The 45,293-nt window shown below is 68.9% G+C and carries 49 protein-coding genes, 1 tRNA gene and 1 pseudogene (1 of these 51 only partly in view); 29 read left to right on the top strand and 22 right to left on the bottom strand.

The window, feature by feature from the left end; all coding sequences use genetic code 11:
* The 4 genes from BLS56_RS25390 to BLS56_RS25380 all read right to left on the bottom strand — a co-directional run.
* A partial coding sequence (locus tag BLS56_RS25390; protein ID WP_228771921.1) for an IS3 family transposase occupies nt 1–417 on the bottom strand: 417 nt, incomplete at its 3' end.
* Nucleotides 418–427: 10 nt separating this feature from the next.
* Entirely contained in the window at nt 428–2,176 is a 1,749-nt protein-coding gene (locus BLS56_RS32550) for an NACHT domain-containing protein (protein WP_228771920.1), read from the bottom strand.
* A 779-nt stretch (nt 2,177–2,955) separates the two neighbouring features.
* The gene (locus BLS56_RS25385) at nt 2,956–3,735 is read right to left on the bottom strand and encodes a hypothetical protein (protein ID WP_139190993.1); all 780 of its coding nucleotides are present in this window, start codon (nt 3,733–3,735) and stop codon (nt 2,956–2,958) included.
* A gap of 426 nt (nt 3,736–4,161) precedes the next feature.
* Nucleotides 4,162–5,475, bottom strand: a complete 1,314-nt coding sequence (locus tag BLS56_RS25380) for a DUF1173 family protein (RefSeq protein ID WP_091455733.1) — start codon at nt 5,473–5,475, stop codon at nt 4,162–4,164.
* A gap of 103 nt (nt 5,476–5,578) precedes the next feature.
* On the opposite strand from BLS56_RS25380, the gene BLS56_RS25375 reads away from it, so the two are divergent.
* Nucleotides 5,579–6,241 (top strand): asparaginase, encoded by a 663-nt coding sequence (locus tag BLS56_RS25375; RefSeq protein ID WP_091455779.1) that lies wholly within the window; start codon nt 5,579–5,581, stop codon nt 6,239–6,241.
* Complete coding sequence (locus BLS56_RS25370; RefSeq protein ID WP_139190992.1) at nt 6,238–6,708, top strand: endonuclease/exonuclease/phosphatase family protein; 471 nt, start codon at nt 6,238–6,240, stop codon at nt 6,706–6,708. The genes BLS56_RS25375 and BLS56_RS25370 overlap by 4 nt, the downstream gene beginning before the upstream one ends.
* 458 nt (nt 6,709–7,166) lie before the next feature.
* On the opposite strand, the gene BLS56_RS25360 is transcribed toward BLS56_RS25370, so the two are convergent.
* Genes BLS56_RS25360 through BLS56_RS25350 form a run of 3 tightly spaced genes read right to left on the bottom strand, consistent with a single transcriptional unit; the run spans nt 7,167 to nt 10,196 of the window.
* On the bottom strand, nt 7,167–9,335 hold the full coding sequence (locus BLS56_RS25360) for an ATP-binding protein (protein WP_091455725.1): 2,169 nt from the start codon (nt 9,333–9,335) through the stop codon (nt 7,167–7,169).
* A 34-nt stretch (nt 9,336–9,369) separates the two neighbouring features.
* Nucleotides 9,370–9,639, bottom strand: a complete 270-nt coding sequence (locus BLS56_RS25355) for a hypothetical protein (RefSeq protein WP_228771919.1) — start codon at nt 9,637–9,639, stop codon at nt 9,370–9,372.
* Nucleotides 9,640–9,653: 14 nt separating this feature from the next.
* The gene (locus BLS56_RS25350) at nt 9,654–10,196 is read right to left on the bottom strand and encodes a recombinase family protein (protein ID WP_228771918.1); all 543 of its coding nucleotides are present in this window, start codon (nt 10,194–10,196) and stop codon (nt 9,654–9,656) included.
* 753 nt (nt 10,197–10,949) lie between these two features.
* Between BLS56_RS25350 and BLS56_RS25345 the strand changes: the two genes are divergently transcribed.
* The 3 genes from BLS56_RS25345 to BLS56_RS31780 all read left to right on the top strand — a co-directional run bounded on the left by BLS56_RS25345 (nt 10,950) and on the right by BLS56_RS31780 (nt 11,960).
* Entirely contained in the window at nt 10,950–11,255 is a 306-nt protein-coding gene (locus tag BLS56_RS25345) for a hypothetical protein (protein ID WP_091455720.1), read from the top strand.
* Between the two features lie 2 nt (nt 11,256–11,257).
* A complete protein-coding gene (locus BLS56_RS25340; RefSeq protein WP_091455717.1) occupies nt 11,258–11,587 on the top strand; it encodes a hypothetical protein in 330 nt (109 codons plus the stop codon).
* Nucleotides 11,588–11,735: 148 nt separating this feature from the next.
* Nucleotides 11,736–11,960, top strand: a complete 225-nt coding sequence (locus BLS56_RS31780; protein ID WP_175483038.1) for a hypothetical protein — start codon at nt 11,736–11,738, stop codon at nt 11,958–11,960.
* Between the two features lie 637 nt (nt 11,961–12,597).
* Here BLS56_RS31780 and BLS56_RS25330 read toward each other — a convergent pair.
* The 3 genes from BLS56_RS25330 to BLS56_RS25320 all read right to left on the bottom strand — a co-directional run bounded on the left by BLS56_RS25330 (nt 12,598) and on the right by BLS56_RS25320 (nt 15,277).
* Complete coding sequence (locus tag BLS56_RS25330; RefSeq protein WP_091455715.1) at nt 12,598–13,533, bottom strand: hypothetical protein; 936 nt, start codon at nt 13,531–13,533, stop codon at nt 12,598–12,600.
* A gap of 79 nt (nt 13,534–13,612) precedes the next feature.
* A complete protein-coding gene (locus BLS56_RS25325) occupies nt 13,613–14,632 on the bottom strand; it encodes a tyrosine-type recombinase/integrase (protein WP_091455712.1) in 1,020 nt (339 codons plus the stop codon).
* 444 nt (nt 14,633–15,076) lie between these two features.
* Nucleotides 15,077–15,277, bottom strand: coding sequence for a hypothetical protein (locus BLS56_RS25320; RefSeq protein WP_091455709.1), 201 nt, complete (start codon nt 15,275–15,277; stop codon nt 15,077–15,079).
* A 232-nt stretch (nt 15,278–15,509) separates the two neighbouring features.
* On the opposite strand from BLS56_RS25320, the gene BLS56_RS25315 reads away from it, so the two are divergent.
* On the top strand, nt 15,510–15,992 hold the full coding sequence (locus BLS56_RS25315) for a DUF3631 domain-containing protein (protein WP_175483037.1): 483 nt from the start codon (nt 15,510–15,512) through the stop codon (nt 15,990–15,992).
* A gap of 536 nt (nt 15,993–16,528) precedes the next feature.
* Here BLS56_RS25315 and BLS56_RS25310 read toward each other — a convergent pair.
* The 3 genes and pseudogenes from BLS56_RS25310 to BLS56_RS25305 form a co-directional block, all read right to left on the bottom strand.
* A pseudogene (locus BLS56_RS25310) lies at nt 16,529–16,729 on the bottom strand (helix-turn-helix domain-containing protein); the annotation flags it as partial.
* Between the two features lie 33 nt (nt 16,730–16,762).
* Entirely contained in the window at nt 16,763–17,284 is a 522-nt protein-coding gene (locus BLS56_RS30930; protein ID WP_139190990.1) for a GNAT family N-acetyltransferase, read from the bottom strand.
* A gap of 22 nt (nt 17,285–17,306) precedes the next feature.
* Entirely contained in the window at nt 17,307–18,131 is an 825-nt protein-coding gene (locus tag BLS56_RS25305) for a GntR family transcriptional regulator (protein ID WP_228771917.1), read from the bottom strand.
* A gap of 559 nt (nt 18,132–18,690) precedes the next feature.
* On the opposite strand from BLS56_RS25305, the gene BLS56_RS25300 reads away from it, so the two are divergent.
* The 11 genes from BLS56_RS25300 to BLS56_RS25255 all read left to right on the top strand — a co-directional run bounded on the left by BLS56_RS25300 (nt 18,691) and on the right by BLS56_RS25255 (nt 26,282).
* Nucleotides 18,691–18,948, top strand: a complete 258-nt coding sequence (locus tag BLS56_RS25300) for a hypothetical protein (RefSeq protein ID WP_091455700.1) — start codon at nt 18,691–18,693, stop codon at nt 18,946–18,948.
* A gap of 31 nt (nt 18,949–18,979) precedes the next feature.
* On the top strand, nt 18,980–19,210 hold the full coding sequence (locus BLS56_RS25295) for a hypothetical protein (protein WP_091455699.1): 231 nt from the start codon (nt 18,980–18,982) through the stop codon (nt 19,208–19,210).
* Nucleotides 19,210–19,680 (top strand): Pycsar system effector family protein, encoded by a 471-nt coding sequence (locus tag BLS56_RS25290; protein WP_228771916.1) that lies wholly within the window; start codon nt 19,210–19,212, stop codon nt 19,678–19,680. The genes BLS56_RS25295 and BLS56_RS25290 overlap by 1 nt, the downstream gene beginning before the upstream one ends.
* Entirely contained in the window at nt 19,677–19,859 is a 183-nt protein-coding gene (locus BLS56_RS30925; protein ID WP_139190988.1) for a hypothetical protein, read from the top strand. Before BLS56_RS25290 ends, BLS56_RS30925 begins: the two co-directional genes overlap by 4 nt.
* A 136-nt stretch (nt 19,860–19,995) precedes the next feature.
* Entirely contained in the window at nt 19,996–20,142 is a 147-nt protein-coding gene (locus BLS56_RS31775; protein WP_175483036.1) for a hypothetical protein, read from the top strand.
* Between the two features lie 188 nt (nt 20,143–20,330).
* Complete coding sequence (locus BLS56_RS25285; RefSeq protein ID WP_091455693.1) at nt 20,331–20,768, top strand: hypothetical protein; 438 nt, start codon at nt 20,331–20,333, stop codon at nt 20,766–20,768.
* Nucleotides 20,765–21,373, top strand: coding sequence for a hypothetical protein (locus BLS56_RS25280; protein WP_091455690.1), 609 nt, complete (start codon nt 20,765–20,767; stop codon nt 21,371–21,373). The genes BLS56_RS25285 and BLS56_RS25280 overlap by 4 nt, the downstream gene beginning before the upstream one ends.
* Nucleotides 21,370–22,311 (top strand): hypothetical protein, encoded by a 942-nt coding sequence (locus tag BLS56_RS25275; protein WP_091455689.1) that lies wholly within the window; start codon nt 21,370–21,372, stop codon nt 22,309–22,311. The genes BLS56_RS25280 and BLS56_RS25275 overlap by 4 nt, the downstream gene beginning before the upstream one ends.
* Nucleotides 22,308–22,835: a hypothetical protein gene (locus tag BLS56_RS25270; RefSeq protein ID WP_139190987.1), complete on the top strand. Its 528-nt coding sequence runs from the start codon at nt 22,308–22,310 to the stop codon at nt 22,833–22,835. The genes BLS56_RS25275 and BLS56_RS25270 overlap by 4 nt, the downstream gene beginning before the upstream one ends.
* Nucleotides 22,835–23,815 (top strand): hypothetical protein, encoded by a 981-nt coding sequence (locus BLS56_RS25265; protein ID WP_091455683.1) that lies wholly within the window; start codon nt 22,835–22,837, stop codon nt 23,813–23,815. Before BLS56_RS25270 ends, BLS56_RS25265 begins: the two co-directional genes overlap by 1 nt.
* 181 nt (nt 23,816–23,996) lie before the next feature.
* Entirely contained in the window at nt 23,997–26,282 is a 2,286-nt protein-coding gene (locus BLS56_RS25255; protein WP_175483035.1) for an FtsK/SpoIIIE domain-containing protein, read from the top strand.
* Between the two features lie 306 nt (nt 26,283–26,588).
* On the opposite strand, the gene BLS56_RS25250 is transcribed toward BLS56_RS25255, so the two are convergent.
* Nucleotides 26,589–26,768 (bottom strand): hypothetical protein, encoded by a 180-nt coding sequence (locus BLS56_RS25250; RefSeq protein ID WP_139190986.1) that lies wholly within the window; start codon nt 26,766–26,768, stop codon nt 26,589–26,591.
* A 273-nt stretch (nt 26,769–27,041) separates the two neighbouring features.
* Here BLS56_RS25250 and BLS56_RS25245 point away from each other — a divergent pair, with 273 nt between their 5' ends.
* The 9 genes from BLS56_RS25245 to BLS56_RS25205 all read left to right on the top strand — a co-directional run bounded on the left by BLS56_RS25245 (nt 27,042) and on the right by BLS56_RS25205 (nt 34,463).
* Nucleotides 27,042–28,004 (top strand): hypothetical protein, encoded by a 963-nt coding sequence (locus tag BLS56_RS25245; protein ID WP_091455679.1) that lies wholly within the window; start codon nt 27,042–27,044, stop codon nt 28,002–28,004.
* Nucleotides 28,005–28,100: 96 nt separating this feature from the next.
* The gene (locus BLS56_RS25240) at nt 28,101–28,631 is read left to right on the top strand and encodes an NUDIX domain-containing protein (RefSeq protein WP_091455677.1); all 531 of its coding nucleotides are present in this window, start codon (nt 28,101–28,103) and stop codon (nt 28,629–28,631) included.
* Nucleotides 28,632–28,710: 79 nt separating this feature from the next.
* Nucleotides 28,711–29,274 (top strand): hypothetical protein, encoded by a 564-nt coding sequence (locus tag BLS56_RS25235; RefSeq protein ID WP_091455675.1) that lies wholly within the window; start codon nt 28,711–28,713, stop codon nt 29,272–29,274.
* Nucleotides 29,275–29,360: 86 nt separating this feature from the next.
* A complete protein-coding gene (locus BLS56_RS25230) occupies nt 29,361–29,861 on the top strand; it encodes a hypothetical protein (RefSeq protein WP_091455672.1) in 501 nt (166 codons plus the stop codon).
* Nucleotides 29,858–30,394 (top strand): AAA family ATPase, encoded by a 537-nt coding sequence (locus tag BLS56_RS25225; RefSeq protein WP_091455671.1) that lies wholly within the window; start codon nt 29,858–29,860, stop codon nt 30,392–30,394. The genes BLS56_RS25230 and BLS56_RS25225 overlap by 4 nt, the downstream gene beginning before the upstream one ends.
* Complete coding sequence (locus BLS56_RS25220) at nt 30,391–30,711, top strand: hypothetical protein (RefSeq protein ID WP_091455668.1); 321 nt, start codon at nt 30,391–30,393, stop codon at nt 30,709–30,711. Before BLS56_RS25225 ends, BLS56_RS25220 begins: the two co-directional genes overlap by 4 nt.
* Entirely contained in the window at nt 30,708–32,927 is a 2,220-nt protein-coding gene (locus BLS56_RS25215) for a DUF3631 domain-containing protein (RefSeq protein ID WP_091455666.1), read from the top strand. Before BLS56_RS25220 ends, BLS56_RS25215 begins: the two co-directional genes overlap by 4 nt.
* An 8-nt stretch (nt 32,928–32,935) precedes the next feature.
* Nucleotides 32,936–33,163 carry a helix-turn-helix domain-containing protein gene (locus BLS56_RS25210; RefSeq protein WP_228771915.1) on the top strand — a complete coding sequence of 76 codons (228 nt, stop codon included), beginning with the start codon at nt 32,936–32,938 and terminating at the stop codon, nt 33,161–33,163.
* Entirely contained in the window at nt 33,147–34,463 is a 1,317-nt protein-coding gene (locus tag BLS56_RS25205) for a site-specific integrase (RefSeq protein ID WP_091455663.1), read from the top strand. The genes BLS56_RS25210 and BLS56_RS25205 overlap by 17 nt, the downstream gene beginning before the upstream one ends.
* 134 nt (nt 34,464–34,597) lie before the next feature.
* Here BLS56_RS25205 and BLS56_RS25200 read toward each other — a convergent pair.
* The 3 genes from BLS56_RS25200 to BLS56_RS25190 form a co-directional block, all read right to left on the bottom strand.
* Nucleotides 34,598–34,671 (bottom strand) — tRNA-Pro (locus BLS56_RS25200).
* A 147-nt stretch (nt 34,672–34,818) separates the two neighbouring features.
* The gene (locus BLS56_RS25195) at nt 34,819–35,970 is read right to left on the bottom strand and encodes a sensor histidine kinase (protein ID WP_091455661.1); all 1,152 of its coding nucleotides are present in this window, start codon (nt 35,968–35,970) and stop codon (nt 34,819–34,821) included.
* Nucleotides 35,971–36,778: 808 nt separating this feature from the next.
* On the bottom strand, nt 36,779–37,444 hold the full coding sequence (locus BLS56_RS25190) for a response regulator (protein WP_091455659.1): 666 nt from the start codon (nt 37,442–37,444) through the stop codon (nt 36,779–36,781).
* An 87-nt stretch (nt 37,445–37,531) separates the two neighbouring features.
* On the opposite strand from BLS56_RS25190, the gene BLS56_RS25185 reads away from it, so the two are divergent.
* Nucleotides 37,532–38,329: an alpha/beta fold hydrolase gene (locus BLS56_RS25185; protein ID WP_091455656.1), complete on the top strand. Its 798-nt coding sequence runs from the start codon at nt 37,532–37,534 to the stop codon at nt 38,327–38,329.
* Between the two features lie 7 nt (nt 38,330–38,336).
* Here BLS56_RS25185 and der read toward each other — a convergent pair whose 3' ends face one another.
* From der to cmk, 3 genes are all read right to left on the bottom strand, one after another.
* A complete protein-coding gene (gene der / locus BLS56_RS25180) occupies nt 38,337–39,743 on the bottom strand; it encodes a ribosome biogenesis GTPase Der (RefSeq protein ID WP_091455655.1) in 1,407 nt (468 codons plus the stop codon).
* The gene (locus BLS56_RS25175) at nt 39,740–40,399 is read right to left on the bottom strand and encodes a lysophospholipid acyltransferase family protein (RefSeq protein WP_091455652.1); all 660 of its coding nucleotides are present in this window, start codon (nt 40,397–40,399) and stop codon (nt 39,740–39,742) included. The genes der and BLS56_RS25175 overlap by 4 nt, the downstream gene beginning before the upstream one ends.
* Before the next feature lie 70 nt (nt 40,400–40,469).
* Nucleotides 40,470–41,156, bottom strand: coding sequence for a (d)CMP kinase (cmk, locus tag BLS56_RS25170; protein ID WP_228771924.1), 687 nt, complete (start codon nt 41,154–41,156; stop codon nt 40,470–40,472).
* A gap of 141 nt (nt 41,157–41,297) precedes the next feature.
* Here cmk and BLS56_RS25165 point away from each other — a divergent pair, with 141 nt between their 5' ends.
* Nucleotides 41,298–42,461, top strand: coding sequence for a winged helix DNA-binding domain-containing protein (locus BLS56_RS25165; protein WP_091455648.1), 1,164 nt, complete (start codon nt 41,298–41,300; stop codon nt 42,459–42,461).
* An 83-nt stretch (nt 42,462–42,544) separates the two neighbouring features.
* Complete coding sequence (locus tag BLS56_RS25160) at nt 42,545–43,378, top strand: oxidoreductase (RefSeq protein ID WP_091455645.1); 834 nt, start codon at nt 42,545–42,547, stop codon at nt 43,376–43,378.
* Between the two features lie 169 nt (nt 43,379–43,547).
* On the opposite strand, the gene BLS56_RS25155 is transcribed toward BLS56_RS25160, so the two are convergent.
* Together BLS56_RS25155 and BLS56_RS25150 are read right to left on the bottom strand one after the other, a co-directional pair.
* Nucleotides 43,548–44,819 (bottom strand): MFS transporter, encoded by a 1,272-nt coding sequence (locus BLS56_RS25155; RefSeq protein WP_228771914.1) that lies wholly within the window; start codon nt 44,817–44,819, stop codon nt 43,548–43,550.
* A 344-nt stretch (nt 44,820–45,163) separates the two neighbouring features.
* Nucleotides 45,164–45,293, bottom strand: the 3' portion of a protein-coding gene (locus BLS56_RS25150) for a lipase family protein (RefSeq protein ID WP_091455643.1). 692 nt of this gene lie beyond the right edge of the window; only the last 130 of its 822 coding nucleotides appear in the window; its start codon lies beyond the right edge, outside the window; it ends in the stop codon at nt 45,164–45,166.

Here is a 45,293-nt window from a genome sequence, read left to right as displayed (position 1 = left end):
GGGGTTGGTGGTGGTGCCGAGGATGTGGACGTAGCGGGTGGCGACTTCCATCACGAAGAAGACGTACACGCGTTTGAGGGTGACGGCGCAGTCGACGTGGAAGAAGTCGCAGGTCAACATGCTCGCGGCCTGGGCGCGGAGGAACCGTCGCCATGACATGTCGGTGTCACGCTGGGGCGCGGGCGGGATACGCAGGCGCTTGAGCACGCGGCGAACCGTTGATGCGGCCACCCGGTGGCCGAGCTTGAGCAGTTCGCCCTGGATCCGGCGGTAGCCCCAGCCGGTGTTCTCCCGCGCCATGCGCTCGATCAACGCCATGAGGGTGTCGTCGACCGGTGGTCGGCCGGTGCGGTTCGGGTAGGTCCACTTCCGCGCGATCAGGCGTCGATGCCATCGCAGGATGGTTCCCGGTGTCACCAACCGGTGCTCACCCAGCGGTCGGGGGAGTCGGCGAACCAGCGCGGCGAGCACCGCGCGATCGGCCCAGTCCAACTGCGGGCGAGGGTTGGTCCGGCGCAGCACGGCGACCTCGTGCCGCAGCACCAGCAGTTCGACGTCCTTGGCCGCGGAGGACCGGCCGAGGAGTACCAGCCAGTCGCCGAGTCGGACGAAGATCAGGTACAGCAGTCGTAACGCCACACCTCACGATCATGCCCTGGAGGTCCAGCGTGCGCGATCGTCGCAGCTCAACATGCCAGTGCAGAGTTCTGGCACCCCACAGGCTCTGCAGCATCGTCACGGCAGTCTCCCGCCACTGGTGGTTCAGCACCAAAGTCTCTGGCGGAACGAGATCGGGGTTCGCGAGGACCACGCAGGTGGCGAAGTACTCCTGGATCCGCCGGTGGATGAACGTGAACTCACCGCCGCCGTCCCGCGCCTTGACCGGTCGCGCGATCTTGGCGTACTCCAGCGCGCGCAAGGCGGCTTCCGCCGTGTCGTCATTCAGGGAGGAGTCCCGGTCCCGAAGCATCGACCGGAGTTTGGTCCGGTCGACCTGCAGGCCGAACCCCGGTGTCGAGGCCATGAGGAACGCGGCGTGCCGGGCTACAAGGCGGACCGTGTCCTGCCCGACGTCGTAGAGCTTGCGGAAATCCCTCCCGTGCCGACTGATCGTCTCGTCGACGTACTCGGAGAACAGGACGTGCGACCCGGCCGGGAACTCGTTGTTGGTCTCGACGTACAGGCAGAGCAGGCTGAGGACGAGCGGTGTGTGCGCCAGCCTGCGCAACTCGGCGTCGGCGTTCTCCAGACCGTTGAACAGCACGGCCCGCCTGCCGGAGTGCAGGTTCCATTCCACGGCCAGGCTGTGTTGCCGTTCCTCGGTCAGGTCGAGAATCCGGAACCGCGGCCAGCCGATCCGTCCGGGCCCCCGGTACTCCCGGGAGGCCAGCACACCCCGGCACCGGTTGAACGGACCGAGGAACGTGCTGATGGCCCTGACGTACTCCTGCACGACCTCGTCCACATCGGTGGAGCTGAGGATGTCCGGGATCTCGTCGAACGAGTCGAACAGGAACAGGAACTTGCCCTCTTCCAGGCCACGCGGGAGCTCATTGTCGAGGAACTTCCTGACGATCCCGCTCTGATGCGGGTTGACCGCGTCCCTGACGAACTCGGCGACGTGGTCGGAGGTCACCGGGCGGGGAGGACGGAAGGTCTTCAGGTTGACGTAGAGCGGCAGGACGACCTTCGACGGTGCGGAGTTGTGCTCGCTCAGCCGCTTGGCCATCGTCCGCGCGGTGTGCCGCAGGGCGATGCTCTTGCCAGCCCCCGGGACACCTTCCACCAGGATGTTCTTCTCCGCCGTGCGCTCAAGGGCGACAGAAAGCGACTTGACCCGCCGCTTGGTGTCGCCCGCGGATGCCTGCCGGTCGTGGAGCTTGCCGAGCAGCCGGTGTCGCGTGTGTCCTTCCATCTCCACTTCGGCTTCGAGTTCGGTGTACCGGCTGTGGTCGAAGCTCTCCCCGTCGGCCAGCTCCTTGGTGATCTCGGCGACGTGCTCGGCGAAGCGTCGTTGCCCCTCCCACCGAACCCGCGCGGCCTCTCGTCGTTCAGCCGCCGATGGTCGTCCGCTGCTCGTGTTGATGTAGATGTCGCCGGCACTACCCGTCTGCACAACGGTTTCGGCCGACCCGCTCAGTGTGTTCAAAACCGAGTTCGGGGCTGTCTCATCCATTCGGCACCTCAGGCGGCTAGGCGGGCGTTGGCCTGATGGTCTCATCGTGATCACGCACAGGCACCGTTACAGGCGCGCAATACGATTCTCTCAAACGGCGCATTGGTTCCAGCATGCAGGAGGGGCGTCGATGCTGTAATGCCGCCTGCACGGTGACATCGAGGTCTGCGTCGACAGCTGCCCTCGACGTTTGGGCCTACCAAGCAGAGATGGGCTCGCGGTGTTGCTGGTCGAGGGCAACAAGTTTTTCTTGTTATGCCAGTCTTTAGGTGAAGTCCCACGAGCGTCGCATGCGCTCGCTCATGGGCATGAGTGAGCGACCATCGGCATGAGCGGATGTTGCTGTCGGTCTGAGTGCCCGAACTGCGCACGAACCACGGCAGCACACCTGCCTCCGCCAGCATCACGCGTGATCAACTTGACAAGTGCAGAGAAACTTCCATGAACGCAAGGTCGCGTTGGGAGACTGCGGACGTCCCTACGGTGCCAGTTGCCAGCACGAACACAGTTGCATCAGGTGCCCCATGCTTCGGGTCTCACCGAAGCAGCGCCCGTGCCTCATCGAGATCATTCGCAACATCACCGATCGGATCGCCGAAGCACGTGCCAACGGTTGGGGCGGCGAAGTCCAAGGACTCCATGTCAGCCTCACAAAGGCCAAGGAGAACTAACCAGCCTCAACCGCAGCGAGGAACGCAACCATCGCAACGGCCCTGGCAACCTCGGTATGCCGGTGGTCACCAGCTTCCCGTTGACATGACCGTCTCGCGAAACGGTTGTCAGCAGGTGTCCTTCCCAACTCCGAACCTGCCATCACGCGGAGGGGCGGGATTGAGCAGAGCGTCTTGGCGGGCCTGCATCAACTCGGCGAGCTGAACATGTCGGGACGTGTCAGGCGGCAGACGATCCATCAGCTCTCGCAACTGTGTGGTGACGGAGTCCGGGACGGCAGACAGGTCGGCACGCTCCAGGAGCGCCGCCACGGTCCGAATGGCCCAGTACTGGTTGAACGCGGTCTGCTCACGCGCGAGAGCGTCCACGACCTCGGCCAAGCGGGACGAATCGGGCCTGCCATACAGGAAGGCATAACCGGCCAGGCGGATTCCCGCGTCCTCGCCTCGAAGCGCCTCGCCTGGATCGAAGCCCGGCACCTTGGGCACGATCGCGACCATTGCTCCGAACAACCGGTCCAGTTCCGGAGTACGAGTCCGTGTCCGAGGTTGGGACCGCAGCCGGTGGTACTCCTCGGCCAACAGCCGAACCGTGTCCATCGTCGCCGGAGCCGCGGACGGGTCGATGATCTGCGCTGCGCCGAAGGCTGCCTGCGCTGTGCTCGTGGCCTCGACAGCCAGGGCATCGGCCTCGGCGGCAGCCCGCTCCACCGACTCCTGTCGCTCTTCCAAAGCGCGGTACTGGACTTTCCATCCACCAGGAAGCTCGATGCTGTCCAACAAGTCGCCCAACCAGGGCAACAGTGCCACAACCAGGAGCAACACAGTAATCGTGTCGATCTTGATGTTCGGCCAGACCAGATGCGCGACCGCCGCGGTCAACGCCACGACACTCACCGCGACGCCAAGCCAACGGCTCCTTCTGCCCTGCCCTACCATAGCGACTCCTCCGCGTGGATAGCCAAGCGTCCAGCACGCATTGTGCTCCAAGGCCCTGATGCCAGTGACGTGTTCCGACAGGATGATCGCCCTCTCGGCGATCCGACTCTCTCAACCCGCCCGAAACGAGCAAATTCGTAAGTCCAGGAAAGGTCCGGACTTGGACAACGAGTTCTCCGTCCATGCCCCTGCCGGAAGGTTCTTCGCCGGGACTGCCATCGCGGCAAAGGCGTATCCAGCCGTGGACGACGGTCGCCTCCTGGCCACCGTGCCCGCGGGACTCGCCGAAGACTCGTTCCTCCGCCGCCCTCGCCGAGGACTGCTCATCGCAAGTCTCAACCCAGTGACCCTGGCCTCGTGTCAGCCGAGCAGCGGCTACCGCGCTGGGATGGCGGTGGATTGAGTTGGACGGCACGGCGTGCCATTGGGCGGTTGGCGGGTGAGGTCGGGGATAGGTGTGCGCACATCCCATTCGATCAGCGATTTTCCGGAGGTGCGGTAGAAGGTCTGCTTGGCGCGTTTGCGGCTCTCGTAGCTTTCCCGGCCCAGGACTCCCCACACCTCGACGTAGGTTTCCGGTTCGTCGTCGACCAGGACGAAGTCGGGAAAGACTTGGCTGTTCCGGTCGTAGCGCAACGGTTTGAGGAAGGTGCGTGCGGCGGCGGTCAGCGCGTCGGCCATGTCGGCCTCGTGGCTGGAGTCGGCGGGCAGGTAGGTGGCGGTGGTGAGCATCGCGGCGAAGTCGACGAGCACGGCGTGCCCGCGCGGGCTGTGTTCGATCAGGCCCAGCAGAACCCGGCGGCGGTTCGTTTGCGCGGCTTGGGCGGTGAACGCTGCCGGGTAGGAGCGGCGAACGCGGTCCACGAGCGCCTTGGGGGCGTACAGCGGGGTGCGTTGGTGGGCGAGCTTGACTCGGATGCTGTGGGTGGTGGGTTCAAGGGCGCGGATCTCGCCGAGCAGCAGGCTCCGACGGCGGGAGGTGCCGGTGACGGCCAGTCGGGCGAAGTACCTCTCCCAGGCGGTGTTGATGCGGTGGGCGTCGGCGGGGCGGAAGGGCGGAACGATCCACAGCGTGCCGGCCAGGGGGAGGTGGTTGATTCGGCAGTCGCGGGCCTGTTCTCGAAGCAGGTCGTGGCAGTCGGGCCAGTGGCGGCGACCTGCCTGGGGTGACCACACGTTCAAGCGAGCGGCTTCCCAGAGGTAGTGCACTAGGCCGAGAAGACCGACAGCCCCGCGTGCCGCGGTGGGCTCTCGTCCGGTGCTTCCCCTTCCGGTGGTGGTGGCACCGCCGGCGGAGGCGCCTCGGATGACCAGTGGGCTGGACAGGCGGATCGAGGTGCCGTCGTCGTCGTCGGCGATGGCGTCGGCGTAGGCACTGCGGCCCGACAGCGACGATGCGGCGCGGAACCAGGGGCAGTCGGGTGCGTGTTGGTGCCCGCCGGAGGGCCAATTGGCGAGGTGGTAGCGGCCGGATCGGCAGCGGATCACCAGTCTCACGACCTCGTCGATTCGACAGAGGCAGCGAGCGTGACCGACCTGGTTGCGCGCGGCCTCGAACAGGCGGGTGTAGCGGTCGGGTGCCTGCCGCACGGCGGCGGTGGCGACCGTCTGGTCAGCGAGTCTCAGATACCCGGTTCGAGCGGCCGGTGCTTCGTCGTGAGCGCGGTCGTCCGAGCGGTCAGGTGGCATGAGGCGCTCCTTCCCCGGGGCGGTCCGCGTCGGAGTCGATTGTTCCGGCGGTGTGGCACCACGGCGTCGATTCGGGCCTGTGCTCGCTCGACAGCGGGAGTTGATGACCCGCGCTCATGCGCTCGACGACCTCACCCTCGGGCTCTTGTGGGCGGTGTCGAACCTTGAAGAAGCCCGTTGGACGACGACGCCCGCAGAAGGACTGCTCGTGTCTCGTGTCGTTGTGTTCGGTCTCGGTGGCGCCATCGCCATGACATCGTCCCCCTCCGGGGGCGTGGTGCCCGCGTTGTCGGCCGAGGACCTGGTGGCCGCGTTCCCGGGTTGGCTGAGACGGGCATCGAGGTCGAGGTCGAGGTCGAGGACTTTCGGCGCGTGCCCGGGGGCGTCGCTGTCGTTCGAGGACGTGTACGCCTTGGCCGAGGCGGTGCGGCAGCGGTTCACGGATGGTGCCGATGGCGTCGTGATTACCCAGGGCACCGACACCATCGAGGAGACCGCGTTCCTGCTCGGCCTCCTTCATGCGTGTTCGGAACCGGTCGTGGTGACCGGGGCCATGCGCAATCCCACGCTCGCGGGAGCCGACGATCCGGCCAACCTGCTGGCAGCCGTCCAGACCGCCGCCGGCGCCACCGCCCGTGACCTGGGTGCGCTGGTCGTGTTCGCCGACGAGATCCACGCCGCCGCCCGCGTTCGCAAAACCACTCCACCAGCGGCCCGCGCAACGCCCGGCCCCCTACGCGGCGAAGAAGACCATCGCGCTCGGTGACTTCAGCTCCAGCAGCCGGTGGGAACGAGAACACCACCACAGCGTGGACTGGGAGCGGTTTTTGTCGCGACCGCGGGCAGGCGCACAAGCTCGCTCAGAAGGGCAAGCAGCTCGCCAACGGCCGCTGGGTGCACGACACCGACGCCATGGACCTGCTCCTGGAGGTCTACGGCTACCGCGACCTCGGCCGGCTCGCAGACGACCCGACCCCGACCACGAACCCGGAGTCCGGGTCCGGACTGCGCATCGACCGCATCCTGTGCTCCCGCCCGCTCCCGTTGCGGCTCCTCGACTACTCCCTGACGCATCCCCCAGCTGCGCTGAGCGACCACGCCTACGTGCGAGTCCGCACCGCGCTAGCCGCGACGACGCCCCCCGACCACGACGAGCACGGCCGGCGCCGACTCTCAGCAGAGAGGTTGCTGATGCGGGACGTGCGTGTGGCCCCACGCGACCTGTTCATCTAGGCGATCACCCACGCGACGGCGAAGTGCCGCCGCGCGCAAGCGTGTGGCGCACTCAGCTCGCAGAGCCCGAACGGGTGCTGGACGCGGTGCGCGCGTGCACCAGTAATCGGAAGGTCGTGGTGACTGGAGCCTTGGACCGGCGATTGGTGTTGATCGAGCACGAGACCCATGCCGAGTGGACGATCGCTGACCTGTCCGGGCAACCCCTGGTCACCCGGGTGTGGTCCGCCCGGGGATGACCAACAGTGAACTCATGCCCCGGCTCGACACCAGTCGCGGAAAATAGCAGATCCGCTACGCCGCAAGCGCCCGTTCCGGGCGGTCGGTCGACGCGCAACAAGCCGTCCGACCACCCGGAACAGCCTCTGTCGACTTCCGAAGATGGGAGATACCCAGACGACGTGTCGAAGTCGCCTGCGCAGATACTCAAAGTCCCGTGCGCCAAACAGCTCAAATGATCATGAATCATTTATATTGCCGTTTTCGAAACTGTTCAGCTGTATGCGAATCCGGTCGGCTTGAGGCGGGTCGAGGTAAGCCAAAACGGCGATAGCTTCACGCCAAGCGTTGCGGGATTGGTCTGGTTCGCCGATGTCGTTGTAGAGCTCGCCGAGTTGGTTGAGCGCATCTCCGTAACGGCGATCATCGCGTACTGATTTGCTCAACAGTGCGGCGCGGTTGAGGCTCTGGATAGCCAGGTCGCGCTGTCCTTGTGCGTGGAAGATCTTCGCTTGACACCGGAGGGCGAGGGCTTGAAGCGTCGTGCCTTTGAGCGCGGTGACGATGTCTAAGCCCTGCTGGATGTGGGCGTTGGCTTGTTCTAGCTGACCCAACCCATGTTCGGATTCTCCAAGTTGGATAAGACTTAAACCTACGTTCCGTAGATTGCCTATCTTCCGGTAGATACTCAACGACTGGTTGCCGAGCTCTGCTGCTTTCGTGTACCTTCGGAGGTCGTTGAAACAACGGGCGAGGTTTCCCAGCGCGGCTCCTTCCATAAACTTGGCATCGATCGATCTTGAAATCGCCAATACGCGTTGGCCATATTCAATGGCGTCGTCGTAGTGGTGGGCGTCCCGCGAGGCAGACCCGAGATTGAGGTAGGCCCACGCCTGGCCAAGTTGGTGGCCGGTGTGCTGGGCTGCGGCGAGGCCGTGTCGGTGAACGTCGATCCGATCGGCGACAGGCAGCTCTTGCATCATGTAGGTGCCGATGGCGATGGTCAGCTGCCAGCACGCGGTGTGTTGGCTGAGATTCGGGGCGCGGCGAATGAGGGCCACCAGGTTGGGGTACTCGGTGCTCAACCAGCGGCGTGCATGATCAAGACCGGTGAATTCCAGAGCACGACAGGTTGCTGGTGGGGAGTCAATGGGGAGCTCGGGGTTTAGGGGGTAGTAGGCGAACAGCGCGGCATGCGCAGTGTGCAGGTACCACTCGAACAGCCGTTGCACGGCGAGGCCGCACTGGGCGTCGGGCTCGTCAAGCAGGGCCTGTTCGGCGGCGTAGTCCCGGAGCAGGTCGTGGAATTGGTAGCGGCGCGACTCGGTCTCGGCGAGCAGATGCACGGCGACGAGGTTGTCCAGCAGCCGCCGGGTGACGGTGGTGGTGCTGCCGGTGAGCGCGGTTGCGGCGTCGAGGCTTATCGTGGGGCCTGGGTGCAGGCCCAGTTGTCGGAACATCCGCGCGGTGTCACGGGGAAGTGAGTGATAAGACCAGGAAAACACGGTGCGCACCGCCGTGCACTCGTCGTCGTCGGCGGCGGCGAGGACGTCCAGCCGCTGGCGTTCGTCAGCCAGTTCGTGCACCAGCTCGGCGACAGTGCTGCGTGGCCTGGCCGCGAGGCGTTCAGCGGTGATCCGCAGCGCCAGCGGCAGGTAGGCGCAGCGACGAGCCAGCTCGTCGACTGCCTTCGGCTCGCGATCGGTCCGATCCTGCCCGACGATGTCTCGCAGCAGTGAGCTCGCCTCGTCGGGGGCGAGGAGGTCGAGGCTGATCCGGTGGGCACCGTCGCGGGCGACGAGGCCGGATAGGCGGCTGCGGCTGGTGACCAGGACTAGGCAGCCAGGTTCGTTGGGCAGCAGGGGGCGAATCTGGTCGGGTGTGGCAGCGTTGTCCAGAAGCACCAACATCCGGCGCTCGGCAAGGAAGGAGCGGTAGACGCTGGCCTTGGCATCGGTGTCCTGGGGGATTCGCCCGGCAGGCAGCCCGAGGGCACGGAGGAACGCGTCCAGCACGTGGTCGGCGCTCAGCGGCGGGCTGGCGTCGTAGCCGCGGAGGTTGACATACAACTGTCCATCAGGGAAGCGTTCTCGTACTTGGTGGGACCAGTGCACCGCCAGTGAGGTTTTTCCGATTCCCGGTGCACCGGCGATCGCGGAAATCACCACCGTTGACGACCGCGCCGATCCGGCGTTGCCCAGCAAGGCATCGAGTTTGCTCAACTCGGCGGCACGGCCGGTGAAGTGTGTGACCTCCCTCGGCAGCTGCCGGGGTGGTGGAAGGCTCGGCGCGGGATCGCCGTGGACGTGAACGTCACCGGCAACGTGGCCGACCTGTAGAACCTGGTCTGCGCTGCCAGCGGCGGCGTTGACAACCCTGCCGGGTGGCGTGCTCCTCTCGTGGTCCACGAGCCCCTCCTCCCCTAGCCGATCATAGAATCACTCAAGCTGGTACTGCAGACACCGCATTGTTCAGCCGGTCCGTGTAGATCCGGCACACCTTGCGCTCTGCCGAGGATGCCTTGTCGGTGTTGGGCCCGGTCGCCGCGATCACCAGCGCCTTGTGCACGTCGGGCACCGCGGTGACGTGCAAGCTGTAGCCCTGGCCACGACGCACGGTCCGGCCCTGGCGCAGCGCGTACCGTTCAGCATCGCCGAGGTCTGCGTGTTCGGTCAGGTGGTGCGCGACCTCGCCGGGGATCTCCACGCGCACCGGTTGCGACTCCGTTACGGCGACGACGGCGGGCCAGCCGGGTTGGTTGGGCAGCAGATCGGCCACAGCGGTGCGGATGGCAACCCGGCTGACTCCATGCTCGCGGGCCAGGGCGGCGATGCTGGCGCCGTTACGGAAGGACTGCCGAACCTCCTCGGTGGCGGCGAGTTGGGCCAGGCGGGGGCGGCGGCCGGACTGCGCGCCGCCTGCCCAGGCGACGGCCTGGCCGTCGCGGGTGAGTTCGTTTGCAGGTCGCGCTGGAACCGCCCGACCGAAACCAGGGCGTTGACCAGCATGGTGATGGTCACGTCGGTGGCGACCAAGTCGACGATGCCCGACAACGCCCCGGACAACACCCGCAGCTTCACCTCATGACGTTGGCACCTTTCCCGGACCGCGAGGATGTCGGCGAGGTCGCGGCAGAGCCGGTACAGCTCCGAGACCGTCAGCTGGTCGCCGGGCCGCGCATAGCTGGCCAGCTCGCGGAAGCTAGCGCGCTCCAGCGCCGGGATCTTCGACGAAGTTGCCGGGTCGGAGAACAGCCGCACGCCGTCCACGTCCGCGATGAGCCCTGCCTCGGCGAGCAGGTGGGGTTTGCCGCTGGGTGCTCTGCTCGTCGGTGGACACCCGCGTGTAGACCAGCTCCGCCACGACCGCGCCGCCCTTCGTCGCCGAATGCCGCCGTCGATGATTCAATCTGTCGTCAAACCCTGTCGTCAACTCGGATCGGACCGCGGGCCGCATCCCGGCCGTCTCGTGCTGTCGTCGCCTTCACCAGGTCCAACTGCGCAATCCGCCGCAGCACCGTTGCCCCACGACGGAACCCGCAGCCCGCGGATCCGGCACTGCCGCGAGATTTCGCGGCAGACCGCTGCGACCTCGCGGCGCTGTCGCGTGAGGAATCGCTTCTCCAGCACCGGCGCCCTTGCGGCGTTTGTACGAGCGGAACTAAGACGGCTCCTCCGGATGCTTCGCGTGCCGGACGTGCTCGCTGAACCTGCGCCAGCCGTAAGGCGCGGCGCCTACCGGACAGGTACCTCGCATCCCATACGGACGGCCAGTTCATCCCGGTCGGGGCAACCGGTCGAGAACCGGGCGAAAGGAAACACACCGTGGGCGTGCTGGCTGAGAATGGCGGGCGCAGCGAACGACCTCCCAACGCCCGCGCGTCGTGTCCGGTCGTGGGCGGCGGGCGTGGACATTCGTCCCAGTCAAGCGATGCGAACGCCCGGCCGGGATGAACCGTCGCGCCAGTGTGACACCGCCAGCGTCGATCGAACATATGTTCGTCGGCGTGTTAGGTTGCCCTCGTGACCGCATCCCCTTCTGCCGCCGCACTCGACGGCGCGTTGTTCTGCCGGATTGACCCCGCGACGGGCAGGACGGTCGCCGTCGTCCCGGCGAGGTGTCGGGAGGGATTGCACTGGCTCGACCCCGAGCAGAGCCCGGTGACCATCACCGGTGGCCACCTGACGGTGGCCTGCCCGCGGTGCGACCCGGCATCCGGACGAGGCGCGGCATGGCTCCTGGCGATCCCCGGGCCGTGTCCGGCCCTGGCGGAGCTGGACGATGCGCCCTACCTCGGCCGGTACCGCTGGGCTCTTACGGGGGAGTGATCGTGCTTGTCACCCCGTGGACCCGGTTCGCTGGTGATGGCCTGCACGGGCGCTACCCGGTCGTCACCGAGGTCTTGGTTGACCTGGGTACCTTGTTCTCCTGGCCCCCGAACACCCCGAGGCGCGTCGCCGCGTCGGGCCTGAGCATGAGCGGCGTCGTGCGCGGGCAGCTTCACGGGAGGCTGCAAGATGTCGACGGGCGCTGGTACGGCGTGTGCGACTTCGACCTGCCCTACGCCGACGGCCGCCGAGCGACGATTCGCTGCATCGACCAAGTCGTGCCGTTCCGCGCCCTGAGCGTCCCTGCGGAGCGGGTGCAGCGCGGCACTTGAGGACGGCCAGGTGATAACCATGCTCGGGCCGTCCACAGCTTGTGGGGCGGACCTGTGGAAGGACTGGCGAGACCTCGGGCATCATCGCGGCATGGACAGCCATCCCGGTAGGCGCGGCCGTGCGGAGAGAGTCGCCTGCTGATCACCGATGGCGGTGAACGAGTCGCACGAGCCCCCGACGTCGTTCGGCGCGCGCTTCGGCACAGAGTTCGTCGAGCAACACCGACAGCGGTTCGGGAACCGGCCCGGTGAAGACCGCCAGCTGACCTACGCCATGGGTGACGCGGCCTCCAGCACGGTTGTCGTCGTGATGATCAATTCCTCTCGTTGTCGTCAGAATCGCGGCCTCGGGTGCGTGCTCGTGAGGATTTGAGTGCCAGGGCTCGGAAGTAGGCCCTGCGGGCGCTTTGGGCGCGTCGTGCGCGTTCGGCGATGGGCAGTGTTCCGTCGGGGTCGACCTGCTTGTCGAAGCGGTCCAGGGCGGCTTGGCGGGCTGGTGCGGTGCGGGCTGCGCGGTCTTCGGTGTTCTGCCATGAGGTGTGGGCGGCGATCTGGGATCGCAGGGTGCGCTGCGCTGGCGTCAATGAGTCCATGTTCCCAGCACATCGCATTCGTGGCACCGGTCCGCGAGCACCTGGTCGTGCTCAACCAGGCGTTGCCTATTGCTCGGTCAGGACTTGGTGGCAAGACTCGTTGCGCGCGTTGGTGGCTGGCTCAGGGCATCGTCTTCTCGATCAGTCACCAGAGGCGTTGGCCGTGGAGCGAGCCGAGGGTGTGTCCGACCTTGAGCCCCGGGATGCGGACGATGTAGACCGACCGCTTTCTGGCCTCGGCGACCGGGTTCTTGAAGCGCTGGAGGCGCAGTCGAGTCGTCGCAGTGCAGGCCAGTTCGGGCTTGGGGTCGAACTCGGGGACGAACGCGCGTATTCGAGCTCACCTCGATCTTTGTCCTGGTGCGCAGTGCGGCACCGTGCCCGGTGACGCGGGTATTGCGCTCGTGCTGCTTCGGGTCAGCGTCGGAAGGGGCGTCGGGGGTCGCGGCCGTCCATGTTGTTGAAGGGGGTGAACCAGGCCGCGGGGCGGTAGTCGCCCATGCCGATGGACTTGTTTTGTTCGGAGGCGGGGTCCTCGATGCCGTCGGTGTCGGGGTGGAAGAGGTCGAGGATGTCGGTGTCCTGAGTGAGGGCGTCCAAGAGCGTCTCCCAGTCGTGGTCGTCGGGGTGGGGTTCTCCGGTGGACTGGTAGGGGGTGATGATGCCGTCGGTGAGGGCGTCCTGGGCCCAGCGCAGGGCCAGGTGCAGGGCCATCTCCTCGGCGGGGTTGTGGGGTTGGGGCCAGTCGCCGTGTGCGAGGTCGGCGGCGAGGTCGTCGTAGGCGCGGGCGGCTTGGCGGCGCCAGATGGCGTCTTGGCGGTGGGTGATGCGCGGGTACTCGTCGAACAGGTGCCAGAAGTCGTCGTCGGTGACGGGGTCGTCACCGTGGTCGATGACGTCGTCGTAGGCCATGTCGGCGTAGAAGGTGAGGGCGCTGTGCAGGGCGTGGGCGGTGTGCGGGGTGACTTGGAAGCCGGAGCACGTGTCGCAGTCGTCGTCGCTGCCGCAGCGGCAGACCTCGAACAGGGCGTCGAAGTCCGGGCCCGTATTGACGGGGAACCCGTGCTCGTCGATCTCGACCGCGTCGCAACTGGCTTCCGACGGTTCCGCCCCGGGGTGGTCGATGACGGCCATCGGGTCGGTGAGCCACTGGACGGCGACGGCCAGGTCGGCGGTGACATTGGCGATGTACTCGTCGCGTTCCTGTTCCGGGGTGCGGTCAGGGCCGCCGGAGAACTCGGTGGCGGCGATCTGGGCGACGGCCTCCCGGGTCAACGACTCCGCGTCGACGACGTCGACCACCACGGTCATGTCGAGCTTGATCCTGCGCGCGGCGGGGTTCTGCTCCACCATGCCGGGCAGCGTAGGCCGTTCGAAAGCAGTGCCGCCGGGTCGGGACCAGGTGGCTGGCCCCGACCCGACGGCGTTGTTGTCATCGGTCGCGGATGCCGAGGCGTTTGTGTTCGGCGAGGGCGCGGGTGGCGGCGGCGATTGCGGCGTAGTGGTCGACCATGGTGCGTGTGGCCCAGCCGCAGATCTGCATGAGGCCGTTCTCGGAGCCGCCGTTGAGCAGCCAGTTGTGGGCGAAGGTGTGGCGGAACATGTGCGGGTAGAGGCTCGGGACGCCCGCGGCGTCGCCGAGGCGGTGGACCATGCTTTTGACTCCGGCGATGGTCAGGGGTTTGCGGCCGGTCTCGTCCAGCCAGAAGTACGGCAACCCCGCACCCGGCTTCTTCGAGCGGGCGCGGTCGTATTTGGACAGCGACCTCCCGGTGCGGTCGCCGAAGGTCACGATGCGTTCCTTGGCGCCTTTGCCGTGGACTTTGATGCGGTCCAGGCGCAGATCGACCTCCTCGGTGGTCAGGGTGGTCATCTCGGCGCAGCGCAGGGCGGTGTCGAGGAAGGTCTCGATCAGGGCCCGGTTGCGCAGGGATCGGAAGTCCTTGCCTGCGCATTCTGCGAGCAGGGCCTCGGTCTGGTCGTCGGTCAGAATCGGAGTGAGTTTCTTGCCCTTCTTGGGCAGGGTGAGTTTGGTGAACGGGGAGAACTCGATCTCGTCGTCCTCCTCAAGAAAGCGGAAGAACTGCTTGGTGACCTTGAACTTGTTCACCGCGGTCGAGTCCGACCGGGTGGAAATCATCCAGTAGATGTACTCCTGGATGTGTTCCTTGGTCACCGCGCACGGGTCCTCCGCTGCCGCTTCGATGTCGATGTCGGTGAAACGCGATTCCCAGTCCTCGGCCCATTCACGATGCGCTTCGCCCGCGTCCGCGTCCAGCGGGGCGCCCTGGGCCAACCAGTGGTAGAAGTTCGCCAACTGCACCACGCCGAGCTCATAGTTGTAGCGAGTGGACTTGGGCTTGTTGTTGCTCCGCAGCGACCGATCCCAGGCGATCACGTACCGTGACCATGTTGGGTTGATGGGCAGTGGGGGCTCGGGCTCGTAGGACATGTGCTCACCCTCAAGGTCAAGGTGGCACCGAGCTCTGTGCTCGGTGTGGAAGCACCGCCCAAGCACAGAAAAGAGGAGCCTCCACAGGTTCTCACCTGCGAAGACTCCTCTGGCCGTCGGGCTGACAGGATTCGAACCTGCGACCCCTTGACCCCCAGGCACTTTGCAGGGGCAACTACTTACGGCATATACCGCGCCTGACCTGCGCTACTCGTGCGTTGACGTCCGCAGACGTCCGCCGCCGTACCCCACGGTTGTCGCTCAGTTAGTCACTCAGAACGCGCACTGACGGTCCATGCTGGACAGTGTCTGAACAGGTGAAACGAGACGATACGCGCCGCTTCAAGTGCTCGCCCTGGGTATCGCCAGCGCGTACTTGTCGAGGCATCAAGTGAAGCCAGCCGGGACGCGCCTCACCGTTCCAGCACCCGTCGCCCACAGCTCTCACTCGGGCTGCCTGCCACGCAACAGCTCAAGGATGGCGTCCAGCTTTGCCCCATGCTCCGCCTGGCTGGTCGCGATCTCGGCAAGCCGGTTGCCCTGCCGCTTCTGCGTGGCCTCGATCGTCGCCAGCATCTCGTAGATCGACTGAACGTCGTTGTCGAGCTGTCGCACCTTGCGCTCAAGCTCCGCGGGACTCGTCATGACCAGGAAGCCTAGCCGCCCCCGCGCAGCCGCATCAGCGCGCCGCTCCCGGGTTGGGCTGGCTGTTCTCCCAGAGGCCGTAACGCCCGCGACCGCCGTAGCCCTGCTGATCACGGGGGTGGCGGGCGGGTTCGGTGGGGTTACGGGTACGACGTCCAGGCCGTTTGCGTCACCGTCACCCGACAACATTAGTTGCGGATACTTCGGTAACATCGGTAACTTTGGAGAGGTAATGCTGTCGATTCGAGAGGTTCCCTTCATGGAAGCGGACGCGACCATCGCCACTTGGCGGAAAGCGGCGGCAATCGTGCGGAGTATGCGGACACCTACACCACCTACCGACGACGGTGCCTGGAACACCGCGCTCGACCAGGCCGCAGCAGCGCTGGAGCGACACGCAGCCGAGCTGGAGCGCGGCGACACGCGGTTGCTTAGCCACTTGCAGGTGTTGTTCAACCAGCTTCAGACCGACCGAATCGCCACTGGTGAACTTCTACGGGAACTCGAAAAACGCGGAGTATCACCTGACGTGCCCTTGGATTCTCGGCGGTTGTCTCGGGAACTTGCACGTCATGGCATACGACCTGTCACATTCAAGATTGGCGAGTTGGCCGTAAAAGGATATGTAACCTACCCCACCAAGACCCAGATCGGTCTGGCCGCAGCATGGCGACAATATCTTGCGCCTCTGCCGGAAGTCGCTTCTGGTTCCTGAATCAGCGGGCGGGGGTTGGCTGTTCTCCCAGAGGTCGTAAACCCCGTAACCGCCGTAAACGCGCTGGTCACAGGGTTACGGGCCTGGCGGGTGGTTACGGGTGCGGCGCCCAGGTCGTTTCCGTCACCGCGGGGCCTGCCCCGGCCGGTTTACGGCCGCTGTGGGTTGCCCGTAACCGCCTGACGTGCGCGTTTACGGCGGTTACGGGCTTTACGGGCTTCCAGAGGGCAGGCAGCCGCCCGCCTGGTCGATCCTTGGGTCGTCCGCTCCCGGCCGGGTCGGGCTGGCTGTTCTCCCAGAGGTCGTAAACCCCGTAACCGCCGTAAACGCGCTGGTCACAGGGTTACGGGCCTGGCGGGTGGTTACGGGTGCGGCGCCCAGGTCGTTTCCGTCACCGCGGGGCCTGCCCCGGCCGGTTTACGGCCGCTGTGGGTTGCCCGTAACCGCCTGACGTGCGCGTTTACGGCGGTTACGGGCTTTACGGGCTTCCAGAGGGCAGGCAGCCGCCCGCCTGGAGTGTGTGGACACCCCTGGCTTTACAGGTCTCCGTCCTGCGGCTGAGTGCGCAGTTCGCGCATCCGCCGCCGGACGTCTTCGAGATCCCAACGGAAGTGACCTCCCAGGGTCACCTCGGCAGGTGTGAGCCACCCACGGCGGACGTACTCGGAGATGGTCTGTCGAGTGATCCCGAGTTCCGCTGCAAGTTCGCCGCTGGTGAGAAGACGCCTGCCACGACCGGCCGCGCTTAGCGAGCGTTGTTAGGGCAGTTATCAGTAGATCGAAGGTCGTTGCATGAGAGCGCCGGAGCCGCGTATCCGGCCGATAACTGTAGGGTCCGGCGCAAGTACTTCTGCCACTTTCACAAAACCTTTTTCCTCGTAATAGCTTTGCAGCGCAGGGTTTAGGCGGTGAACGTCGATCCTGAGCCATTTCTTACCCCGCTGGGCAGCTTCATTCGAGGCCCACTGGATGATTTGACCACCTATATCATTCCCCGCAGCAGCGCGCGCCACAGCCATTCGAAACAGGTACAACGCATTTTCGGGTCCGTCGGGCCAGCCGTGCGCATACTCAGGGTCGGCCAGTTCGGTGATGGTAAACGTTGCAATGGACTCATCGCTTGCACGGTCGATGGCAAGGAACGTCCGACCTTCGTTCACATACCGACGAATGCGATCAATTCGCCAGGTTGCGTCACCAGTGAACGACGAAGGCCACTGGTCGATCTTGCGCGCGTTAAGCCACTTGGCCGCTTCGTCAAGCAGCCCTAGAACGACGGGAAGTTCGTCCACTCGGGCTGGTCGGACTGCTATGTCAGTCATCTTCCTCTGTCCCATCGTCGACTGGCCCATGTCCCACGGGAAGTTCGTAACGCACAAACTGACGATCACCGGCAAATACAGAGACAAGCACACGAATCCGTCGTCCGGTGTCATCGACACCGATCCGCGCGTGCTCACCAACTGGTGTGCCAGCGGGAAGCGCAAGCAACTTTACTTCGTCGTCGCTGGGCATCCGTGACCGAATTTCATCAATGAACATTGCTTGGCGAATTCCGATCGAACGAATGATACCGCCTGGCATCGTGATGTCTCGCTCTATGAGAAGAGGGGCGACACCGTCAACCGTTCGGCTAGCCACGTCTTCCGGGAACCAGGAATCGGCAATCATTACTGGGACCCACTCGACCGATGGAGCCTTGCGCACTGACCTGATGCGCCGGCGACGTACCACACGTGAGTCCGGCCCGACGTCAAGCCAACGGGCAACGTTCGCTGTTGCGGCACGCGTAGTCACGGTGACCTGCTGACGCCCTTCCCATCCTTGACTCTCGACGTCGTTCAACCACTGGTCCACGCCGCGAACTTCGTCGTCGCGGTAGCCCAGCTCGAACTTCGACGCATCGAAGTGGATCTCCAGGGGCCGACGAACCGTTCGGCCGAGACTTCCGGCCCCGGCTGCGATCAGCCCCGCCTGCTCCAAACGGGTGAGAGCGGTCCGCACGGTTTGCCGAGACATGCGGTACCGCCCTGCAAGGTCCCGTTCAGTTGGCACTTGGTCTCCAGGGGCAAGTTTCCCCAGCTCAATGGCATTGCGAAGTTCGTTGTAGATGACCTGCCACCTGGTCTGACCGTCCACGTCACTGCCTTCCAGTCGACCGCTTTGGTTCGCTTGGATCGTACCAAGGGGTTGCATCTCCTGCGCGATGGTGCGTATGGTCCGTACCAAGCGGACCAAGACGGTCAGCGGTGAAGGAACCGGGTCGCGAACTGGCCCGTAATACAACTCAATCTCGCTGTGCGAGCGGCACTCATGTGTCGTCAGGTGGTCGTCCTTAGTGGTAGGACCATTGCGCACGACGTTCCCGAGGTAGCCCGCAAGTTGGGAGCCGAGGGTGGCAAATCGTCTTGCATGCGCAATCACTACATGAGATAAGGCCCTGGGAGCGGGGCTTCATATGGTGTATTCAGTGCACCCTTTTTCCGGTGGGAGAAGGGTGTGCCGAAGGCCCGCCTGGCGTGTGTTTGGCCAGGTCAGGGCTGTTTTGCGGCCTTGGTGGTGCCGTCGCTGTGAGCGGCGCGCCACCAGGCCGCCTTTTCGTTTTCCCGATTTCTACTCAGGAGGTGTTGTGATGTCTGGATCGACTGTTGGTGAGTCGTCGTCGCCGGTCGAGTGGTCGACGGTGAGCGTTTTGCGTTTGTCGGAGGAACGTGCGGCGGCGGGCTATCTGGCCGCCAGGAAGGCGCTGGTGGCAGCGGGGACGCGGGTGGTGTCGCTGGGCCGGTTGGTCGCGGAGCACCCGGGGCGGGCGGACTACCGCGAAGCGTGGTTCGCCGCGCGGGCCGCGCAGACGGCGGCGCTGGACCGCGTCGAGATCGCCTACGGCCGGTGGCAGCGAGCGCAGCTGCGCACCGATGCCGCGTGGACCGCCACGTCCGGCCGCGCTGCGGCCTGACCTCATCCTCTGATCGGAAGGAACCTTTTCGATGTACCTGGACTATTTCCCGGACGGGCTGACCGAATCCCTGGTGGACGTCCTGATCGCGGAGACGCTGGAGCGGGTCGAGCCGGTGGGGCAGGTGCCGCCGCTGTTCGCCGACCGTGACGCGGAGATCCGCCGGGAGCGGCGCCGGGCGTCGCGGGCCGCGGCGCGGGTCGTGCGGGTTCTGCCGCTGGTCGCCCGCGTGGCCGCCGCTGTCGAGAGTGAGGCGGCATGATGAGCGGCGTTGCTGAGCGGCTGGCTGTTACACACGAGCAGGCGCGGGACGAGTTGCGGCGGGCGGATGCGAAGGCCACCACGTTGTTGTCGCTGGTGGGCGCCGCGCTGGCCGGGGTGATCGCGTTGTCGGGCCGGTCGCTGCCGATCGCGGCGTCGGTGACGTTGTGGGTCTCGGCCGCGCCGATCCTGGTGTCGGTGCTGCTGCTGCTCTCGGCGATCCGGCCGCGGCTGGGTCCGACCGAGCCCGCCCCGGGGACGTGGCTCTACGCCGCGGCGTTCGGCCCGTCCGCGCTGCTGAAATCACTCGCCGACGAGAACGAGTCGGCGATGTCGCGGGCGGTGCACGCCTGCGAGTTGGGCGTGATCGCCCAGGCGAAGTACGACCGCATCCGGCGGGCGGTGGGGCTGCTGGTCCTGGGCCTGGGCGTCCTGGTCCTCGCTCTGGTGCTGTCGGTGGTGGCCCGATGAGCGTGACCCGAATCCCGAACCCAGTCGGCACCCGGCTGCTCTGCCCCAACGGATGCGGGCTGCTGACCGTGGAGGCTGAGCTGCACGGCCAGGTCGTGCGGGTGCACTGCGGCACTTTCTCCCCGTCCTGCCCCACCACCGCCGCCGCGGCTGTGCCCGCGCAGCGGCGCGCGGCCTGACCCCGGAAGGAGGTAGCCGCCATGACCCGGCTGCTGCTCACGCTGCTGGTGCTCGTGTTCTGCGAGCAGTGCCCGGCATCGAATGCGGGGACTGAACAGCCGCGTCCCACCGCCTGGACCCCCGAAGGAGATCGGTATGAGCGACCCGAACACCGACGACCGGAGCACCGAGGACGGACACAAGCACTCGGCCGAGTGCTGGGAAATGGTGCCCATCTGCTCCGAGAACCACACGCACAACTGGATCAGCTGCACGCGCAGCGCCAGGACGTGCGGCCACTGACCACCATCGACTCAGCCACTGTCCGGAAAGGACCGATGATGACACGCCGATGGGACGGGGAGCCCGAGACTCCTGCGGACACCCGAACCCCACAGCAGGACACCCGGTCTGGCGCTCACTCCGCCAAGAACGTTCGCCAGACCGGGCTTCCGAACCGCCACGACATCACAGGAAGTGGAGGCCGCCCGATGGTATCGACCGAGGGTTTCACCCACAGCGCGACGCCGGACACCACCGTGTCCGGTCTGCTGGTGGCGCTGGCGCGCCACCTCGACACCCACCGCGAGCTGCCCGAACTGACGAGCGCGACCGTCGTCAGGTACGCGACGCCGTCGCGGGTGCAGGCCCAGCTCGACTCCGACACGCGGCTGCCCAAGGTCGCCGCCGGGCTGTTGTCCTGGGCGGGCACCCTGGCCGAGGCCGCCGCGTTCGCGTGGCGGACGGACTACTCGACGCACCTGGAGGTCACCGGGCGGCTGCCCGAGGGCGCTGAGGTGCTGGTCTACACCGGTGTCGACACCGGTGTGCTGCCCGACCTGGCGGTGGGCGCCCGGGTGCCGCTGCCCTGGGCCACGCTGCACGCCTGGGCCGCCCTGCCCGCGTCCTCGCGCGGGGGTGCGGCATGAGCACCGGCGACGACCCGATGCGGGTGGTGTACCGGGACCGGGCGCACCTGATCGCCCTGCTGGCGACGGTGTTCCCGGCCCGGGTGGAGACCGACCCGGCCCCCGACCGGGCGGACTGCTCCGCAGTGGTGGTGCTGGAGCTGCCGACCGGGCAGGTGTCCTGGCACGTCCACGACGAGGACCTGAGCACCGCCCTGTTCGGGCACCTGCCGATGTCCTGGGACACCGCCAGCTGGGACGGGCACAGCGTCGCGGACAAGCACGCCCGGATCACCGCGCAGATCACTGCGGTGACCGGCCCGGACACGGCGGCGTCGCTGTGTCTGACCGCCCGGTGCGGGACCTGCGAGACCCCGCTGTCCTGGGCGCGCGACGAGCACCCGGCGCACTTCCCCACCCCTGGGCACCTGATCGCCCTGGCACGCACCTGGGGATGGCAGCGCAACACCGTCGCCGGGGGCTGGACGTGTGACCTGTGCGTGGCCCGCGCGACCTGCGCCGAGCACGGGCACAAGACCGATCCCGAGCTGCCGACCTACCCGTGGTGCGTGCGTTGCGGCGACCGCATCCGCCCGGCTGCCGGGCAGGGTGGGGGTGCGGCATGAGCGCCACGACGACGGTGATCAGCGCCGCGCATTTCCCGACGCCGGATCTCGCGGTGCGGGCCGGGGTCGACGTGCGGCGGGTGCGTGGGTTCGCGCACGAGCAGGCCACGGCCGCGCGGGACATCCACGGGTGGCTGTCGGACTCGGGTCTGGGTCGCTCGGTCGGCGAGCGGACGGCGGCGGTGAAGACCGCCTACGCCCAGGCGGTGACCTGGCGCTACCGGCTGGCCCAGGCCGGGGCGATCGTCGGGGGTGTGGGCGCGGTCGACGGCGGCGACGCCGAGCGGTTCCGCACCCCGATCACCGACACCGCCCCGAATGTGGACCGGATCGGCCCGGTCGGACGGTTCCGCGACGGGTCGGCCTGGGACCCTGATGCCCGCGCCTACCTTGGCGGCACGGAGACCCCGGCCAGCCTGGTCACCGCCGCCTACGGGCGGGCAGCCCTGGCCAGGTTCGAGGCCGAAGCACCCGAGGCGGACGTGCTCGACAACCTCGTGCGCCTGCCCTTCCACAGCCGCCCGGTGTTCGGCAACCGGCTCCTGCGCGGCGCCGCTGCCGTGGTAGCGGGGCGGGGGCTGGCCGAGCGGGTCGCTGCCCGTGGTCTGGACGCGTCCCGGATGGAGATCGGTGGTGACCCGGTCTACGTCGTGACCGCAGCCGCGGCCGACCGCGATCGTATCCGGGCCAACATGTTCGCCCTGCTCGCCGACCACCACATCGACCTGTCGACCTGGTGGCAGGCGGTCTACCTCGCCTACCAAGCCCCGATGTGCAAGAAGGGCAGCGACGCGGTCAACAGGGTGTTCCTGGCCGCTGTCGCCGCCTGGCGGCTCGACCACTGCCCGACCATCCCGCAGGACGTCGACCTGCGTGCCATGGTCCTCGGGCAGAGCGCCGCGACCACGCTCCCGCACGTGTGTGGGAGGGCGGCATGAGCAAGAAAGCGCCTGCGGGCGGGATGAGCGAGCAGGACGTGCAGCGGTTCGCGTTGGCCTATCACGAGGCCGCGCACGCGGTGGTGCACGCGATGTTCGGCGGTCACGTGGTGGACGTGCGGATCAGCCGCGGCTGGTTCTCCGGTTGCTACAAGGGCAGGGCGCGGATCACCGGTGAGGTGGTCCCGACCGAGGAAGCGGCGCACCTGCTGGCCGGTGGGATCGCGATGGCCCGCTGGCTGGAGGACAACACCGACATGAGCGCTTCCGCTGCGCGGCGCAAGGGGCGCGAGTCCGCGCAGGGTGACCTGAGCGACCTCAAGGCGTTGCGACGCAAGTACAAGGACGACGCCCCGACCGAGAAGGCCGCGCAACGGTTCGCCGAGGAACTGGTGAACCGCCACTGGTCGCGGATCAGCGCGGTCGCCGAACGGCTCGCGGCCAAAGGCCGGTTGTCCGGGGCCGACGTGCGTCGTCTCGCGGGCGCTCCCGCAGTCAAGAAGACCAGGAAGGGGGCCGCGTGATGGACACGGAACACAAGCACAGCAGGGCCTCGCGTGTGGACAGGTTGGCGGCCGAGGCAGCGGACGCGGCGCGGGTGCGGGCGTTGACCACGGACCCGGATGTGATCGCGTTGCGGGTGGAGAAGGTCCGAGCGCAGGTGGATGGGTTGGTGTGGGCGGGAATCCTGTTGGGGTTGGCGTTCACGATGGTCAACGTGCAGCAGTTCGCCGCCGGAGCCGCGGTGGCGTGGTCGCTGGCCTGGTGCGCGGCGTGGCTGCTGGACCCGATGGTGTCGCTGGTGCTGATCGCGGTGTTGCGGGCCGAGCAGGTGACCGCCCGGTGGCAGGTGCCGGAGACCGGGCCGTGGGCGAGCAGGACGAAGTGGTTCGCGTTCGCCGCCACGTACACGATGAACACCTGGGAGTCCTGGGCGCATGTGGACCCTGCGGGGATCGTGCTGCATTCGGTGCCCCCGATCCTGGTGCTCGCGGCGGCGGAGGCGGGGCCGTATCTGCGGGACCGGCTGACCGAAGCGGTGCTGGTGGCCGCCGTCCGTGACGCAGGCACCACCGCCACGGCGGTGACGCAACCGGTTCCCCAGCAGGGCATCGCCGCCCCCGGGCAGGCGGCGGACACCACGGCCGACCCCGCCGGGTCCGGTGCTGCGGGCGCGGTCGTGGGCGGGTCTGCTCCCGTTCAGGAATCCAAGGCCGTCCCGGTTCGTGAACGGCGTCCTGCGGCGCGCACGGCCGCCCGCAAGGGCAAGCCGGTGAACGCCCGGGTGCCCGCCCGCCGCAAGCTGCTGGCCGACTACGTGGCCGAAGCCCGTGCCGCCTACGGGCCGGGGGTGAACGTGACCCCGGCGTGGGTGCGGGAGGTCACCGACTGCTCGCGTGGGCTGTCCACCAAGGTCGCCCACCAACTACGCGTTGACCTCGACACCGCAGCCCACGACACCACACCCCTAGGCCTGGCCGAAGACGACAGGAGGGCCGCGTGATGGCCGGGGCCTATTGCCGGTACTGCGGTCACCGTTGCTTCGTCTGGCGGGTGCTGCCGGGCCGTTCATGGTCGGGCCACATGGCCACCTGCCCAGGCGGCATGGCCCACGACCGCCGCGCGATCGGCCACGACCACACCACGGCGGTCAACCCACTACTAGGAAAGGAGGTGCGCACGCCATGAACGCCGACGCGAGCAACCAGCCCGATCCCGTGAACAGCGCCGATGACGCGTTCGTGAACGGTCAGGGCAACGCAGCCGGGCCGGGGGAGATCGGCGGGCGAGTGATCCCGCTGCGCCCCGGCACCCGATCCGCCGACAGCGTTCACCGCGCGTCGGAGATCGGTTGGGGCACGCAGGTCGAGCCGGTTCCGGTGAACGGTGAAGTCCTGTCCCCGGGCGAGTCCGCGGAGTTGGACCGGCGCCTGCCCAACGGGCCGGTGCGCGACGCGGGACCGGTGCGGCTGCTCCCGGCGGTGCGGGGCGCGGTGACCGCGGTGACGAAGGCAGCGCACAACCCCAAGACGATGGTGGTGATCAGGGTGACGGTGTTGACGTTGCAGGGTGGCAAGTCGTGGGCGCTGCGGGCCTATGACGCGGGCACGATGGGCGTGTACCGCCGCCAGATCCGGGCGGCGGAGGCCGCGGGGGACATGGAGGGCCTGCGGGACTGGACCGAGCGCCGGGAGGCGGCGATCGTGGCCCGGCACCAGCGGTTCATGGATCTGCCGAAACTGGCGTTCGGTGTGGTGAAGGTGGTCATCGGGTCGCTGGTCGGGCTGATCGTGACCATCGTCGTGGTCGCGGCGGTGGTGCACGTGTCCGGGGCGGGCACGTTCGCCGGGGTGGTCGACGGGGTGCTGGACTTCGTGCGGTTCATGGTCTGGCTGGTCACCGCCGCGTGGACCCCGGTGCTGCTCGGAGCGCCGCTGGCGGTGCTCTACGGGGCCTACCGGGAGGGGCGGCGTCGGGGGACCGCGCCGCGGTGGTTGGCCACCTCCGCTGAGTCCGATGTGGACTTGATGATCGATGAGACCACGGTCGCCGCCGCGCTCGCGGCGTTGCGGATTCCGCAGGTCACCCAGTACCTCAAGGGTGGGTCGCCGTTGCAGTACCTGACTCCGTTGCGGGTGGACGGTCGCGGCACGCACTGCGTGATCCGACTGCCTGCCGGGGTGACCGCGGACAAGGTCGCCCGCCGTCGCGCCGACCTGGCCGCCGGGTTGCACCGGTTGGCCAAGGAGGTCTACCCGTCGACCGGCAGCGAGGAAGGCATCCTGGATCTGTGGATCGCGGACAAGGGCGCGCTGGCCGCGGGGGCGGGGGAGTACCCGCTGCTGGAAGAGGGCCTGGTGGACGTGTTCAAGGGCGTCCCGTTCGGACGGTCGCTGCGGGGTGAGCCGATCCTCGCCCCGGTGATGGAGCGCAACACGATCGTCGGTGGGATGCCTGGTCAGGGCAAGTCGTCCGGGGCGCGGGTCATCATGGCCGGTGCCGCGCTGGACCCGACCGCGGAGCTGCGGATCTGGGTTCCCGACGCGAACTTCGACTTCGAGGTGTTCAAGCCGCGGTGCTCCCGCTACGTGATGGGCGCCGAGGACGAGCGGATCGGCGAGATCCTGGAGCAGTTGCGTGAGCTGCACGCCGAGGTGCAGCACCGCGGCGCGATCCTGGTCGAGCACGAGGAACCGCAGGTCAACCGCAAGCTGGCTTCCGCCGGGATCGGGCTGCACCCGCTGTTCTGCCTGCTGGAAGAGGCCCACGTCGCCATCCAGCACCCCGAGTACGGCACGGAGATCGCGAAACTGCTGGTCGACATCGTCCGGTTGGGCCGCAAGCGCGGAATCCACGTGATCGTGTCCACTCAGGCTCCGACCAAGGACAGCATGCCCAGGGACGTGACCCGCAACTGCTCCAACGGGATCGCGTTCGCCGTGGGCGACCACGTCGCCAACGACGCCCTGCTCGGACAGGGGGCCTACGCCGCCGGGCACCGCGCCACCGAGTTGATCCCGGGCACCGACCGGGGCACCGCGGTGGTCAAGGGCTTCGCCGGGGAATCCCGGTCGCAGCTCGCACAGGCGTACTTCCTGTCCGTGGCCAAGGGAAACGACCAGGTCACCCCGATCATCGAGCGGGCACTGGCCGCGATCCGCGCGACCGGTCGTGTCCCCGGTGCCGACCGGCCCGCGCCACAGGGCGAGACCAACCGTGACCTGCTCGAAGACCTCGACACGGTGCTGGGCGACGACCCGGTCCGCGCCGCGGACGTGCCCGCCCTGCTGTCCCGTCTCGCCCCCGGATGGGCGCCCTACCGCACCCTGACCGGCAAGGCGCTGGTCGCCGAACTCGCAGCCCAGGGCGTCAAAGTGCCCTCCACCGGCAACAAGTACCCCGTCGACCCGGTCACCGTGCGTGAGGCCCTGGCCAAGCGTGCCACCGCCGACCTCGACGGCGACGACTGAACCCGGACACCACCGAAGTTAGGTCGGGCCGCCCACCCGACACGGCCGAAAACACTCCCGACCAGCGGGTTCCACGGCCCGACCTAACTCGGTTCACCACCTAACTTTCCCCAGCTCACCACCCGAATCGCACACCTAACCCCGGAAGTTAGGAACCTAACTCGATCCCGGCGACCTAACTCGACCGCCGAACCGCTTCCAGTCCACAAGCGACACCCGCCCCAGGTGCCCGCCACGGCACCCCCAACCCACCCCGCGACTACTCAATGTAATCATCGGAAGGGGATGTGACACGTTATGTGCCGTTCACATCGACGTTGCCCCGGCAGCGGCACGGCTCGCCACAGAGCCCTCAACTCCGCGAACAAGCAGGTCCAACGAGCCCGCAAAGCCCTGGGCGCTGCCCGCGACCACGGCGACACCGCCGCCGTCGAAGCCGCCGAGCAGCGACTGGCCGCCGCGAAGCAGCACGTGGCCGAGGTTCACGCCCGACACCCCAAGCCAGAGGGGGGACACGACACCGCCGACACCCGGCAGTCCCAGAACGACACCACACGGTCCAAGCAGGACCAGCCCGCCGCCAAACGGTCCCGGTCCGGTGCCAAGCGGTCCCGGCAGGCCAAACCCGATCCCAAGCGGCCCCAGCCCAGCACCACACGGGCCAAGCCAGATGCCAAACAGTCTGGTGCCAAGCAGTCCGAGTCCGCTCCCACGCGGTCACAGCAGGACCGGTCCGATGCCGGGAAGGGCGCTGCCAAGGTGAAGCGCCCCGAGGACGACAAGCCCCGCAGTGACAAGAGCCGCCCCGACATGCGCCGGGAAGGGGACACGACAGGCCGCGCAAGTTCGCGCGTGGCCGACGTCGACCACACCGCCGGGAAACCCGCCGAACCCGCTGGTGGCACGCCCGGCCGCCCCAGGCGCGACGAGCCCGGACCGCGCACCACCGACAACACCCCTTCCGGTGGCGTCCGCGTCCCCACCACGGCCGAGGCCGACCCCACCAGCAGCACCGACGACACCGGTAGCAGTCGGCGACGCGCTGAGCACGTCGAGACCACCCGCAGCGGCGGCACCGGCCGGAGCAGCGAGAACAACGCCGGACCCGTCACCGGACACGGCGGTGGGGTTCACAGCGGGGACACGACAGACCGACAGGACACCGAGCAGGCCGAACACACCCGCAGCGGCGGGACCGGCCGAATCAGCGGGAACAACAACATCGTCATCACCGGAGACCGCCGCGAAGTCCGGATCGGGGACACGACAGACCAGGGCGCCGCGCGCACCGGGAACACCCGCAGCGGCGACACCGGCGACGTCAGCGGCACCGGCAACATCACCATCGACGGCACCGGCCGAGTCAGCGGAGACACCCACGGCTCGGTCCACATCGGACCGGACGGTTCGATCCACATCGGCCGCACCGGGACCGCAGACCCGAGCGGGGACACGACATACGCCCGAGTGGCCCGCGAAGCGCAACGGCTGGCACGAGAAGCGCGACGGGCGGCACGGGAAGCGCATCGGTCCACCTGGGCGGCGGCCCGGTCGGCCGCCCAGGGCCACGCACCCGGCCAGGAAAACGCACCCGGGCAGGACGTGGTCGGTGACGGGAACGTCACCGTCACCGACCAGGCAGGCGACATCGTCGGCGACCACAACATCAACCTCACCGGCAGCGGCGGCGAAGTCTGGGTCAACGGCCGCCGCATCCGATGACCACCGCGCCCGCTGCTCAACGCGGGGACACGACATCCCCTGTCCTAGTGCCCGTCCCGGCACAACGCCACCCACCATCCACAGGAGACAGAACCGATGGACAACACATCCCACACGCGGGTCGGTGAGTCGGTGGTGATCACCGCTGACACCGTCGTCATCGGCCACCGGGACGCAGTCGCGCACGTGTTGCTCGTGCGCCGCGCCCACGCCCCCTACGCGGGCCGCTGGGCACTGCCCGGGGGCCATGTCGACGGCCCCGGCGAACCGTTCGACACCGCCGCGCGCCGGGAGCTGCGGGAGGAAACCGGGCTCGACGTTCCGCCGGAGGCCGTGCACCGCGTCGCCGTCTACGACTGGGCCACCCCCACCCGCCGCTACCTCACCGTCGCCCACTGCGTCCACCTGGCCACCACCCCGGCGGTGCGGGGCGGAGACGACGCCGACGCCGCCCACTGGGAACCGCTGATCACCGCCGTGCACCTGCCGTTGGCCTTCGACCACAACCTGATCCTCGCCGATGCCCTGCGCTGGCTCGGAATCCCCGGAATCCCCACCGCAGACGGCGACCGCACAGGCGTCATCCGCGCGGCCTGGCCCACCCACCCCACCCCCACCGCCGACTAGCCGCCGGGCGGCGCGGGGACACGACACCCCCTTTCCCCGCGCCGCCTTCCTTCCCGCTGTCACACGAGAGGCGATTCTCTTGCCTACCCTCTACGGCCTCCTGACCGCCGTCCTGGCCCTGCTCGGCGCACTCGGTGGCGCGTGGCTCACCAGCCGCGCCCACGCCGCCCACGCCCGCACCCACGCCGCCCTGCAATTCACCTCCACCCAGGTGCAAACCGTGATCAAGGCAGCGGCCCAGCTGCTCACGATCCTCGACCGGCACCGCAGCAACATGGAATACCTGGAGGAATCACGCGGCAACAACCCCGATGAGCAGCAGCACTGGCAACGGGAAGTCGAGTCCAGCCGCGACGCCATGAACGAACCGCTCCTGCTCGTGTGCTGCCTCATGCCAGGGGTCGCCCACACCGCCGAGGCAGCCGTCACCGCTGCCTACGCCATGCACAACACCGGCACGCACAGCACCGACACGACCAAAGCCGGAACCCTCGAACACGCCACCCTCGCAGCCAAAACAGCAGCCAACACCTACAAAAACGCCGTCATAGCCACGGTGCACAGCCTGCGCGTCGGCGACAGCCCGGTCCCCCTCGTCACCGAGGCCCAGCCCGAAGCATCCACCAGCACCCCCATCGACTAGCCGCAGGGGCGGCGCGGGGACACGACACCCTTTTGCCCCCGCGCCTCCCTTTGCCAGCAACCGAAGCTCCACAGGAGACAGTGCCCATGAGCAGCCAGTGGCCCGACCCCACCGACCCGCACGCAATCCGCGCCCACCTCGACGCCCACCGAGCCTCACCGGTCGCGGTCCGGTCCTGGGCAGGCCGGATGGTGACCGACCGCGCCGACCACGGCCCGGTTCCCCCGCTGGGCGGCCCAGCCTGGCAGGCGCTGCCCGACACCGACCCCCGCAAGCTCCACTCCGCGCTGATCGCCGCCGTGGCCTGGGTGGACGAGAACACCCCCGCCGCGATCAGCGCCCGCGTGTGGGCCGAGCAGGTCGCCGTCGAGCGCGCCACCCTCGACAGGCTCAAGGACGCCGCCCGAGACGCCCACACCGCGATGCACCGGCACGGCGGGTTCCAGTCCTGGATCAGCCACGCCGAACTCACCCGCCGCCGCACCACGTTCACCACCGACCCGCGCACCCCCGAACAGATCCGCGCCGCCGCGTACACGTCCTGGGGCCTGCGCCCCACCACTGAGAACCACACGAGGGCAGCATGATCACCCTGGCACTGCCGGACCCGTGCGTGGTCGTGATGCTCGGTGCCCCAGGAGCGGGCAAGACCACCCTGTCCGCCCGCCTGACCGCCGCTCACCCGAACGCCGCTGTGTTGTCCTATGCGGACTGCCGCCGGGAACTGACCGGCGACGAGACCGACCAGACGGTCAACGAGCAAGTGAAGGCGCTGATCCGGGGGCGGCTGGCCGCCCGGTGCGCCAGCGGGCTGACGACGGTGGTCGACGGCACCCACACCCTGCCCCACCGCCGCACCTGCCTGGTCGAGATTGCCGCCGCGCACGGGCTTCCCGCGGTCGCGGTGGTCCTGGACGTCGACCTGGTGGTGTGCCTGGCCAACCAGTTCCGCCGCGCCCGCCGCGAACCACCCGGGCACGTCGCCGACCTCCACACCGAACTCACCCGGCACCTGCCGCACCTGCACCGTGAGGGATTCGCCCAGATCCACATCCTGCGCGCGGTGCCCACCACGCCCGAACCCCGGCACCACCACACCATGGCGGGGAGGGCGGCATGAGCGGCTACGCCTGGACTGACCCGTACAGCGACGTCGTGCTCCTGCGCGGCGGACCACGACCCCACCGCGGGTTCTTCTACGCCGACTGGCTCGCCACCCGCGCCGCGTCCCGCCGGATGCGTTGCCCGCTGGGCGACTACGGCGGCTGGTCACGTCGCTACGCGCCCACCACCGACACCCACACCGACGAGCACGGCCGCACCACCCGCGTCTGGGAACACATCGACCCCGGTCAGTGGGGCCGCTGGGGCCGTGAATACCTCACCCCTGACGAGGAACTGCCCGCGGCGCGTTTTCGCACCGGGAGGGCGGCATGAGCATCGCGGTCACCGCCCCGCTATGGCCGGAGGACCCGTCCCCGGTCGTGGATCCGTTGCGGCCCGGAACTGTGGACCCGACTCCGGACGAGGTGGTCGCCGCGCTTTCGCCCGCCGACCGGCGGTGTCGGGTGTTGGCTTTGGTGGAGCAGGCCCACAGCATCCTGGCCGAGGCTTTGGCAGAGCACGCCGGGGGCAGGGAGATCGTCGGGGTGTGCCTGCTGTGGTCCGGTGGCAACGACTCCAACGTCCTGGCCCATCTGATGCGCTCGCACGCCACTCATGTGGTGCACGCCAACACCGGCATCGGCATCGAGCAGACCCGCAGGCACGTGCGCGAGACCGCCGCCGCGTGGGGGCTGCCGTTGATCGAGAAACACCCCCCACCCGGAAGCACCTACCGCGACTACGTCCTCAAGCACGGATTTCCCGGGCCGGGCCAGCACTACCGCATGTACCAGCGCCTCAAGGAACGCGCCCTGCGCCAGGCACGGGCCGAGCTGGTCGGCAACGGCCACCGCCAGCGGGTGGTGTTCCTCGCCGGGCGCCGCCGCGCGGAGTCCGCCCGCCGCGCCGGGCAAGGCGACCGGCCCCCGATCCCGTTGCACGAGCGCGAGGACTCGGTCATCTGGGTCTCCCCGATCGCGATGTGGACCAAGCTCGACCTGAACACCTACCGGTCCATGCACCCCGACGTGCCCCACAACGAGGTCTGCGACCACCTGCACATGTCCGGCGAATGCCTCTGCGGGTCCTTCGCCAAGCCCGGCGAACTCGACCAGATCCGGGACTTCTACCCCGACACCGCAACCCAGATCGACACCCTCGCCGCCGAAGCCCGCGCCGCAGGCGTGCCCGAACCCCGATGCCGCTGGGGCTGGGGAGCAACCCGTGGCAGCCCGGTCCCCGCCGATCAGCCCCTCGGGCGGCTGTGCACCTCCTGCACCGCCCCCCAACTCGCCATCCTGCCCGGCCCGGAACCAGGAGACACCATGACCGCGCCCACCCCCAACCCACCCGCTGCCACCACCGAGCAGGCGAACCGGGACCGCTCGCCCACGCCTTTGCGAGCAGTCCCGGACCCGACACCTAGCACTCTGGACGGGGCCGTGGTGCTCGATTCCGTGCGGGACTTCGTGTCGCGGTTCAGCGCGTTCCCTTCAGAGCACTGCGCGCCCATGCTCGCGCTTTGGTACGCGCACACGTGGGTCGCCGACGCCTTTTACATCACGCCCCGGCTGATCCTGTCCTCACCTGAGCCGGGGTCGGGCAAGACGCGTGTGTTGGAGATCGCGCAGCACCTCACCAAGGAACCGGAGATGACCGCGGGCGGTTCGGCAGCCGCGCTGGTTCGGATGGTGGCGGCCGGGCCGATCACGGTCCTGATGGACGAGGTGGATGCCATTTTCGGCGCGGGCGGCTCTGGCAACGAGGAAGTCCGCCAGATGCTCAACCTCGGGTACAAGCGCAGCGCGACAGTGCCGAAGACGAAAGGGGACCCGGGGACCGGGTTCACCGTGGAACGTCTCCCGATTTTCGCGCCTACGGCGTTGGCGGGGCTCGCAGGGCGGATGCCCGACACGATCACCACCCGCGCCATCACCATTCACCTGCGTAGGCGTCGCCAGGACGAACACGTGGAGGCGTACCGGGAATCGAAGGTCATTCGGCAGTCCGAACCGATTCGCGAAGCGCTGAGTACCTGGTTGAACGGAATGGGGGACAGGCTGGTCGAAGCCGAACCCGAGATGCCGCCCGGTGTTGACGATCGACCAGCCGAAATCTGGGAACCGCTCCTGGCCATCGCCGAACTGGCGGGTGGGCACTGGCCGACCACGGCGCGAGCCGCGTGCAGCCACTTCGTGTTCGGCCAGAAGACCACGCCCTCACTCGGCGTTCGCCTGCTGTCCGACCTGCGCGACTTGTTCGCTGCGGAACGCACCGACCGAATGCACACCAGCGACATCCTGGCACGCCTGCGCGCGATCGAGGACTCGCCATGGCCCGACCTGGGTGGCAAACCGCTCGACGCGCAGCGGCTCGCCAAAGAAATGAGCCTCTACCAGGTTGCGCCAATGACCTTCAAGCACAACAACACCAACGCGAAAGGCTACGTCACTTTCCCCACGGACACCCAGGTCACCCAGGTTGGCCTGGCGGACGCGTGGGCGCGTTATCTGCCCGTCAACACCGATCAGTCGAGTTCCGGAAACTAGGGGGACTGGTGAGCGACGCAAACACGGTCATCGAACTGACCAAATACCTCTACAAGGTTCCCGAGGCAATGAGGTTGCTGTCCCTCGGGCGCAGCACCTTCTACGAGCAGATGAGGGCCGGACGGATCAAGTTCGTCAAGCAGGGCAACGCCACCCTCATTCCGGCGTCCGCGATCCGGGCCTACGTCGCGTTGTTGGAGAAGGAAGCGGAGGTGCACTATGACAAAACGGCGTAGCCGCGGGGACGGCGGTCTGCACTGGGACGAGAAGCGCCAACGGTGGATCGCCACCGCGACCATCGGATACAACGCCAAGGGCAAGCGGATCACCCGCAAGGCCAGCGGTAGGACCAAGACCGAGGCCAAGGACAAGCTCAAGGAAATCCTCCGCGACCTTGACGACGGGTTGGCCATCGCGCCGCACGGCTACACCGTCACGGAGGCCGTGACCACGTGGCTGAAATACGGACTTCGTGGGCGCGATCCGGAGACGGTGAAGAACTACCGCTACCAGGTCGAAGGGCACATCATCCCGAACTTGGGAGCCCGGAAGCTGCGAGAGCTGTCCGCCGACGAGGTGGACGAGTTCTTCACCGAGTTGTCCCTGACCTTGTCCACGCGGACGCTGCGGTTGATCTACTCGATCCTGAACCGCTCGGTGCGGATGGCGCAGGCCCGGGACAAGGTCAAGCGCAACGTCGTGGCGTTGTGCGACGTACCGCCCGGCCAGGACGGGCGCCCGTCGAAAGCCCTCACACTGGAACAGGTCGAGGCGGTACTGGACGCGTCCGAGAGCACGCCCATGCACGCCTACATCGTGCTGTCGCTGCTGATCGGCGCGCGGACCGAGGAACTGCGCGCACTGGTCTGGGACGAGGTGGACCTCATCGGCAAGCCGGACGCCGAACCGGTCGTGTTGCCGTCGATCTCGGTGTTGCGGTCGGTGCGCCGTGACGGCGACACCAAGACCAGCAAGTCACGACGGACGTTGGCCATGCCGACGCGGTGCGTCGACGCGCTCAAGGCGCACTGCGTGCACCAGGACGCCCGACGCAAGCTCGCGGGCAACCGCTGGCAGGAACACGGCCTGGTGTTCGCCTCCGAGGTAGGTACCCCGCTGGACTCCCACAACGTCCGGCGCGCGTTCCGACGCGTGCTCAAGGCCGCGGGGCTCGACCCGAAGGACTGGACACCCCGGGAAATGCGGCACAGCTTCGTGTCGGTGCTGTCCGCTTCCGGCGTGCGGATCGAGGACATCGCGCGACTGGTGGGCCACAGCGGCACAGCGGTCACCGAGACGGTCTACCGCCACCAGATCGTCCCCGTCATGGTCGAAGCCGCCACCGCGATGGACGACATCTTCCCGACAGACCGCACGGACAAGCGCCTCGCGGCATGGCGAAGCCTCACCGAGGAACAGCAGGAGGCCATGCGCGTACTCGCCCGGACCATGCCAGAGCGGTTCGCAGCGCTGGTGCCGGACGAGGGCGACAGCGATCCCGGACCGGGAGCCGAGAGCGAACCGGGGGCCGCGTAGCCACCCACAGTCACCCAGTTAGTCACTCAGGTCCACAAACGGTCCACACGAGACACACGAGCAAGATCCACACGACCAACGAAAAAGGGCCGCTGACCAGGCAATACGCCTGTGTCAACGGCCCTTTTTTGCCGTCGGGCTGACAGGATTTGAACCTGCGACCCCTTGACCCCCAGTCAAGTGCGCTACCAAACTGCGCCACAGCCCGGCCGCATCCGCTCTCGCGGGTGCTTGGGAAGTTTAGCGTACGGGGTTGGGTGGGGTTGCGGCGGGGGAGAGGTGCGGGGACCCGCCGCGTGGGAGTCCCCGCACTTTCCCCCAGAGTGCGCCGCTCCCCGATAGTGGCGCTTGGCGACTATGACCGGGTGGGGAGGGGGGTGCTACCGCCGGAAGTCGGGTGGGATGGGTCGACTTTGGGTGGGAGTTCGGCGATCACCTGGTAGCCGCCGTCGGGGAGGGGGGTGGCTTGGAAGGTGCCGCCCGCGGTGTGGACGCGTTCGGTCAGGCCTTCGAGGCCGGTGCCGCTTCCGTCGGTGTTCGGGGGGTGGGTGGGGGGTGCGGCGTTGACGACCATGACGCGGACTCGGGTGGGGGTTTGGGTGAGGGTGACCTTGATGGGGGCGCCGGGGGCGTGTTTCAGGGCGTTGGTGAGAGCTTCCTGGACCACTCGGTAGATCGCGCGGCTCACGGCGGGGGACGTCTGGATCTCGTCGTGGTCGCCGGTGGCGGAGACGGTGACGCCCGCGCTGCGGGCTCGGTTGAGCAGGTCGGGGATGTCGGCCAGGCCGTGGAGGGTGTGCTGGTCGACGGTGACCAGGCCGAGGGCGGTCCGCATTTCGGCCAGGGACTGTTTGGCGAGTTCGCGGAGGCGTTCGGCGGTTTCCTTGGCCTGGGGGTCTTTCGTCGTGGCGGCGAGGGCGGCGGACTGGACGGCGATCAAGGTGGCGTTGTGGCCGACGGCGTCGTGGATTTCCCTGGCTATGCGGGCGCGTTCGTCGGCTCGGGCGCGGTCTGAGCGGGCTTCCAGCTCGGCTTTGCGGGCTCGGCGGACTTCGGCGAGGCTTTCGGCCAGTTCGCCGCGGAGTCTGACCAGGACGCCCATGGCCGCGGGGCCGCCGACGCCGACCAGGGTGAACAGCAGGCTCATGATGCGGTCGGCGATGGCCAGGTCCGCGGTGAGGTGCAGCGGCAGCACCACCACCAGCGAGGTGCCGACCACCCAGGCGACGGCGTCGCGCACCCGCCGGGACGCCCGGCCGACGCGGTACAGGGCGACGATCGCCGGGGGCAGGCCAAGGCCGCCCGCGAGGGCCGGGACGCAGATCAGCAGCGCCAGCCTCGGCCACCGCAGCCGCAGCGGAAGCGCCAGGCACGCGATGACCGCCGTGGGGAAGGCGAACGCGTACTTCGTGGGATGCGACAGCAGCACGGTTCCCAGCGGGACCCCCACGGCCAGCAGTTCGATGGCGACCACGGTGACGGGGCGCGGGATGCGCGAGAACGTCATGGGCGCGGTCCCGTTGCCTGGAGTCGGTGCGGCTCGTGCCGGTGATCGGCGGCACTCGGGTGTGGGGCGTGGTGACCCGGTCGGTGGCGGCTGATCAGCTGACGGGCGGCTCGTGCGGAGCCGCGGCGGCGGACCCTGCCCTGGGGCGACGGCGGTGCGGCGGCATCGCGGCCAGGGCGGAAATGACCAGCGTGCGCGCGGGATCGCGCCGCGGTGGCGCGAGCGAGGCCGGGTCGGTGGGCGGGCACGGTCGCTGGTGGCGGTGCGAGGGCTGGATGGGGTGGCGCGGCGACCGTGTGAAAGGGGTGCGGCGCGCAGGGTGTGTCCGCGATCGGCATTGACGGGTGGGCCGGGTTGTGGCGGGGCGTTGCCCAGACGGCTGCGGGGCGGTGCTGGCCTTGGGACATGCGGGATGTGGTTTTGGGCGGGCGGGCGGGGGCACGGCGAGCAGGCGTGGCCAGAGCCGGGCGGCGTGGGTGCCGGAGCGTCGTGGATGTGGTGCGGGGTGGCCGCGCCGAGTGGGAGCGGAGGGACGTCCTGCGTGGAACTGGCGGCCCGGCCAGGCGGGGGTTGGTTGTGGGTGCGTCGGGGGTGGGGTGGGGGAGCCGATCGAGACCGGCGGGGCGTGCTGGTGTGGCGGTGGGCTGGCGGTGTGGCGCGGGCGTGGGCTGGGTGGGGTGAACGGGGGCGGGATCGGTGGGGAGTGGAGTTGGGGCGGTCGGCTGTGGGAGGGGCTGACGCGCTGTTGAGGGTGCGGCGGTGGACCAGCGGGGGGACTGGTCGGAAGCTGGGCGGTGGAGCGGGGGGCTCATGGCCTGCCTCCCGCGGCCGTGTCCACGCCGTGGAGGAGGAGGGCGGCCTGGACTCGGTTGTGGACGCCTAGCTTGGTCAGCAGGGTCGACACGTAGCTCTTCACCGTGGCTTCGGTGATGCCCAGCGCCTGGGCGATGTTCGCGTTGGGGCGGCCGTCGGCCAGGAGGCCGAGGACCTGGCGCTCGCGGCCGCTGAGGGAGGCGATGGCCTGGGCCCGGTGCAGGGCCACGCCCGCGCCGCGCAGGCGGGGGAGCAGGCGGGCGGTGATGCGGGGGTCGAGGACCGCGCCGCCCGCGGCCAGGTCGAGGACGGCGCGGACGAGCATCTCGGGTTCGGCGTCCTTGAGGAGGAAGCCCTGGGCGCCCAGTTCCAGCGCCTGGGCGATGTAGTCGTCCAGGTCGAAGGTGGTCAGCACCGCCGTGACGGGGGCGTCGGGCATGGTCGACAGGACGCGCAGGGCCGCCAGGCCGTCCATGCCGGGCATCTGGACGTCCAGGAGCAGCACCTCGGGCCGGTGTCTGCGGACGGCGTCGACCGCCCCCGCGCCGTCGACGGCCTCGGCGACGACCTGGATTCGGCCGCTCGCCTGGAGGAGGACCCCCAGACCGTGGCGGAGAAGAGGTTCGTCGTCGGCCAGCACGACCCGCACGGCCCGTTCCATCGCCCCGACCTCCCGGCTGCCCCCGCGCCCTGGGGATTCAGCCTAACCTTGGCTTGCCAGTACGCATCCCGGACAGGAGAAACTCACGTGCCGATCGCCGAACTGGGTGACCGCAACCTGCATTATGTTCGCCGCGGCCACGGTGCGCCGCTCCTGCTCATCCAAGGGATGGCCGCCCACCACCTCATCTGGGGAGAGCCGTTCCTGTCCCTGCTCCAGCGTGACTTCGACATCGTCGCGTTCAACCACCGGGGCATCGGCGACAGCGACCGGGTGGACGACCCGTTCACTGTGGCCGAGTTGGCCGAGGACGCGGCGGCGGTCATCACCGCCGTGGGCTGGGACGACGCGCACGTGCTGGGGATCTCGCTTGGCGGGATGGTCGCCCAGGAACTCGCCTTGGCGCACCCGGACCGGGTCCGCACGCTGACCCTGGGCTGCACCTACGCCGGTCCCGACGGCGGCTCCCTCGACGCGCCCGGGCCGCTGCGCATGATGGCCGCCATGAACAGCGGCGACATCCGCAAGTCCCTGCGCGCGGGCTATGAGGTGAATCTCTCACCCGCGTTCCGGGCGGACGAGGCCGAGTTCGAGCGGTTCGTGGACATCACCCTGTCCGAGCGGGTCCCCGGGCCGGTGATCCAGCTCCAACTCCAGGCCGCCATCGCCCACGACGCCGTGCGCGGGCTGCGCGACCTCGCCGTGCCGACGCTGGTCGTGCACGGCACCGAGGACGAGATGATCACCCCGAAGAACGGCGCGCACATCGCCGAACTGGTGCCCGGCGCGCGCCTGGAGATGCTCGACGGGGTGGGGCACCTGTTCTGGTGGGAGCGGCCGACGGAGAGCGCCGCGCTGCTGCGGCAGCACGCCTTGGGCCGCTGAGCCCGGACTACTTGCGGGGCTTCTTCTCCCGCACCCGCACCGAGATCCGCACCGGGCTGCCCACGAAGCCGAACTCCTCGCGGAACTTGCGCTCGACGAACCGGCGGTAACCGGCCTCGAGGAAGCCGCTGGTGAACAGCACGATCGTCGGCGGCCGGGTCTGCGCCTGGGTGGCGAACAGGATCTTGGGCTGCTTGCCGCCGCGAACCGGCGGCGGGGTGGCGGCGACCAGGTCCGACAGCCAGGAGTTGAGCTGGCCGGTGGACACCCGCTTGTCCCACGAGTCCAGCGCGGTGCGCAGGGCCGGGGCCAGCTTGCGCACCGACCGCCCGGTCAGCGCCGAGACGTTGACCCGCTCCGCCCACGGCACCCGGACCAGGCCGCGGTCGAGTTCCTTGTCGAGCTGGTGGCGGCGTTCCTCGTCCACCAGGTCCCACTTGTTGAACGCGAGCACGCACGCGCGGCCGGAGTCGACCACCATCGACAGCACCCGCAGGTCCTGCTCGGCGATCGGCTCGGCCGCGTCGAGCAGCACGATCGCGACCTCGGCCGACTCGATGGCCGCCTTGGTGCGCAGCGACGCGTAGTACTCCGTGCCGCTGGCGAAGTTGACCCGCTTGCGCAGGCCCGCGGTGTCCACGAACCGCCACACCTGCCCGTCCAGCTCGACCAGCGAGTCGACCGGGTCGACGGTGGTGCCCGCGACCGAGTCGACCACGGCGCGGTTCTCGCCGGTGAGCCGGTTGAGGAGGCTGGACTTGCCCACGTTGGGCTTGCCGACCAGCGCGACCCGGCGGGGGCCGCCGGTGGGGCCGAAGTTCTCCTTCGGCGTCTCGGGCAGGGCGGCGAGGATGGCGTCGAGCAGGTCGCCGGAGTTGCGCCCGTGCAGGGCGCTGACCGGGAACGGCTCGCCCAGGCCCAGCGACCACAGCGCCGCGGTGTCGGCGAGCAGCCGCTCGTCGTCGACCTTGTTGGCGACCAGGATCACCGGCTTCTTCGACCGGCGCAGGACCTTCGCGACGGCCTCGTCGGTGCTGGTGGCGCCGACGGTGGCGTCCACGACGACCACCACGGCGTCGGCGTGGGTCATCGCGTACTCGGCCTGCGCGGCGATGGCGCCCGGCAGGCCTTCCAGCCCCGGCTCCCAGCCGCCGGTGTCGAGCACGGTGAAGCGGCGGCCGCTCCACAGCGCGTCGTAGGCGACCCGGTCCCGGGTGACGCCGGGGATGTCCTGCACGACCGCTTCGCGGCGGCCCAGGATGCGGTTGACCAGGGTCGACTTGCCGACGTTGGGGCGGCCGACAACGGCGAGGACCGGCTGCGGGGCGTTGCCCCCGTCGCCGTCCTCGCCGAACTCGTCGGCGACCGCGGCCCAGTCGGATTCGTCGGACCAGGTGCCATCCAGCTCTGTCATGACTCCGCTTTCGTGTGCGGCGCGCGCCGCTCGTCGAGTTCGTGCACCAGGTCGGCGAGGCGGACCCGGATCTGTTCTGTTGCCTCGGCCAGGCCGGTGCGGCCGCGCCCGACCGACAGGGCGAACGGCTCGCCGACCAGCAGGTCGACCACCGGCCGGAACCGGCGCCCGGCGCCGTCGGGCCGCCGCGTGCCGCGGGTGGCGACCGGCAGCACCACCGCGCCCGAGCTGCGCACCAGCCATGCCGCGCCCTGCTCGGCCGCGCTGACGTCGCCCGCGCCGCGGGTGCCCTCGGGGAACACCCCGACCAGCCCGCCCGCGCGCAGCACGGCCACGGCGGTGAGCAGCGGCTTGCGGTCCGGCTCGCCGCGGCGGACGGGGATCTGGCCGATGCCGCTCAGCCCGCGTCCCGCGATGCCGCGGAACAGCTCCTGCTTCACCAGGAACACCGAGCGGCGCGGCAGCATTCCGAAGATGAGCTGCGGTTCGAGCATCGAGCTGTGGTTGGCGACCAGCACGACCGGGCCGCCGCGCGGCACGCGCTGCAGACCGTCGACCCGCAGCCGGAACGCCGGGCGGAAGACCCAGCGGCCGATGGCCCGCGCGGTGTCGTGCAGCCAGGGGATCGCACCCTGGGGAAGCTCGCCGGTCGTCATCGGTCCACCTCGCAGGTTCGGTGGCCCCGCGAGCCGACGCACTGTGTCGATGATTCGCTCGCAAGCTCGCTCATCGGGCCGCCGCCGCGCGGTGCAGGCCGCGGTCGCGGACGATGGCGAGCAGGTGGTCCAGGACGCCGGTGATGTCGAGTTCGGTGGTGTCGACCTCGACGGCGTCCTCGGCCGGGCGCAGCGGGGAGACCGCGCGGGTCGAGTCGAGCCGGTCGCGGCGCTGCACGTCGGCCAGCGTGGCGTCCACTGTGGACTTACGGCCCTCCGCGCTGTCCTGGGCGGTGCGGCGCGCGGCGCGGGCGGCGGCGGACGCGGTCAGGTAGACCTTGAGCCCGGCGTCGGGCGCGACCACGGTGCCGATGTCGCGGCCCTCGACCACGATGCCGCCCAGCCGCGCGCCTGCCTCGTTGATGATCTGCCGCTGCCGGGCGACGAGCAGGTCGCGCACCCGGGGCACCGCCGAGACCGCCGACACCGCCAGCGTCACCCGCTGCCCCCGGATCTCGGCCGCGACGTCCTCGGCGCCCAGGTGCACGCTCGCGTGCCGCGGATCGGTGCCGATGTGCAGGTCGGCGGCCTCGGCGACGCGCAGCACCGCCGCGCTGTCCGCCGGGTCGACCCCGGCGCGCAGGACCGCGAGGGTGATCGCCCGGTACATGGCGCCGGTGTCGAGATAGCCCGCGCCGAGAGCGCCCGCGAGCCTGCGCGCCACGGTGGACTTCCCGGTGCCAGAGGGGCCGTCCATCGCGACGACACCGCGCAGCTCACCTTGTCCCACCGCGTCTGCCTCCTTGTTCGCCCGCCGCTGCCAGCGCACCATTCTGCCTGGCCGCCTCGGCGCGCCCACGGCCGGTCGACCCGAGGGCGCGGGGTTACCGTCACCCGCATGGTGGACATCGTGGGCGACTCGACCGGTTCTGGGGCCACGCGCGGCGCGGACGGGCGTGATCGCCCGCCCGCCACGCTGTCGGCGCGGGCGTTGAACCGGGCGACGCTGGCGCGGCAGCTGTTGCTGGCCCGGTCCACGATGGACGTTCCCGCCGCGGTCGAGCACCTGGTCGGGTTGCAGGCGCAGACCCCGCACACCTGGTACGTGGGGTTGTGGACGCGGCTGGCCGGGTTCGAGCCCGCGCACGCCGCCGACCCGCTGGCGTCCCGGGCGCTGGTGCGGACCGCTTTGCTGCGCTCGACCATCCACCTGGTCACCGCGCGCGACGCCCTGGCGATCCGGCCGCTGCTGGAGCCGGTGATCGAGCGCGGCCTGACCGGGGCCTTCGGCAAACGCCTGGTCGGCATCGACCGCGCCGAGCTGGTCGCGGCAGGCCGGGCCCTGCTGGACGAGCGGCCGCTGACCTTCGCCGAGCTGGGGCGGGCGCTGGCCGAGCGCTGGCCTGACCGCGACCCGGCCGCGTTGGCGCAGGCGGTTCGCGCGTGGGCGCCGCTGGTGCAGGTCACCCCGCGCGGGCTGTGGGGGCGCAGCGGGGCGGCCGCGCACACGACCGTCGAGCGGTGGCTGGGCGCGGACGTCGCCGCCGAGCCCTCGGTGACCGATCTCGTGCGCCGGTACCTCGGCGCGTTCGGGCCCGCGTCGGTGCGCGACGCGCAGACCTGGTCGGGGCTGACGAGGCTGGCGGAGGTGTTCGAGGAGATGCGGCCCGCGCTGGTGGTGTTCCGGGACACCGAAGGACGTGAGCTGTTCGACCTGCCCGACGCGCCGCGGCCGGACGAGGACACGCCCGCGCCGCCGCGGCTGCTCTACGACTTCGACAACCTCCTGCTCTCCCACGCCGACCGGAGCCGTGTGATCACCGACCGGCACCGGGCGCAGGACTTCGCCCCGCACGGCCCGCAGCCCAGGTCGGTGCTGCTTGACGGCGTCACCGCCGGGGTGTGGACGACGGAAATCGGCAAGGAGCGGGCGGTGCTGACCGTGCGCTGCTTCGACCCGGTTTCCGGCGCGCACGAGGAGGCGCTGGCTGCCGAGGCACGGGACCTGCTGCGGTTCCTGGTGGGCGACTCGGTGGCGCGTGAGGTGCGGATTGCGGGCTAGTTGCCGAGGTCGCACCGAGATGGTGGACGCAGTTGATCAGAGCGGCCAAGGTGTGGGCACAGGTTTCTGGAAGGGAGACGAGGGTGTCCGCAGGGGAACGGGTGTGGCTGATCACGGGCTGCTCGGCGGGATTCGGTCGCGAGCTGGCGGTGGCCGCGCTGGCGGCCGGGGACCGTGTCATGGCCACGGCGCGGCGGCCGGAGCAGCTGGCCGACCTGGTGGAGAAGTGGGGCGACCAGGTGCGCACCACCGCCTTGGACGTGACCGACGAGGCCGCGGTCGACGCGGCTGTGCGGTTGACGCTGTCGGAGTTCGGGCGGATCGACGTCCTGGTCAACAACGCGGGCCACGGGTCGGTGGGCGCGGTCGAGGAGATGACGCTCGGCGAGTTGCGGGCGTTGATGGAGGTCATGTTCTTCGGGGCGGTCGCGCTCACCAAGGCCGTGGTGCCGCACCTGCGGGCGCGGCGCAGCGGGTGGATCGTGCAGATCAGCTCGATGGGCGGGCAGGTGAGCGCGCCGGGATTCGGGGCCTACTGCTCGACGAAGTTCGCGCTGGAGGGGATCTCGGAGGCGCTCGCGGATGAGCTCAAGCCGTTCGGGGTGGGGGTGCTGATCGTTCAGCCGGGTGCGTTCCGGACCGAGTTCGGTGGCTCGCGGATGCAGCGGTCGGTTGAGATCGAGGATTACCGGGATTCCTCTGGGGCGACTCGGGCGTTCGTGGATGAGATGGACGGGAGTCAGCCTGGGGACCCGGTGAAGGCCGCCGCGGCGATTCTGGATGTGCTCGACGCTGAGGAGCCGCCGTTGCGGCTCGCGTTGGGGCAGGACGCGGTGGATGGCATTCGGGGGCGGCAGGAGCAGCGGCTGGCTGAGCTTGAGCGGTGGGAGGGTGTGAGTCTTTCCACGCTCTTGTGAGGTGGCTGCTGGTTGTGGGTTGGCTCGATGGGGTGGAGTGGTTTCTTCGGGCCCCTACGAAGGAACACTCCACCCCGTCGAGCACCTGGCAGGGTCAGGTGCGGTTGGCAGGATGGCTGGTTCGCGGTCCCGCCCTATTGAGCACCTGGCAGCGCTTTGCTTTGGTGGGTTAGGCGGGGACCAGGGGTTTCTCGGCTGGGGTCGGGATCGTGGTTGTGGCTGTTGTGGCTGGGGCTTTGGACGACAGCCGTCGGAAGTGGGTGGCGGCGGCCGCGGTCGCGGTGAGGGCGATGGCGCCTGCTAGGACTAGGGCGGTTTGGGGGCCTGGCCATTCGCACAGCCAGCCGAGCAGGGGGGCGCTGACGGCGCCCGCGGTGGCTGAGACCGCGCCGTGGGCGGCGATCACTCGGCCGCGCATGTCGCTTGCGGAGTCGAGTTGGATGCGGGTGCTCATGGTGGTGTCGATGAGGACCGCGCCCGCGGCGATGGGGAGGATGACCAGGGCGAAGGCGACCATGCCGGTGGTGAGGCCGCCGGTGACCTGGAGAACGCTGGTGATCGCTGCCGCGCCGAGCAGCACGGGGATGCTCAGGTGGCGCATTCTGGCCGCGATGATGCCGCCGATGACGGTGCCCACCGCGAACACCGCGGACAGAAGGCCGTAGCCTGCGGGGCCGGAGCCGAGTGGGCCCTGGGTCATCGCGGCCATGGTGACCTGGTAGTTGCGGCCGAGGCCGGAGAGCACGAAGCCGAGTGCGAACAGGGTGAGCAGCCGCGTGCGGCCGCGGAGGTAGCCGAAGCCCGCTCGCACGCCTGCCCGGTCGGGGGTGGACAGGGGCAGTGGGATCAGTTCGTCGGTGCGGATGGCGCGGACCGTGGCCAGGACGGCCAGGAAGCTTGCCGCGTTGACCAGGAACAGCGACGGTTCGCCGATGGTGGCCGCGAGCACGCCCGCCAGGCTCATGCCCAGCACCCGGCCGGTCGAGTTGATGATCGAGCCGAGCGCCAGGGCGTTGCCGAGGTCGCTGGGGGGCACCACCTCGCCCGCGAACCGGCCGAGGGCTGGGCCCTCGAAAGTGGTGACGACGCCCGCGATCGCGGTGAGCGCGTAGATGAGGGCCAAGGTGCCGTCGGTCGCCACGACCAACGCGAGCAGCACCGCCAGCGCCACGTGGATCGTCTGGCCGAGGGTGATGATCCGCCGGGCGGGGAACCGGTCGGCGAGGGCGCCTGCCCACGGTCCGAGCAGGATGCCGGGCAGGGTGCTCAGCAGGATCGAGATCCCGAGCGAGGTCGCTGAGCCGGTTCGCGCGAGCACCACCCAGTTCAGGCCGAGCACCTGCATCCACGACCCGGTGACCGACACGAGGTCGGCCGTCGCCCAGAGTCGGTAGTTGCGGTGCGCGAGCGCGCGAAGGGCAGGCGGCATGGTTCGCCGCACGGGCAAATCCTTTCGGGGGGCGACCGCGCTCGTCGGGCGAGGCCACAGTGGAATCGGCCGACATCTCCGGCCCGGAAGCACGCTACCCACTGCTCCGCGCTTCAAACCAGCGTCACTGTGTGTGGCGATGCCTACAGGCGCGGATGTAACGCTTCTCCGGCGCTATCCCGATGATGACCGGCCTTGTTGCCCTTGACCTGCGGATTCTCTGCCGTGTCAGCTCCATGAACCCGGTTCGGGTTTCAGAATGTGGAATTACTGTGCGTTGTGGTCACGCTTCACGCTCACTGGGCGCACGGTCTTCGCGTGCGAATTTGTCCGCGGCGGCCAAAGTGGACCGGTGATCAGGAAAGGTTCTTCTCCAGCGCGCTGATGTACTGCTTCATCAGGTGGTCGCGGACGCCGTCGCTGGCGGGCGAGAACATGTCGGCGGTGAACCCCTTGACACGGTCGGCCGCGGCGGAGAGCAGCGGC

Source organism: Actinokineospora iranica, from assembly GCF_900101685.1.
Classification (GTDB): Bacteria; Actinomycetota; Actinomycetes; order Mycobacteriales; family Pseudonocardiaceae; genus Actinokineospora; species Actinokineospora iranica.
Note: the sequence above shows the minus strand (reverse complement) of the source record. Positions and strands in the feature narration are given on the sequence as shown.

Coding starts and splice junctions, on each gene's coding strand:
- BLS56_RS25205 (WP_091455663.1), top strand. CDS start 33,147: ATGACAAAACGGCGTAGCCGCGGGGACGGCGGTCTGCACTGGGACGAG.
- BLS56_RS25330 (WP_091455715.1), bottom strand. CDS start 13,533: ATGGTGGAGCAGAACCCCGCCGCGCGCAGGATCAAGCTCGACATGACC.
- BLS56_RS25165 (WP_091455648.1), top strand. CDS start 41,298: ATGGTGGACATCGTGGGCGACTCGACCGGTTCTGGGGCCACGCGCGGC.
- BLS56_RS32550 (WP_228771920.1), bottom strand. CDS start 2,176: ATGGATGAGACAGCCCCGAACTCGGTTTTGAACACACTGAGCGGGTCG.
- der (WP_091455655.1), bottom strand. CDS start 39,743: ATGACAGAGCTGGATGGCACCTGGTCCGACGAATCCGACTGGGCCGCG.
- BLS56_RS25375 (WP_091455779.1), top strand. CDS start 5,579: ATGACCCGCGCTCATGCGCTCGACGACCTCACCCTCGGGCTCTTGTGG.
- BLS56_RS25380 (WP_091455733.1), bottom strand. CDS start 5,475: ATGCCACCTGACCGCTCGGACGACCGCGCTCACGACGAAGCACCGGCC.
- BLS56_RS25215 (WP_091455666.1), top strand. CDS start 30,708: ATGAGCATCGCGGTCACCGCCCCGCTATGGCCGGAGGACCCGTCCCCG.
- BLS56_RS25285 (WP_091455693.1), top strand. CDS start 20,331: ATGGTATCGACCGAGGGTTTCACCCACAGCGCGACGCCGGACACCACC.
- BLS56_RS25255 (WP_175483035.1), top strand. CDS start 23,997: ATGAACGCCGACGCGAGCAACCAGCCCGATCCCGTGAACAGCGCCGAT.
- BLS56_RS30925 (WP_139190988.1), top strand. CDS start 19,677: ATGAGCGTGACCCGAATCCCGAACCCAGTCGGCACCCGGCTGCTCTGC.
- BLS56_RS25315 (WP_175483037.1), top strand. CDS start 15,510: ATGCTGTCGATTCGAGAGGTTCCCTTCATGGAAGCGGACGCGACCATC.
- BLS56_RS25290 (WP_228771916.1), top strand. CDS start 19,210: ATGAGCGGCGTTGCTGAGCGGCTGGCTGTTACACACGAGCAGGCGCGG.
- BLS56_RS25320 (WP_091455709.1), bottom strand. CDS start 15,277: ATGACGAGTCCCGCGGAGCTTGAGCGCAAGGTGCGACAGCTCGACAAC.
- BLS56_RS31780 (WP_175483038.1), top strand. CDS start 11,736: ATGGCGGTGAACGAGTCGCACGAGCCCCCGACGTCGTTCGGCGCGCGC.
- BLS56_RS25280 (WP_091455690.1), top strand. CDS start 20,765: ATGAGCACCGGCGACGACCCGATGCGGGTGGTGTACCGGGACCGGGCG.
- BLS56_RS31775 (WP_175483036.1), top strand. CDS start 19,996: ATGAGCGACCCGAACACCGACGACCGGAGCACCGAGGACGGACACAAG.
- cmk (WP_228771924.1), bottom strand. CDS start 41,156: ATGGACGGCCCCTCTGGCACCGGGAAGTCCACCGTGGCGCGCAGGCTC.
- BLS56_RS25220 (WP_091455668.1), top strand. CDS start 30,391: ATGAGCGGCTACGCCTGGACTGACCCGTACAGCGACGTCGTGCTCCTG.
- BLS56_RS25270 (WP_139190987.1), top strand. CDS start 22,308: ATGAGCAAGAAAGCGCCTGCGGGCGGGATGAGCGAGCAGGACGTGCAG.
- BLS56_RS25225 (WP_091455671.1), top strand. CDS start 29,858: ATGATCACCCTGGCACTGCCGGACCCGTGCGTGGTCGTGATGCTCGGT.
- BLS56_RS25175 (WP_091455652.1), bottom strand. CDS start 40,399: ATGACGACCGGCGAGCTTCCCCAGGGTGCGATCCCCTGGCTGCACGAC.
- BLS56_RS25240 (WP_091455677.1), top strand. CDS start 28,101: ATGGACAACACATCCCACACGCGGGTCGGTGAGTCGGTGGTGATCACC.
- BLS56_RS25275 (WP_091455689.1), top strand. CDS start 21,370: ATGAGCGCCACGACGACGGTGATCAGCGCCGCGCATTTCCCGACGCCG.
- BLS56_RS25230 (WP_091455672.1), top strand. CDS start 29,361: ATGAGCAGCCAGTGGCCCGACCCCACCGACCCGCACGCAATCCGCGCC.
- BLS56_RS25295 (WP_091455699.1), top strand. CDS start 18,980: ATGTACCTGGACTATTTCCCGGACGGGCTGACCGAATCCCTGGTGGAC.
- BLS56_RS25325 (WP_091455712.1), bottom strand. CDS start 14,632: ATGTCCTACGAGCCCGAGCCCCCACTGCCCATCAACCCAACATGGTCA.
- BLS56_RS25265 (WP_091455683.1), top strand. CDS start 22,835: ATGGACACGGAACACAAGCACAGCAGGGCCTCGCGTGTGGACAGGTTG.
- BLS56_RS25195 (WP_091455661.1), bottom strand. CDS start 35,970: ATGACGTTCTCGCGCATCCCGCGCCCCGTCACCGTGGTCGCCATCGAA.
- BLS56_RS25190 (WP_091455659.1), bottom strand. CDS start 37,444: ATGGAACGGGCCGTGCGGGTCGTGCTGGCCGACGACGAACCTCTTCTC.